Source organism: Streptomyces sp. NPDC055815 (genome assembly GCF_053616475.1).
Genome location: NZ_JBSHDU010000029.1, coordinates 57149 through 98432 on the forward strand (window position 1 = coordinate 57149; position 41284 = coordinate 98432).

A 41284-nucleotide genomic window follows, 5' to 3' on the forward strand; every position below is an offset into this window, starting at 1 on the left:
CGTCGGCGTCCGTGAGGAGCGTCACCTCGTCCCCGAGGCGCACGGCGGACCCGCCAGCGGTGAGGGACTGGGGGCGGGGCCAGACGGCGGGCACGCGCGCGGTGGCGGCGCTCACGGAGGGCGGCGCCGGAGCGAGCGGGGCATCGGGAGCCGCGGGATCCTGTGGCGCGGCCGGTGCCGCGGGAGCCTCGGGAGCCAGTGGCGCGGTCGGAGCCGCCTGCGCCGAGCCCGGCACCGCGCCGCCGAGGAGGCCGCCGATGACGGCGGCGGCGACGGCCGTCGCGGTGCGCTTCCTGCGCCCGAGGTGCACGCGGGTCTCCCTTCGGCGGGCCCCGGCGGCTCTGCCGGTTGGTCACGAGTGGGTCACGAGCCCACCACCCGTCGCACGGAGGTGTCAATGCGCGTGGCCGATGTGTCGGCTTTGCCCGGCGAGCCGTCGGCGAGGTGACGTCACTTCGCCACGATCCGCCGGTAAAACGAGGTGGGGTGGGTAGGGCTCTAGTCATTGCCCAGGTCCACCTGTCGAGACGAACCGGGAGACCCCCGTGACCACGACCGCCCACCACCTCGGACGGATACACATCCCAGAGCAGTCGGCGCCGGCCGGCGAACCGCTGACCAGCGAGCCGCCCCTGCCCGACGCGTCACCCCTCACCAGCGAGCCGCCGCTGGCCGTCGCGGCCCCCCTGACCAGCGAACCCACCGCCCCCGGCAGCGCGGGCGGCCCGGAGTCCCCCGGAGTGTGAAGTGACCCTGGCCCGTCTCGCCGCCCGTCACGGCGTCGCCACCGCCCACAGCCCCTCGGAGGGCGTCACCGTGCCGGTGCCGGACGCCACCGTGGTGGCCGTCCTCGCCGCCCTCGGCGTCGACGCGGGCACCCCGGAGGCGGTCGACGCCGCCCTCGACGCGGCCGAACGGGCCGACCGGGAGCGCCTGCTGCCCCCGACCCTGGTCCACCACCACGGCGACGGACCGGCCCGCCCTCCCGAGGGCCTCCCGCCCGGCACCCGGCTGCGGGTCACCACCGAGGACGGCACCGTCGTCACCGGCCGGGACTGGTCGGGGCTTCCGCTCGGCGTCCACACGGTCGACGCGCAGGCCCCGGACGGGCGCGCGGCCACCGGCACCCTGATCGTGAGCCCCGCGCGCGTGCCCGGCCCGGGGCGGCGCGCGTACGGACTGCTCGTCCAGCTGTACTCGCTGCTCTCCACCCGCTCCTGGGGCATGGGCGACCTCGGCGACCTGCGGGAGCTCGCCGCCTGGGCCGGCCGCACCCACGGCGCCGGGTTCGTCCAGGTCAACCCGCTCCACGCGGGCGTGCCCGGGGCGCCCAGCGACCCCTCCCCGTACCGCCCGTCCTCACGCCGCTTCCCGGACCCGGTCCATCTGCGGATCGAGGAGATCCCCGAGTACGCCCTGGTGGGCCCCGAGCGCCGCGAGGAGCTCGACCGGATCCTCGCCGAGGCCGCCGAACTGCGCGAACGGGTCCTCGGCAAGGGCGCCCTGATCGACCGGGACGCCGTCTGGGAGCTCAAGCGGCGGGCCCTGGAGCTGGTGCTCGGCTCCGTGGAGCCCGGTCCCGGCCGCCGCGCCGACTTCCACGACTTCCTCGCCGAGCGGGGCCGCGCCCTGGAGGACCACGCCACCTACCAGGCCCTCGCCGAGCGCCACGGCCACCACTGGCGGAGCTGGCCCGCGGAACTGCGCACCCCGCGCGCGGCCGAGGCCGTCGTGCGCGCCGACCCCGCCCTGGCCGCCCGGGTCGACTTCCACTGCCGGCTCGCCTGGCTGACGGACCGGCAGCTCGCCGGCGCCGCCGCGGCCGCCCGCGAGGCCGGCATGGAGATCGGGATCGTCCACGACCTGGCGGTCGGCGTCCACCCCGAGGGCTCGGACGCCTGGGCCCAGCAGGAGGCCTTCGCGGCCGGCATGTCGGTCGGCGCCCCGCCCGACGCCTTCAACTCCCGCGGCCAGGACTGGGGCCTGCCGCCCTGGCGGCCCGACGCCCTCGCCGCCGCCGGCTACGCCCCGTACCGCGGACTCCTGCGCGAACTCCTGCGCCACGCGGGCGCGCTGCGCATCGACCACGTGATGGGCCTGTTCCGGCTGTGGTGGGTGCCGGAGGGCCACGAGCCCACCGGGGGCACGTACGTCCGGTACGACGCCGAGGCGATGCTCGCGGTCCTCGTCCTCGAGGCCCACCGCGCGGGCGCCCTCGTCATCGGCGAGGACCTCGGCACGGTCGAGCCGGGCGTACGCGAGGAGCTGGCCCGGCGCGGGGTGTTCGGCACCTCCGTGCTCTGGTTCGAGCGGGACTGGGCGGGCACCGGCCGCCCGCTGCCGGCGGGGGAGTGGCGTGCGGAGTGCGTCGCCACCGCCACCACCCACGACCTGCCCTCCACCGCCGCCCGGCTCTCCGGCGAGCACGTCGGCCTGCGGCACCGGCTCGGGCTGCTCGCCGGCGACCTGGAGCGCGAGCGGGCGGCGGACGCGGCGGAGACCGCCGAGTGGCTGGACGTGTTCGAGCGGAAGGGGCTGCTCCCGGAGGGTCCCGGCGACGAGGAGGCCGAGATCAGGGCCGTCCACCGGTTCCTGCTCGCCACCCCGGCCCGGATGGTGGGGGTGTGGCTGCCGGACGCGGTGGGCGACCGCAGACCGCAGAACCTGCCGGGCACCTGGGACGAGTACCCCAATTGGCGGCTGCCGCTCGCGGGCCCGGACGGTCAGCCGCTCACCCTGGAGGAGCTCGCCGCCTCGCCCCGGGCGCACGCCCTGCTGCGCGAGCTGCACGCCCGTGCGGCCACGGAGAACGCCCGGACGGCACCCCCGGGCGCGCGGCCCGTTTAGGTGTTCGCTACTTTTGGGCTGTGGACAAGAAGAACGCTCTGCGCGCCGGCTCGCTCGCGGCCGGTACGACGCTGATGATGCTGCTCATGTCGTCCCCCGCGCTCGCGAACACCCGCGACGACGGTGACGACCCGGCCCCCAAGCTGAGTGTCGTCGAGACCCTCGGCCTGTACGTGGCGGCGCCGCTGGTGCTGTTCCTGGTGATCGCCGGCCTGGTGATGGTGCTCGACAAGTCCAAGAAGGCCTGACCGCCTCAGAGGTCTCCGCCGAGGGCGCCGCACGGTACGAGGTACCGTGCGGCGCCCTCGCGTGCGTCGAGGCCCCCGCACAGCGGCCTCGCGCGGCGCCCTCGCGTGCGTCGAGGCCCTCGCACAGCGGCCTCGCGCGGCGCTCCTGCCCGCCGGTCCTAGACCGTCGTGGCCAGCAGCTTCCTGAGCAGCCCGGACAGCTGCTCCGCCTCCTCCGCGGTGAGCGCGGACTCCAGGGCGGCCCGCTGCTCCCCGAGACCGGCCCCGACGGCCTGGTCCACCAGTTCCCTGCCGCGCTCGGTGAGCGTGACCCGCAGCCCGCGCCGGTCGTTCGGGTCGGGGCTGCGCGTGAGCAGCCCGGCCTTCTCCAGCTTGTCGAGCCGGCCGGTCATGCCGCCGGTGGTGATCATCAGCGTGGCGGTCAGCTCGCGCGGCGAGAGCGTGTACGGCGCTCCTGACCTGCGCAGCGTCGCGAGCACGTCGAACTCCCCGAGCGCCATGCCGTAGGGCGCGTACGCCTTGTCCACCTTGCCGCGCATGGCGTTGGACAGGCGGTAGATCCGCCCGAAGACCGCCATGGGGACGGTGTCCAGGTCGGGGCGGACGGCCGCCCACTGGTCGGTGATGGCGTCGACGGCGTCGTGGCCGGGGGGCTGCGTGTTCATGTCCTCAGTGTTCCCTTCTCCGCTCCTCGATCGCAAGCAAGTCACTTACGAGAAAGTCTCTTATGGGAAAGCCTCTTGCGAGCAAGTAGCTTAGTGGTAAGTTAATCACCACGAAGCCAGTCCGGCGCCCGCCGGTCCGGCGCTCCGCAGCAGGGGGGAACCGTCATGTCCCGCAAGGCAGCAGTCACCGCGCTCACCGCCCTCGCCCCGATCTCCTGGGGCTCCACCTACTTCGTCACCACCGAGTTCCTGCCGCCCGACCGCCCGCTCCTCACCGGCCTCCTGCGGGCCCTCCCCGCCGGCCTCCTGCTCCTCGCGATCACCCGCAAGCTCCCGCAGGGCGCCTGGTGGTGGAAGTCCGCGGTGCTCGGAGCCCTCAACATCGGCGCGTTCTTCCCGCTGCTCTTCCTCGCCGCCTACCGGCTGCCCGGTGGAGTCGCCGCGGTCGTCGGCTCCGTCGGCCCGCTCTTCGTCGTCGGCCTCGCGGCCCTCTTCCTCGGCGAGAAGCCCACCGTGAGGACCCTGCTCACCGCCGTCACCGCCGCCTTCGGCGTCAGCCTGGTGGTCCTCAAGGCCGGAGCCGCCTTCGATCTGATCGGCGTGGGTGCCGGACTGCTCTCCTCGCTCTCGATGTCCGCCGGCATCGTCTTCACCAAGCGCTGGGGCCGCCCCGAGGGCGTCGGCGCCCTCGCCCTCACCGGCTGGCAGCTCACCGCGGGCGGCCTGGTCATCGCCCCCCTCGCCTTCCTGATCGAGGGCGCCCCGCCGGCCATGACCGGCACCAACCTGGCCGGCTACGCCTACCTCGCCTTCGGCAACACCGCGATCTCGTACTTCCTCTGGTTCCGCGGCATCGAGCGGCTGAGCGCCTCCTCGGCCACCCTCCTCGGCCCGCTCTCGCCGATCACCGCCGCCGTCATCGGCTGGGTGGCGCTCGGCCAGGCCCTCGGCCCGGTGCAGGTGCTCGGCATGGTGATCGCCTTCGGCGCCACCCTGGCCGGCCAGCTGAGCCCCCGTACGGCCAAGAAGACCGCCGAGGCCCCCGAGACCGCCGAGGCCCCCAAGGTCGAATCGTTCAGCACAGCTGAAAAGAACGGTCAGGAAGTTTCGATGGACCTGGAGGTTTCCGGGGTGCGACGGTAAGGCCCATGAGCCTGAGCACCGCACGCAACCCGACCACCGCCACCGACCGCACCACCGACCGCACCACCGACCGCACCACCGCAGCCACCGAGAGGCCGGCACCCACCAAGGGCGCCGGCCTCGGCGTGCTCCTCGCCCTCCTCGCCACCGTCGTCTGGTCCGGCAGCTTCGTCGTCGCCCGCGCCCTCCACGACACCGTCCCCCCGGTGCAGGCCGCCTTCTGGCGCTGGATCGTCGCCCTCGTCGCCGTCGCCCCGCTCGCCGCCCGCGAGACCTGGCGGCAGCGGCACCTGATCCGCCGCCACCTCCGCTTCCTCGCGCTCGCCTCGCTGCTCGGCATCACCGTCTACAACACCCTGGTCAACCAGGCCGGGACCGCCACCTCCGCCGGCAACATGGGCATGATCATGGCCGCCTCCCCGGTCCTCATGGCCGTCTTCGCCCGGCTCGGCGGCAACCGCCTCGGCCCGCGCCGCACCACCGGCATGCTCATCGCCTGCGCCGGCGTCCTGCTCCTCGTCAGCAAGGGCTCGCTCACCCCGGACTTCTCCACCGGCGACCTCTGGGTCATGGCCGCCGCCGTCTGCTTCGCCTCCTACAGCGCCCTGCTCAAGCGCCGCCCCGCCGAACTCGGCGGCCTCGCCTTCCTCTTCACCACCTTCGCCCTCGGCGCCCTGATGCTCCTCCCGGCGTACGGGATCAGCCTCGCCGTCCAGGGCGGCTTCGAGCCCACCACCGGCACCGTCGGCCCCCTCGTCTACGTCGGCGTGCTCTCCTCCGCCGTCGCCTTCTTCGCCTGGAACAAGGCCGTCACCCTGATCGGCGCCGCCCGCTCCGGGATCGTCTACTACCTCCAGCCCGTCTGCGTCGCCCTCCTCTCGTACGCCCTCCTCGGCGAGCAACTGGGCCTCGTCGGCGGCGCGAGCATGGTCCTCATCCTCGGCGGAGTGGCCATGAGCGCCACGCGGTAGACGGGCCGGATATGTTGCGCCCCATGACCGAGTGGGACATCAAGAAGCTCCAGATCCTCCGCACCCTCCGCGACCGCGGCACCGTCACCGCGACCGCGGAGGTGCTGCTCATGACCCCCTCGGCCGTCTCGCAGCAGCTCACCAACCTCGCCAAACAGCTCGGGGTGCGGCTCCTGGAGGCCCAGGGCCGCCGGGTCCGCCTCACCGACGCCGCCCATCTGGTGCTGCGCCACGCCGAGGTGGTCTTCGCCCAGCTGGAGCGCGCCGACGCCGAACTCGACGGCTATCTGCGGGGCGAGGCGGGCCAGGTGCGGGTGGCGGCCTTCTCGACCTCCGTGCCCGCGCTCGTCGTGCCCGCCGTGCGGCAGCTGCGGACCGCCCACCCCGGGCTCGACGTCCGGATCCGGGAGGCCGAGGCGGCGGAGGCGTACGAGCTGCTCACCGCCGGCGAGGTCGACCTCGCGCTCTCGCTCGCCGCGCACGCGCCCTCCGCGCGCGACCCCAAGTACAGCAGGCTGCCCCTGCTCGCCGACCCCCTCGACGTCGCCCTGCCCGCCGGGCATCCGCTCGCGGACGCGCCCGGTCTGCGGCTCGCCGACCTCGCCGCCGAGCCCTGGATCTTCGGCGGCTCCGGGCCCTGGTCCGAGATCACCACCGCCGCCTGCGAGGCCGCCGGCTTCGTGCCCGAGCAGGCCCACAGCGCCTCCGGCTGGACCGCGATCCTCGCCATGGTCGAGGCCGGGATGGGAATCGCGCTGGTGCCCCGGATGGCCTCCGCGGACCGCTGGGGCGGCGGGACCGGGGTCGTCATGCGGGTCCTCTCCGCCGACCAGCCGCGCCGCCATGTCGTCGCGGCGGTACGGAGCGGGGCGGAGGAGGGCCCGGCGGTGGCCCGGGTGCTGGCCGCGCTCCGGCAGGCGGCCGCGGCCCGCGAAACCGTTCAGTAGAACTGAACAGCATCGTCGAAAACATTCGATGGACCGAGGTGCGGCCGGCGCGGCAGAGTCGAGGCCATGAGCAGCCTCGACGCGCACCAGGACCCGCACGCCAACGACGCCGCCCCCTACTCCGGAGGCGACCCGTACGCCGACTACCGCACCGGTGACTTCCCCTTCACCGAGCTGGTCGACCTCGCCGACCGTCGCCTCGGCGCCGGGGTCGTCGCCGCCAACGACGAGTTCTTCGCCGAGCGGGAGAACCTCCTCGTTCGCGAGCGCGCCGTCTTCGACCCTGAGCACTTCGGGCACAAGGGCAAGATCATGGACGGCTGGGAGACCCGCCGCCGCCGCGGCGCCGACGCCGAGAACGTCTTCCCGGCCCCCGAGGACCACGACTGGGCGATCGTCCGTCTCGGCGCCCCCGGTGTGATCCGCGGGATCATCGTCGACACCGCCCACTTCCGCGGCAACTACCCGCAGAAGGTCAGCATCCAGGCCACCGCCGTCGAGGGGTCGCCCAGCCCCGCCGAGCTGCTCGAAGCGAAGTGGGAGGAGCTCGTCCCGCCGACCCCCGTCCGCGGCCACGCCGCCAACGGCTTCGAGATCACCGCCGAGCGCCGCTTCACCCACGTACGGCTCTGCCAGCACCCCGACGGCGGCGTCGCCCGGCTCCGCGTCCACGGCGAGGTCGTCCCGGACCCGGAGTGGCTGGAGCTCCTCGGCACCCTCGACCTGATCGCCGTGCTCAACGGCGGCTCGTACGAGGACGCCTCGGACAAGTTCTACTCCTCGCCGACCCAGATCATCCTGCCGGGCACCTCCCGCAAGATGGACGACGGCTGGGAGAACCGCCGCCGCCGGGTCCGCGGCACCAACGACTGGGTCCGCTTCAAGCTCGTCGCCCAGGGCGTCGTCCGCGCCGTCGAGATCGACACCGCCTACCTCAAGGGCAACTCGGCCGGCTGGATCGCCCTCCAGGGCCGCAACGGTGAGAGCGGCGAGTGGTTCGAGATCATCCCGCGCACCCGCCTCCAGCCCGACACCCTGCACCGCTTCAAGCTCCCCGCGCAGGCCGTCGTCACCCACGTCCGGCTCGACGCCTTCCCCGACGGCGGCGTCGCCCGGATGCGGCTCCACGGGGCGCTGACGGACCAGGGCGCGGCCGACCTGCGCGCCCGGTACGCCCGCCTCGGCGGCTGACACGCTTCCGCCCGGCGGCGCGGCCGCGCGCCGACGCCCGCCCGCCGGGCGGACTCCAAGCAGACGAAGGGGCGCCCTCGTGGGGGAGGGCGCCCCTTCGTCGTCGACCGGTACGGGCTACTTCGCGGCAGCCGCGTCCGCCGCACGTGCCTTCAGGGCGCGCTCCACGCCCGCGCGGCACTCCGTCACCATGCGCCGCAGTGCCGGGACCGGCTTGTGCTCGGCGATCCACGCGTCCGTCGCGTCCAGGGTCTCCTGCGAGACCTGGAGCGTCGGGTAGAGACCGACCACGATCTGCTGGACGATCTCGTGGCTGCGGGTCTCCGAGACGCCCTTGATCGACGCGAAGTACTTCGCGCTGAACGGGGCGAGCAGCTCGCGCTGGTCGGCCTGCACGAAGCCGCCGATGACGGCCGCCTGTACGGCGTTCGCCAGCTTGTCGTCCTCGACGACCGAGGCCCAGGCCTCCGCCTTCGCCGCCTCCGTCGGACGGGCCGCGCGCGCGGTGGCCGCGTGACGCTCGCCCGCCGCCGTACGGTCGCGCTCCAGCTCGGCGGCGATCTCCGCCTCGTCGAAGCGGCCGGTGGCCGCGAGGCGCTGCACGAACGCCCAGCGCAGCTCGGTGTCGACGGCCAGGCCCTCGATGACCTCGGAGCCGTCGAGCAGCGCGGCGAGCACGTCGAGCTCCGCGTCCTCGCGGGCCGTCGCCGCGAAGGCACGCGCCCACGCCAGCTGGTGGTCGCTGCCGCCCTCGGCCGCGCGCAGCTGCTCCTGGGCGAAGGCGCCCCAGCGGGCCAGGCCCGTCGCGCGCCACTCCGGCGCCGCGTACAGGTCGATGGCCGCCTTCACCTGGCCCTGGAGCGACTGCACCACACCGATGTCGGACTCCTTGGCGATGCCGGAGAGCACCAGGTCCAGGTAGTCGCGGGTGGCCAGCTCGCCGTCGCGGGTCATGTCCCAGGCCGAGGCCCAGCACAGGGCGCGCGGCAGGGACTCGGCGAAGTCGCCGAGGTGCGCGGTGACGTTCTTCAGGGACACCTCGTCGAGGCGGACCTTCGCGTACGACAGGTCGTCGTCGTTGAGGAGGACGACCGCCGGGCGGGCCCGGCCGGCCAGCTCGGCGACCGGGGTCAGCTCGGCCGCCGCGATGTCCAGCTCCAGGCGGTGGGTGCGGACCAGCTTGCCGCTCTCGTCCAGGTCGTAGAAGCCGATCGCGATGCGGTGCGGGCGCAGCACGGCCTCGCCCTTGGCGCCGGCGGGCAGCGCCGGGGCCTCCTGGCGGACGGCGAAGGCGGTGATGACGCCGTTCTCGTCGGTCTCGATCTCCGGGCGGAGGATGTTGATGCCGGCGGTCTCCAGCCAGGCCTTCGACCAGGTCTTCAGGTCACGCCCGGAGGTCTCCTCCAGGGCGCCGAGGAGGTCGGACAGGCGGGTGTTCCCGAAGGCGTGCGCCTGGAAGTACGCCTGCACGCCCTTGAAGAACTCGTCCTGGCCGACGTACGCCACGAGCTGCTTCAGGACCGAGGCGCCCTTGGCGTACGTGATGCCGTCGAAGTTGACGAGCACGTCCTCCAGGTCGTTGATCTCGGCCATGATCGGGTGCGTCGACGGCAGCTGGTCCTGGCGGTAGGCCCAGGTCTTCTCCGCGTTGGCGAAGGTGGTCCAGGCGTTGGGCCAGCGGGTGCCCTTGACCGAGGCCTGGCAGGCGACCGAGGTGTAGGTGGCGAACGACTCGTTCAGCCACAGGTCGTTCCACCACTCCATGGTGACGAGGTCGCCGAACCACATGTGGGCGAGCTCGTGGAGGATGGTCTCGGCGCGCCGCTCGTACGCCGCGTCCGTCACCTTCGAGCGGAAGACGTACTGGTCGCGGATGGTGACCGCGCCCGCGTTCTCCATCGCGCCCGCGTTGAACTCCGGCACGAACAGCTGGTCGTACTTGGCGAACGGGTAGTCGTACGCGAACTTCTCCTGGAACCAGTCGAAGCCCTGGCGGGTCACGTCGAAGATGTGGTCCGCGTCCAGGAACTCGGCCAGCGAGGGACGGCAGTAGATGCCGAGCGGGACGACCTGCCCGTCCTTCTCGTACGTCGAGTGCACCGAGTGGTACGGGCCGACGATGAGGGCCGTGATGTACGTGGAGATCCGCGGGGTCGGCTCGAAGACCCAGAGGTCGTTCTCCGGCTTCGGGGTCGGCGAGTTCGAGATGACCGACCAGCCGCTCGGGGCCTTCACGGTGAACTGGAAGGTCGCCTTCAGGTCGGGCTGCTCGAACGAGGCGAAGACCCGCCGCGCGTCCGGCACCTCGAACTGGGTGTACAGATAGGCCTGCTCGTCGACCGGGTCGACGAAGCGGTGCAGGCCCTCACCGGTGTTGGTGTACGCGCAGTCGGCGACGACCTTCAGCTCGTTGCGGCCCGCGGCCAGGCCGGCCAGCGCGATCCGCGAGTCGCGGAAGACGGCGGCGACGTCGAGCGAGCGGCCGTTGAGCACGACCTCGTGGACGGCGGGGGCGACGAGGTCGATGAAGGTCTCGGCGTCCGCCTCGGCGGAATCGAAGCGGACGGTGGTGACGGACCGGTAGGTGCCGCCCTCCTGCGCACCGGTGAGGTCGAGTTCGACCTCGTACGCGTCCACGGTCAGCAGCGCTGCCCGCTGCTGGGCCTCTTCACGGGTCAGGTTTGTCCCAGGCACCCGGTCAACTCCTCGGTTTCGTGACGTTTGGGCCATCCTTCCACGGGCCGGCTCAGCGGCGCACGGAACATTTCCACGGTCCGTCACCGCTGATCCGCAGCAGCCCCGGGCCCGGTACCGGGGCGCTCACCCGGACCTCCCCGATCTCGTTGACCAGCAGGTCCTGCTCCTCGTCGTCGTAGAGCGGGTCGAGCGGCGGGGTGTGCTGGTGGACCGTGAAGGTGGACTCCCCGAGGTGCGCGAAGTCGAGTACCCCGGCCGGCCCCTCGTAGATCACCAGATCGTGGGCGATCCCCTCGACGTGACTGTCGAAACGGCGTGCGTGCGAGAGCGGAAGCACCCGCAGCGTCCACGGGGTGTCGGCCTCCACCCGCAGGGTCAGCGGCCGGGCGCGCGGGACGAGGGCGACGGTACGCGCGCGTACGTCGTCCTCGTACGCCGTGAGGAGGAAGTCCTCGGCCCGCCCGTACGCGTCGCAGGCCTCGATCGTCGTGGACAGCGAGTGGTACGACTCGATCTCCAGGAGCACCCAGTGCCCCGCCGGCAGCGCCGGGTCGCAGTGCACGGTCTCCTTGCCGCGCCCCTGGTACACGCGGGGCCGGAACTCCCCGCCGTACGGATCGGCCACCGGCACGGGCGGGGCGGCGGGCGCCGGGGGCGGCGGCGGGGGTACGTAGCCGGGGCCCGGGATCGGCGGCGGCGGGGACTCCACCACGATGCCGAAGTCCGTCGCGAGTCCGGCGAGCCCCGAGGCGTACCCCTGGCCGACCGCCCGGAACCGCCAGCCGCCGCCGTGCCGGTGGAACTCCCCGAGGACGAAGGCCGTCTCCGTCGTCGCGTCCCCGATCGTCCGGTACGCCACCGGGTTCCCGGCCCCGTCCGTGACCCGCACGTCGAGCTCCGGCACCTGCCCGAAGGCGCCCCCGTCGGCGGAGGCGGCGATCACCAGACGCCCGACGTCGGGCTCCACGCGCGCGAGGTCCAGCCACAGCCAGTCCGCGGCCGGGCTCCCGGGCGCGCCCGGCGCCGACCTCCCCAGGTGCCGGACGGCCCCCGAAGGGTGCTCGGCGTGGTTGTAGAAGACCAGATCGGCGTCGCCCCGCACCCGCCCCCCGGCCCCGAGGAGCAGCGCGGAGACGTCCACGTCGGGCACCCCGTGCCCGGTGCGCCAGCTGACCGCGACGTGAAGGGCCTGCGGGGGCAGCGCGACGTCGGCCCCCTCGGGTATCTGGGTCATGGGGGAACTCTGGCACGGGCGGGCACGCCGGAGGGGCGGCTCCCCGCAACGGGAAGCCGCCCCTCCGGAGGGTCCTGGGATCAGCCCTTGAGCTCGGCCGCGACGAGCTCCGCGATCTGCACGGCGTTCAGCGCCGCGCCCTTGCGCAGGTTGTCGTTGGAGAGGAAGAGCGCGAGGCCGTTCTCGACGGTCTCGTCCACGCGGATGCGGCCCACGTACGAGGCGTCCTTGCCGGCCGCCTGGAGCGGGGTCGGGATCTCGGAGAGCTCGACGCCCTCGGCGTCCTTGAGGAGCTCGTAGGCGCGCTCGACGCTGATCGGACGCTCGAAGCGGGCGTTGACCTGGAGGGAGTGGCCGGAGAAGACCGGGACGCGCACGCAGGTGCCGGAGACCTTGAGCTCGGGGATCTCCAGGATCTTCCGGGACTCGTTGCGGAGCTTCTGCTCCTCGTCGGTCTCGAAGGTGCCGTCGTCGACGATCGAGCCGGCCAGCGGGACCACGTTGAAGGCGATCGGGCGCTTGTAGACGGCGGGCTCGGGGAACTCGACGGCCTCGCCGTCGAAGGCCAGCTGGTCGGCGGTCTCGGCGACGGCACACGCCTGGGTGCGCAGCTCGGCGACGCCGGCGACGCCCGAGCCGGAGACGGCCTGGTAGGTGGTGGCGATCAGCGCGGTGAGGCCGGCCTCCTGGTGGAGCGGCTTGAGGACCGGCATGGCGGCCATCGTGGTGCAGTTCGGGTTGGCGATGATGCCCTTGGGGCGGTCCTTGATCGCGTGCGGGTTGACCTCGGACACGACGAGGGGGACCTCGGGGTCGCGGCGCCAGGCGGAGGAGTTGTCGATCACGACGGCGCCCTGGGAGGCGACCTTCTCGGCGAGGGCCTTGGAGGTGGCGCCGCCGGCGGAGAAGAGCACGATGTCGAGGCCGGTGTAGTCGGCGGTGGAGGCGTCCTCGACCGTGACGCCGTCGACGACGGTGCCGGCGGAGCGGGCGGAGGCGAAGAGCCGCAGCTCGTCCACCGGGAAGTTGCGCTCCGTGAGGATCTTGCGCATGACCGTGCCGACCTGACCGGTGGCTCCGACGATTCCGACCTTCACGGGGACTCCTCCGTACGTATGTGCAGGGTGCTGCTGGTCCATGATGCGTATGTCCCGGGGCGCCTTGTCCAATCCATTGTCCAAGGAGCGGACGCGTCGCGGACGACGATCTTCCGGACGCGGAAGGGGCGGACACCGGTTCCGGTGCCCGCCCCCTCACTCGCGTGGTGTTACGGGGTGACCGCGCCGATCAGGACGCTGCCGGTGCCCGCGACGGTGCCGCGCGCGTTGAGCAGCTGGACCTCGCCGAAGAACTGGCGACCCTCGGGGGCCGCACCGGCGACGACGACCTCGGCGGCCACCGGGGCGGTGGCGCCGTTGGCCAGGGTGACCGTCTTCGACTCGTCGACCTTCACGGTGCCGAGCGCGGACGAGTAGTACACGTCCTTGTAGTCGTACGTGGTGCCACCGGCGGCCTGGACCGCGTAGCCGTCGATGACGACGGTGTACGTGCCCGCGGCCGGCTTGACCAGGGAGACGGACTCCTCCGAGTCGCCGTCCGCCGACTGGCCCACCGTCGCGCCGTTCAGCGTGACGGTGAGGTCGAGGTCGGCGGCCTTGTCGGAGGTGTTGCCGATCGCGATGTCGAGCCGCTCGACGCCCTCACCGATGGTGATGGTCTTCGTCTGCTGCTCGTGGTGCTGGATGGTCGGCGTCTCGCTCTTCTGCGAGCCGAGCGAGCCGCCCTTGAGGGTGCCCACGATGCCCGCGAAGCGGTTGGTGACCTGCCACTGGACGGCGGCCGGGGTGCCGATCTTCGCCTCGGCGACCGTCTGGACGGCCGGGTCGAAGTCGGCGCCGAGGGCGGTGACGTTCAGCGTGTACGGGTTGTCCAGGTCCGGCGACGTGCGGCGGGACTCGACCTCGATCTCCCAGACGCCGGGCGTCGGGTTCGCGTAGGACCGCAGGTCCGGGCGGCACTGGTTGGCCGGGTTGTAGTGCGGGTAGCACTGCGTGGTGGCGCTGTCCTCGACGCCGACGCCGTACGGGTGGATGGAGATGAACCGGGTCTGGCTCTTCTCCTTCAGACCGCCGAGCGCGACCTCCAGCGTCTTGGCGCCCTGGGGCACGGTGACGAAGTAGGACTTGCTGCTGTTGCGCTGCACCGAGCCCGTGGCGGAGAAGCTGTAGCCCGGGGCGGCCAGCTCGTTCGAGACGATCGAGGTGGCGAGGATCTGCTTGTCGACGCCCTCGGTGAACAGGTCGTCGGCCTCCAGGATGGCGCTGTGCGCACCGGCGGTGGCGGCGCGGGCCTGGAGCTTGACGGTGACCGGCTTGTTCAGCGGCAGGGCGACGAAGTCCTCGCCGAGGATGCGGAAGGTGCCGTCGTTGTACTTCAGGCTCAGCTCGTGCCAGACCGGCCGGTTCGGGCCGTTCGTGCGCGTGATGGTGACGTCGTAGACCTTCTTCTGGCCGACCTTGAGGCCGCCCTCGCGGTCGTACACACCGGTGCCGGTGTGCGGGGCCGGGAAGATCACGGTGTCGACCGGGGCCTGGACCGTGTAGTCGTGGGCGGTGGCACCGTCCTTGATCGACTCCCAGGCGTCCTCGATGTCGATGAGGCCGGAGCCCTGCTCGTGCGCGGCGACACCGGGGATGCGCTTGGCGGTGGAGGTGAGCGCGGTCCGCAGGGTGAGCGGGGAGAGCGCGATGCCCTTCTGCTTCGCGGCCGAGATCAGCAGCGCGCTCGCGCCCGCCGCCTGCGGCGAGGACATCGAGGTGCCGTTGAGCATGCCGTAGCCGGCGGGCAGGGTGTAGCCCGCCTCGGCGACGCCGGCGCCCGGCTGCCAGGTCGGGATGGTGTTCACGGCCGAGCCGGGGGCGGTGATGGTCGGGGTGAAGCCGCCGTCCTCACGCGGGCCGCGCGAGGAGAAGGGGAACATGGCGTACTTCTTCTCGACCGCGGAGCCGTAGTTGGCGGCCCAGGTCGACTGGGAGACCGCCGCGCCGACCGAGAGGACCTTGTCGGCCAGGCCGGGGTCGCCGATCGTGTTGATGCCGGGGCCCTCGTTGCCGGCCGAGATGACCAGCTGGACGCCGTACTGGTCGATCAGGCGGGTGTAGAGGCGCGAGCGGACGTTGTCGCCGTCGTTCTGCTGCGGCAGGCCGCCGATCGACATGTTGACGATGTCGACGCCGCGGTTGACGACGAGGTCCGTCATGCCCTCGGTGAGGGCGGTGTTGGTGCAGCCGCCGGACCAGGTGCACGCGCGCGAGGAGACGATCTTCGCGCCGGGGGCGGCGCCGTTCATCTTCCCGCCGAAGAGGCTGTGGGCGGCGGTGATGCCGGCGACGTGGGTGCCGTGCGAGGACTCGACGAGACCGATGTTGACGAAGTCGCGCTTCTGGCCGACCCAGGTCCCGCCCAGCGGGTCCATCGGGACGTCCTTGCGGATCTCGACGACGAACGGGGTGCGCTCGGTGACCTCGGTGGCCGGGTTGTCGGTACCGAAGTAGCCGATCTGGTACCCGTCCTTGTACGGCTTCATCGGCGCGTTGTCCGTGAAGTCGTTGTTCTGGTCGGTGTCCACGCGGACGGTCCCGGCGGCCGGGTCGTACAGCATGCCGAAGACGTCGGTGGTGTCGCCGTCCCGGTTGATGTCGCCCTTGGGGTCGCCGCCCTTGGTGGCCGCCTCGGTGAAGCGGCTGAACTGGTAGGAGCCCGCGGGGGCCGTCCAGCTCTGGCCGGCGCCGGTGAAGACGGGGCCGGCGACCGGGGTGACCTGGGCGCGCCAGGTGGCGTCGCCCTCGGTCAGCGGGTCGGTGGCGGTGACCCAGTCGACGATCTTGCGCTCGCCGGTGGTGGTCTTCTGCAGGGCCGGGTGGCCGAGGTCGACACCCGAGTCCAGGATGCCGATGGTCACGCCGCGGCCGTCGGCGTTCGGGTGCTCCTTGACGAAGTCGACCGCGCCCGTCTCGTACGAGGGGTTGTACGGGTTCTTCGCCGGGGTGTCCTTGCCCGGGGCCGGGTAGGTCGTGGCGACGGTGGTGCCGGAGACGGCACCCGTCGCGGCGCCCGCGTCCGGGGTCGGGTCGTCCAGCGGGATCTCCGCCTGGAGGTCCACGGACTGGACGGAGGAGAGGCTGGTGGCGGCCTTGATGGCGGCGGCGGCCTTGGCGGTCGGCAGGGTCGCGCGGACGTAGCCGAGGGCGTCCTGCTGCTTGCCGACGGAGGCGCCCGCGACGGCGTCGAGCTGCGCGGCGACCTGCTCGGTGGCGCCGGGGACGGTGGCGACGAGGACGGTGACGTTCTTCTCGCCGCTCGCCTGGGCCTCGGTGAGCCGCTGGGCGTCGATGGCGCCGAGCTTGTCGGCCGGGTCGGAGGACTTGACCGGGGGCGTGGTCGCCGGAGCTTCGGCGGCGAGCACGGGGGCGGCACCGGTCGCGACGAGGGCCGCGACGAGTCCGGCGGCGGCCGCGATGCGGGCCGCGCGTCTGGGCCCGTGCGTCGAGCTTCCGGGTATGGAGCTCCGAGTTTCGGGGGTGGTCATTTACATCCCTGTTTGTGAAAGGAGGGTGTCCGGAATCTGATGCCGGATGACCGCTCAGCCTTTCGCAAGGGACAGGGGTTTGTGGAGAGTTGCCCGGGGCCGGATTGCCGCCGCGGCACAAACCCGCCAGCGCGCCGGACGCGCCACGCGGGACGAACTCACCTGAAAGGGGGCGAGTCGCAGCCTCGTGCGACTCAACTCTCCTTCGTACGGGCGTAGTGGCGGGAGGCCTTGGCGCGGTTGCCGCAGACCGCCATCGAGCACCAGCGGCGGGTGCCGTTCCGCGAGGTGTCGAAGAAGTGCAGGATGCAGGCCTCGTGGGCGCAGGCCCGGATCCGGTCGGGCGCGGTGCGCAGCAGGTCTAGGTAGTCGCGGGCGGCGGTCCAGCCGGGCCCCCAGGCGGGATCCGCGAACTCGGCCTCCTCGCCGGGGCCCTCGGCGGTGAGGGTGGCCCGGATGCGGCCGTGCCCGAGGACGGAGTCCACGCGCGCGGTGGCGGCGGGGTCGCCGGGCCGGTCGACGAGCGCGGCGAGCGCGTCCCGGGCGGCGAGGGTGTGCCGCAGGGTGACCGCGTCGGCGGCGAAGCGCCGCTCCAGGCCGTTGGCGGAGAGCCAGACGGAGAGCCCCTCGACATCCGTGAGCAGGTCCTGGCGGACACCTTCGTCGTTCCAGCGGGTGTTCAGCAGGTCCAGAGAGACGGGCTCGCCGGTGAGCGGCCGGGGGTCGATGGCGGTCATGGGCGGGCACCCTCCTCGGTGGACTAACCCCTCAAGAGTACGTGACCGGTTGACTCTGGCTCCGACTAACCTCTAAAGTCGTTGTAGAGGGTTAGCCCGAGGTGCTGCCCCGCCCCCGAAGGGAACGGTCATGTCCGCGATCGGCACGCTCGCCACCCACCACGTCGGCCTCAACGTCACCGACCTGACGCGCTCGCTCGCCTTCTACGGCGACGTCCTCGGCTTCGAGGTCCTCGGCGAGGGCGCGGAGAAGGACAGCCGGTACGCCTTCCTCGGCCAGGACGGCCGCCTGGTCCTCACCCTCTGGCAGCAGGCCGAGGGCACCTACGACGCCGGCCGGCCGGGCCTGCACCACCTCGCGTTCGAGGCGGAGTCCATCGAGCACGTCCGCGCCGCCGAGGCCGCGCTCACGGCACGCGGAGCCACGTTCGCGTACGAGGGCGTCGTCGCCCACCGCGAGGGCGCGGCCTCGGGCGGCATCTTCTTCCACGACCCGGACGGCACCCGCCTGGAAATCTCGGTCCCGAAGGGCGCGGAGGGCACGGAGGCCCCGAACGAAACGGCCCCGACCTGCGGCTTCTTCTAGTCGCGCCTGGTTGTGGGCAATCGTTCCGCATGGGGGTCCCCCCAGGACGAAGTCCTAGGGGGAGGAACGGGTGGGCACAACCACGAACGCGCCAGCCGCGCCGAGGCCCCGCACCCGCACCCACCGACCCCGCACTCCCGGAGGCCCCCGTGAACACCGCCTACAACCCCGGCTCCCTGGCCATCCAGGCGCGCGAGGGCGTCCAGGACCTCGCCGCCCACGTAGGCCGCTCCATCACCCCCGGCATCCGCCCCGTCGCCGCCGCCTTCCTGGAAGCCCAGCCCATGCTGATGCTCGGCACGGCGGACGAAGACGCCCGCGTCTGGTCGACCCTCCTGACCGGCGCACCCGGCTTCGTCCGGGCCACCGGCCCCCACACGGTCTCGGTCGCCGCGCCCCTCCCCGAGGGCACGCCCGACGGCGCCAAGGTCGGCACCCTGGCCCTGGACCCCCGCACCCGCCGCCGCATGCGCCTCAACGGCACGGCCACGACCAGCCGCCGGGGCTTCACGATCGAGGCCGAGCAGGTCTTCTCGAACTGCCCGAAGTACCTCCAGAAGCGCGAGTGGTACGGCTCCGAGCCCACCGGTCCCGAGGCCGCCGCCGCACGGCACGGCGAGGCGCTCACCCCCGACCAGATGCGCCTGGTCCGCGCGGCCGACACCTTCTTCATCGCCACGGCCGCCCCCGACGGCCTCGACACCAGCCACCGGGGCGGCAACCCCGGCTTCGTCCGGGTCGACACGCCCAACGAGCTGAGCTGGCGCGACTATCCGGGCAACTCCATGTTCCTGACCCTGGGGAACCTGGAGGAGGACGGCCGCGCGGGACTGCTGTTCCTCGACTGGGAGACGGGCCTGACCCTCCAGCTCAGCGGCCTCGCGCACACCGAGTACGGCCCCGAGGGCCGCGTCACCCGCTTCCGCGTGGACCGCGCGATCGAAACGCCGTCGGGCAGCCCCCTGCGCTGGTCGCCCCCGGAGTACTCCCCGGCCAACCCTCCCCTCTGGAGCCCTCGTTGACGACCGCCACCACGCCCACCGCCACCACCACCGCGCCCACCGCCCGGCCCCGCCCCACGGCGCCTCCTCGCCCGCGCCCCCGGATCGTGCTGGCCTCCACCGCGACGAGCGTGACCGCCCTCCTCCTCCTGGTCGCGGTCGGCACCGTCCTCCGTCAGCCCCTGCTCATCCCGCCCCTCGCCGCCAGCATGGCGCTCGTGGCCGGCGCCCCCGACCTGCCGCTCTCCCAGCCGCGCTCGGTCCTCGGCGGCCAGCTGCTCTCCGCCCTCACCGGCTTCGCGGTCCTGGCCCTGGCCGGTCCGGGCCTCTGGGGCGCCGCGGTGGCGGGCGGACTCGCCCTGGGCGTGATGATGCTCGCCCGTACCCCGCACTCGCCCGCCGCGGCCACGGCCGTGATCGTCGCCCTCCAGGCCCCGCCCTTCTGGTCGTTTCTCGGCCTTCTCGCGCTCGCCTCCCTCCTCCTGGTGGCCGTCGGTCTCGCCGGCGCCCGCGCGACGGGCCGCGCCTACCCGGCGTACTGGCTCTAACCTCGCTCCATGACAACCGAGTTGAGGGTGGCGGCCTACGCCGTGTGTGTCCGGGGCGACGAGATACTCCTCGCCCGCTGGGTCGCCAAGGACGGCGTCAAGCGGTGGACCCTGCCGGGCGGCGGCATGGACCACGGCGAGGAGCCCGTCCGTACCGTCGTCCGCGAGGTCGAGGAGGAGACCGGCTATCTGACCGAGCCCACCGCCCTCCTCGGCATCGACTCCATCCGGCGCTCCTGGCTCCGCCGGCTCGGCGGGCCCGGCGACTGGCAGGGGCTGCGGATCATCTACGAGGCCCAGGTCACCGGGGGCGCCCTGCGCAACGAGACGGGAGGCTCCACCGACCTCGCCGCCTGGCACCCGCTCGACTCCGTGACCTCCCTCGTCCGCGTCGAGCTCGTCGACATCGGCCTCCAGCTCTGGCGCGACCGGCCGCCGCTGGGCCGCTCGCACCTCACCGACCCCGCGAACGGCTGAAAAGCACTCAACCACCAAGATCGCTCTCAACCCGCTCGCCGGGCCCCGCGGTCCCCTCCCGTGACCGATCACGTCTCACGTCCGTACGTCAGGGGAGCCCCGCATGTCAGCCGCCCGCACCGCCCGTACCGTCCTCGCCGCCACCCTCGTCGCGGGCCTCACGGCCACCGTCCTCGCCACCCCCGCCCTCGCGGCCGCGGAGCCGGCACCGGCGCACCACAAGGGCCACGCGGCCACCCAGCAGGCCCTCGACGCGGCCGTCGCCGCCGGGGTCCCCGGTGCCGTGGCCCAGGCCCGCGACGGGCGCGAGCGCTGGACCGGCACCGCGGGCGAGCGCAAGGGCGACGACCGCTACCCCGTCGGCTCCATCACCAAGTCCTTCACCGCCACCGTCCTCCTCCAGCTCCAGGCCGAGGGCCGTATCGACCTCGACGACCCGGTCGAGAAGTGGCTCCCCGGCGTCGTCCGCGGCAACGGTCACGACGGCGCCAGGATCACCGTCCGCCAGCTGCTCAACCACACCAGCGGCATCTACAGCTACACCGAGGACCCCGCCTTCCAGGAGCGGGTCTTCGGCCCCGGCTTCCTGGAGCACCGCTACGACACCTGGACCCCGCGGCAGCTCGTGGCCGTCGCGATGGCCCACAAGCCGGACTTCGAGCCGGGCGCCTCCTGGAACTACTCCAACACCAACTTCGTGCTCGCCGGCATGGTCATCGAGAAGGTCACGGGGCGCCCGTACGGCAAGGCCGTCGAGAACCGGATCATCAAGCCGCTCAAGCTCCGCGCCACCACCGTCCCCGGCACCCGCTCGGCCATGCCGGAGCCCAGCAGCCCGGCGTACTCCAAGCTCTCCCGGGACGTGAACGCCCCCGTGCACGAGGTCTCCGACCTCAACCCGAGCATCGCGGGCGCGGCGGGCGAGATCATCTCCGACTCCCGCGACCTGCAGACCTTCTACTCGGCCCTGCTCAAGGGCCGGCTCCTCAGCAAGGAGGGCCTGAAGGAGATGACGACCACCGTCCAGATCTCCCCCGACTACCCGAACGTGGGCTACGGCCTCGGGCTGATGAAGCAGAAGCTCAGCTGTGGGGAGGAGGTCTGGGGCCACGGCGGCGGCATCCACGGCTCCACCTCGCTGGCCCATGTGACCCGCGACGGCGAGCACTCCCTCGCCGGGAACTTCAACGCCGACTGGACGGGGGGCACCGACAAGGTCATCGAGGCCGAGTTCTGCGGCACCGACCCGAAGAAGTAGCCCTCACCGCGGCAGGACGACGACGTACGCGGCGGGCTGCCGGTCCGGTGCGGCCATCAGGGCCGTACGGACCACGGTGGCCTGCTGGTCCATCGCCTCGCGCAGCTTGCGCGGGGTGAGGTGGACGACCGTGATGCCGAGCCGCTCCAGGTGCTCCCGCTTGCGGGTGTACTCGGTCCACAGCTCGTCGTCGTCCTGCCGGGGCGCCCGGGTGTCCAGCTCCACGGCGACCGCCTGGTCCGGCCAGTAGGCGTCCACCCCGCCCAGGTGCGGGCCGCCCGGCAGCCGCAGGTCCACGTTCCACAGCGGGTCCGGCAGCGCGAACTCCCGCACCATCTCGTAGAGCCGCTGCTCGGAGAGCGAGCGCCCCTCGGCGAGCAGCGTGTCCACCGCGTCCACCACGTGCGGCCGTGACAGCAGCCGGGCCCGGCTCAACTCCCGTACCACCGCGCCCGGTTCGCAGTGCCCGCCGCGCACGGCCTCGGTGAGCAGCCGGCGTACCGTCTCCGCGTCCGTGAGGCCCGCCACCGCGTCGGCGACGGCGCGGGCCACCGGGGCGGCGGGGAGGCCCGTGAGCTCCACCGGCTCCGGCGACTCGGGGGCGCGCACGATCCGCACCCAGCCGGTCGAGCGCAGCCGCCGGGTGCGCGGCACGAGCACGTCGATCCGGTCCAGCGCGGTGAGCGGGGGAGCGGCGGAGAAGCGGTGCAGGGCCAATGCGGCGAGGCCGGTGATCATCGGGTCCGGCCCCTGCTGGGGGACGGCCCCGGTCCTGCGGGCGTAGAGCAGCGCGGCCCGCAGCCGGTCCTCGCTGGTGGGCGGCCCGGGGTGGAGCAGGAAGACGCCGGGGAGGAGCTGCTGCCAGCCGCCGGGCCGGCAGTGCGCGGCGACCTCGGCGGCGGGGACGCCCTGTGCCCTCAACTGGTCGGCGGACGCGAGCCGTTGCGGACGGCCGGTGTGGGAGGAGAGGGGGAGGGGGCGGGGGGTGATGGGGGTGTTGTGGTTCATGCCGGGGGTCTTCCGCTCCCGAAGGCTCCCCTAACCCCTGTTACACGCCCGTCGACATTTAGGGACAACCTCGCCCTAAAGTACGCACGTTCGAGTGCCGATGGGGGCGGCGCCCCGAAGAGTGCCGCCCCCGTCGACGTACCGACTACTCCGCGGCGCGCCCGTCGCAGTCCTGCGCGCGCAGCGCCCGCGCCAGGTCGTCCCGGGCCTCCAGGACGAGGCGGCGCAGCGCCGGCGCGGCCGCCGCGTGCTCCGACAGCCAGGCGTCCGTCGCGGCCAGCGTCTCCGGACGGTCCTGGAGCCCCGGGAACAGGCCCCGGACCACGTCGATGCCGATCTGGATCGACCGCTCGCCCCACAGCCGCTCGATCGCCGCGAAGTACTTCTCCGCGTACGGCGCGATCAGCTCGCGCTGCGAGGGCTGGACGAAGCCCGCGATGGTCGCCTCGACCAGCGCGTTCGACAGGGTGTCCGACTCGACGACCTGCGCCCAGGCCTGCGCCTTGACCGCCGCCGAGGGCCGCGAGGCGAGCAGCCGGGTCTGGTGCCGCTTGCCCGTCGCCGTGTCGTCGAGGGCCAGCTCCTCGCCGATCCGGGCCTCGTCGGCGCGGCCGTGCACGGCCAGCGGGGAGAGCAGCGCCCAGCGCAGCTCCTGGTCGACGTCGAGGCCGTCGATCTTCGCCGTGCCGTCGAGCAGCCCCTCCAGGAGCTGGAAGTCGGCCTCGGCGGAGGCGGTCGCCGCGAAGAACCGCGCCCAGGTCAGCTGGTGCTCGCTGCCCGGCTCGGCCACCCGCAGCTCGCGCAGCCCGCCCTCGGCGAGCAGCCGCCCGCCCTCCTCGCGCCACGCGGGCGCCGCGTACAGGGTGACGGCCGACTTCGCCCAGCCGTGCACCATCTGGAGGACGCCGATGTCGGTCTCGCGGCCCGCGAAGGCGAGCGCGACGGAGACGAAGTCCCGGGCGGGCATGAGCCCGTCGCGGGTCAGGTTCCACAGCGCCGACCAGCACAGGGCACGGGCCAGCGGGTCGGTGATGTCGCCGAGGTGCGCCCGCAGGGTCGCGAGCGAGCCCTCGTCGAAGCGGATCTTGCAGTAGGTGAGGTCGTCGTCGTTGACGAGCAGCAGGTCGGGCTTCTCCTCGCCCGCGAGCTCGGTGACGACGGTCCGGGCGCCGGTGATGTCGGCCTCGGCCCGCGCGTACCGCACGAGCTCCCCGCCGGAGAGCCGGTAGAGGCCCACGGCGGCGCGGTGCGGGCGGAGCTCGTTGCCCTCCTGGAGGACGGCGAGCTCGGTGATCCGGCCCTCCGCGTCGTAGGTGACGGCCGGGGTCAGGCTGTTGACGCCGGAGGTCTGCAGCCAGGACTTCGCCCAGGCCTTCATGTCACGCCCGGAGGTCTCCTCCAGGATCGCGAGGAGATCCGCGAGACGCGTGTTCCCGTAGGCGTGGCGCTTGAAGTAGCGGCGCGCGCCCTCCAGGAACGCGTCCCGCCCGGCGTACGCGACGAGCTGCTTCAGGACCGAGGCGCCCTTGGCGTACGTGATGCCGTCGAAGTTGAGCTTGGCGTCCTCCAGGTCACGGATGTCGGCCGTGATCGGGTGCGTGGACGGCAGCTGGTCGGCGCGGTACGCCCAGGCCTTGCGGTTGTTGGCGAAGGTCACCCAGCTGTTGGTGAAGCGGGTGGCCTCGGCGTTCGCGAAGGAGCCCATGAAGTCCGCGAAGGACTCCTTCAGCCACAGGTCGTCCCACCACACCATGGTCACCAGGTCGCCGAACCACATGTGCGCCATCTCGTGCAGGATGACGTTGGCCCGGCTCTCGTACGCGGCCTGGGTGACCTTGCCCCGGTAGATGTACTCCTCGCGGAAGGTCACCATGCCCGGGTTCTCCATCGCGCCGAGGTTGTACTCGGGGACGAAGGCCTGGTCGTACTTCCCGAAGGGGTACGGGTAGTCGAAGTTGTCGTGGAAGAAGTCGAAGCCCTGCTTGGTGATCAGGAAGACGTCGTCGGCGTCGAAGTGCTTCGCGAGCGACTTCCGGCACATCGCGCCGAGCGGGATCTCCAGGTCGCCACGGGTGTAGCTGTCGGTGACGTAGTGGTACGGGCCGGCCACGACGCACGTGATGTACGTGGAGATCGGCGCCGTCTCCGTGAACCGCCACACGCCCTCGGCGTCCTGCTCGCCCGCGCCGTTCGACCAGACCGTCCAGCCCTCCGGCGCCGTCACCGCGAAGCGGTAGGGGGCCTTGAGGTCGGGCTGCTCGAAGTTGGCGTACACCCGGCGGGCGTCGGCCGGCTCGTACTGCGTGTAGAGGTAGACCTCGCCGTCCTCCGGGTCGACGAAGCGGTGCATGCCCTCGCCGGTCCGGCTGTAGGCGCACTGGGCGTCCACCACGAGCTCGTTCTCGTCGGCGAGGTCGTCGAGCGCGATCCGCGCGCCGTCGAAGACCACCGCCGGGTCGAGGGAGCGGCCGTTGAGCGTGACCGCGTTCACCGAGGGGGCGATGAGGTCGGCGAAAGTGCTCGTACCCTCGCCGGTGCGGCGGAACCGGATCGTCGTCACCGAGCGGAAGGTGCGCACCGGCTCGTCGGAGTCGCCGACCGCCGACCGCAGGTCGAGGACGACCTCGTACCCGTCGACGGACAACAGCGCGGCCCGCTCGTGGGCCTCGTCGCGGGACAGATTCTCACCGGGCACGGTCACTCCTTCGTGGCGCGTTCGAAACAGCACCGATCCTCCCATGTGCGGCTGTCACCCGGGACCCGGGAATGCGTCAGCGCGTCCGGGGGTTCCCTTCTTTCGGCGCACGACCTACTTCCTTCCGAGGCACCACCGAGGAGTGACATGTCCGAGACCAGGACCACCGCCGAGTTCTACTTCGACCCGCTGTGCCCCTGGGCATGGATGACCTCCCGCTGGATGCTGGAGGTCGAGCAGGTCCGCCCGGTCGACGTGCGGTGGAAGGTCATGAGCCTGGCCGTGCTCAACGAGCACAAGCTGGACGAGGTGCCGGAGGAGTACCGCGAGCTGCTCGCCACCACGGCCTGGGGCCCGGTCCGCGTGGTGACCGCCGCCAAGGAGCTGCACGGCGAGGAGTACGTCGGCAAGCTCTACACGGCGCTCGGCACCCGCTTCCACAACAACGGCGAGACCCCGACCCGCGAGGCGATAGTCGCCGCCCTGGAGGAGGTCGGCCTGCCGGCCGAGCTCGCCGACTTCGCCGACAAGGACACGTACGACACCGAGCTGCGCGCCTCCCACAAGGAGGGCATCGAGAAGGTCGGCCAGGACGTCGGCACCCCGGTCATCGCGGTGCCGGGCCCGACGGGTGACGAGGTCGCCTTCTTCGGCCCGGTCGTCACCCCGACCCCGCGTGGCGACGCGGCGGCCCGGCTGTGGGACGGCACGCTGCTCGTGGCGTCGACGCCGGGCTTCTACGAGATCAAGCGCACGCGCACGGCGGCGCCCAGCTTCGAGTAGTCCCCGCATGGCAGACGGCCCCCGCGATTGGGGGCACCCCCAAAGGCAGCTTTGGGGGAGTCATCGCGGGGGCCGTCCTCTTTCCGCCTGCCCGGTGAAGGTTGAGAAGACGATCACGAGCAGGACGTTCTCAGATGCCGATGAGCGGGGTGCGCCCCTTGGCGTCGGCGTAGCGCCTGTTCACGTCCTGCCAGTTGACGACCTGCCACATGGCCTCGATGAAGTCGACCTTCTGGTTCTTGTACTGCAGGTAGAAGGCGTGCTCCCAGGCGTCGAAGACCAGGATCGGGACCGAGCCCTGCCCGACGTTGCCCTGGTGGTCGTAGACCTGCTCGACGATGAGGCGGCCGCTGATCGGCTCGTACGCGAGGACGCCCCAGCCGGAGCCCTGGGTGGTCGCGGAGGCCTTGGTCAGCTGGGCCTTGAACTTCGCGAAGGAGCCGAAGGACTCGGTGATCGCGTCCGCGAGCTCACCGACGCCGTCGGCGGCGAGCGGCTCGCCGCCGCCGCCGTCCTTCGGGCTGTTCATGTTGTTCCAGTAGATCGAGTGGAGGATGTGGCCGGAGAGGTGGAACGCGAGGTTCTTCTCCAGGCCGTTGATCGCGCCCCACTGGTCCTTCTCGCGCGCCTCTTCCAGCTGCTCCAGGGTGTCGTTCGCCCCCTTGACGTAGGCGGCGTGGTGCTTGTCGTGGTGCAGCTCGATGATCTGCGGATTGATCACCGGCTCCAGCGCCGCGTAGTCGTACGGCAGCTCCGGAAGTGTGTAGATCGCCATGTGCCCGAGCCCTTCGATGGCTTATTGCAACCTCTATGCAAGTGCAGGCTAGCAGTAGGTGCGGGAGAAGTTGATCAGCCCTTCGTCCTAGGTCCAGGTGGGTCCCGTGCCCGGACATGACGAAACCCCCGGACCGAGAGGTGGTCCGGGGGTTTCGCGCGAGGGTCGGTCAGGAGGCCCGTCCGGCCGCCGTCTTCTGGCGTACGAATCCGACGACGGCGAGCAGCAGGGTCAGGCCGCCCGTCGAGTACAGCTGGACGCGGGTGCCCTCCTCACGGGCCATCAGGACGAAGACCGCCGCCATGCCGGCCAGCGCCACCCAGGTCAGCACCGGGAAGGCCCACATCTTCACGACCAGCTTCTCGGGCGCCTCGCGCTCGGTGCGGCGGCGCAGCTTCAGCTGGGCGGCGGCGATGAAGAACCAGACGACCAGGATGATCGCGCCGATGGTGTTGAGCAGCCAGATGAAGGCCTTGTCCGGCGACCAGTAGCTCAGCAGCACACAGCCGAAGCCGACGACGCAGGAGACGAGCACGGCCGGGCGGGGCACCCCGCCGTACAGCTTGCCCAGCGCCTTCGGGCCCTGGCCGCGCGCGACCAGCGAGCCGGCCATCCGGGAGGCGCCGTAGATGTTGGCGTTCATCGCGGAGAGCAGGGCGACGAGGACGACCACGTTCATGATCTGGCCGGCCGCCGGGATGCCCAGGTGGTCTAGGGCGGCGACGTACGGGCCCTTCTCGACGACCGCCTTGTCGTCCCAGGGGACGAGGGTGACGATGACCGCCATCGAGCCGATGTAGAAGAGCGCGATCCGCCACATCGCCGTACGGACGGCCTTGGCGACGCCCTGCACCGGGTGCTCCGACTCGGCCGCCGCGATGGTGACCGTCTCCAGGCCGCCGTACGCGAAGACGGAGGCCAGCAGGCCCACGATGAGGCCCTCGGAGCCGTGCGGGAAGAAGCCGCCCGTGCCGCTGAGGTTCGCGGTGCCGGGGGAGTCCGTGCCGGGCAGGACGCCGGCGATCGCGAGGACGCCGATGCCGAGGAAGAGGACGATCGCGCCGACCTTGAGCGCGGCGAACCAGAACTCGAACTCGCCGAAGTTCTTCACGGCCGCCAGGTTGCTGACGCAGAAGACCAGCATGAACAGCGCGACCCAGGCCCACTCGGGGCTGCCGGGGAACCAGCCGGTCATGATCTTCGCGGCGCCGATGCCCTCCAGGCCGACGGCGACGCAGAGCAGGAACCAGAAGGCCCAGCCCGAGGTGAAGCCGGCCCAGGAGCCGAAGGCGCGCTCGGCGTGGACGGAGAAGGAGCCGGAGGCGGGGTTCGCGGCCGACATCTCGCCCAGCATCCGCATCACGAGCATCACGAGGACGCCGGATATCGCGTAGGCGATCACGATGGAGGGTCCGGCGGCGGCGATGCCGGCGCCGGAGCCGACGAAGAGCCCGGCGCCGATGACTCCGCCGAGGGCGATCATCGAGAGATGGCGCTGCTTGAGGCCGTGCGACAGGCCCTCGGCAGGTGCGGTCGCGCCGTCCTTGCGGTCGGCCGGCGCGGGCGCGGTGGTCCGAGACATGGGCGAACCCTGTTCACTAGCTGAGACGGGGAGGGAAGCCCACAGTCTGGGTGGGCACACCGCTCAGAGGGAACCGGAGTCCGCTATACGGTCACGACCTTCACACAAGGTGAAGAATCAGTTCCGCTTTGTTGAGGACATGCGCAGCTCCCGGACCCACGCCACGAGCAGCACGGCCCCCGTCGCCCCGGCCGACCACAGCACCTGCGGCCGCGCCCCGTCGTCGACGAGCATCAGGACGAGCACCGCGCCCATCGCGGCCAGCGCCACCCAGGTCAGCCACGGGAAGCCCCACATCCGCAGCGTCAGGGTCTCGGGCGCCTCCCGCTCGATCCGGCGCCGCAGCCGCAGCTGGGAGACCGCGATCAGCGCCCACACGAAGAGGAGCACTGCCCCGACCGCGTTCAGCATGTAGAGGAAGACGGAATCCGGCCACTTCAGATTGAGCAGGACGGAGACGAAGCCGAAGGCCACCGAGGCGAGCACCGCCCGGCGCGGCACCCCACCGCCGGTGATCCTCAGCAGCCCCTTCGGCGCCTCCCCGCGCTCCGCGAGCGAGAACACCATCCGGGACGAGCCGTACAGGTTGGCGTTGAGCGCCGAGAGCAGCGCCACGAACACCACCACGTTCATGATCTGGCCCGCCGCCGGCACCCCGATCGCGTCCAGGACCGCCACGTACGGCGACTCGCCCGGCCGCATCGAGGTCCACGGCAGGAGGGTCACGATGACCAGCATCGAACCCACGTAGAAGAGGAGGATCCGCCAGACCGCGCTGCGCACCGCCCGCGCCACGTTCCGCGCCGGGTCGTCGGACTCGGCCGCCGCGATCGTGACGACCTCCAGACCGCCGAAGGCGAAGACGACGGCGAGCACGCCCGAGACCACCCCGGACCAGCCGTTGGGCAGGAAACCGCCCTGCCCGGTCAGGTTCGCGAGCCCCACGGGGTCCGTGTCGGGCAGCCACCCGACGATCGCGAGCACGCCGAGCACCAGGAAGAGCACGATCGCGCCGACCTTGAGCGCCGCGAACCAGAACTCGAACTCACCGAAGTTCTTCACCGCCGCCAGGTTGGCGAGGGTGAACACGATCATGAAGATCAGCACCCAGCCCCACTGCGGCACCCCCGGCACCCAGCCGTGCGCGATCCGCGCCGCGCCCGTCGCCTCCACGGCGAGGACCACGACGAGCAGGAACCAGTACAGCCAGCCCACCGAGAACCCCGCCCAGCGGCCCAGCGCCCGCTCCGCGTGCACCGAGAACGCGCCCGAGGCGGGCATCGCCGCCGACATCTCGCCGAGCATCCGCATCACCAGCATCGCCAGCGCGCCGGCGAGCAGATACGAGACCACGATGCCCGGCCCCGCGACGGCGATGCCGGCGCCCGAGCCGACGAAGAGACCGGCGCCGATGACCCCGCCGAGCCCCAGCATCGTCAGATGACGCTGCTTCAGGCCGTGGGAGAGAGGCTCCGGTTCGGGGGCGAGGGAGTCGTGCATAGGGGGGCTCGCGCTCTCTGACAGTTTATGGAGACTCCACAGTCTCTCCGTTGACCTTCCTCTGACGCAAAAGGGACGTCTGTCAGGGAGTTCCCCGTGACAAGGGTCACGTGGCGCGAGGCATGAAATCGGTCCTTTGTCGAAACCCCATGAAGTGCTCGGCTCGCGCTTTGTCGGCGGCTGACGGTGATCGGTCGTTCACTCCTGGCATACCGTCAACCTGTCCCTCTCACCCTCACCCCCGCGGAGTACCGATGAGCACCGCCGCCGCCCCCGTCCGCTCCCTCCGGGCGGGCACCGTCCTCGCCGACCTCATCCCCGCGAGCCGCGCCCGCGACATCGCCCTGGTCGTCGGCGGCGCCGCCCTCACCGGCCTCGCCGCGCAGATCTCGGTCCCGGTCCCCGGCTCCCCGGTCCCGGTCTCCGGCCAGACCTTCGCCGCCCTGCTCGTCGGCACCGCGCTCGGCGCCCGCCGCGGCTTCCTCGCCCTCGCCCTGTACGCGGTCGCGGGCATGGCGGGCGTCCCGTGGTTCGCGCAGGCCACCTCGGGCTACGGCATGCCGTCCTTCGGCTACATCCTCGGCATGCTCCTCGCCTCGACCGTCGTCGGCGCCCTCGCCCGCCGCGGCGCCGACCGCTCGGTGCTCCGCACCGCCGGCGCGATGGTGCTGGGCTCGGCCCTCATCTACGCGGTCGGCGTGCCGTACCTGGCCCTCGCCACCGGCATGACCCTCGGCCAGGCCGTCGCCGCCGGCCTCACCCCGTTCCTCATCGGCGACGCCCTCAAGGCCGCGCTCGCCATGGGCGCCCTGCCGGCCGCCTGGAAGCTCGTCGGCCGCAAGGGCTGAGCCCGGAGCCGTACGCGAAGGGCCCCGCCGCTCCCGGGGGAGCGGCGGGGCCCTTTCGTACCCCTGAGGAGGGCGAGCGGACTACACGCGCTCGAGCTCCTCGGCGGGGGCGGTGTTCTTGCCGAGCCGCTGGCGGACCAGCGCGATCGCGATCACGAGCGCGGCCACGAGCAGGGACAGCACGACCTGCTCACGGTTGCTTCCGCCGTCGACGACCATGTAGCCGAGGACGCCGACGATCATGGCGATGGTCGCCCACGTCAGGTACGGGAAGAGCCACATCCTCACGACCAGCTTCTCCGGCGACTCGCGCAGGATGATGCCGCGCATCCGCAGCTGGGTCACGCAGATGACCAGCCAGACGAAGAGCGCGACCGCGCCCGAGGAGTTCAGCAGGAAGGCGAAGACGGTGTCGGGCCACTTGTAGTTGAAGAAGACCGCGACGAAGCCGAAGACGACCGAGCCGAGGATCGCGGCGGTCGGCACGCCCCGCTTGTTGGTCCGCGCGAAGGCCTTCGGCGCGTCGCCGCGCTGACCGAGCGAGAACGCCATGCGGGAGGCCGTGTAGAGGCCCGAGTTCAGGCAGGACAGGACGGCCGTCAGGACGATCACGTTCATGATCTGGCCGGCGTGCGGGATGCCGATGGAGTCGAGGGCGGCGACGTACGAGCCCTTGTCGACGATCGACTTGTCGTTCCACGGCAGCAGCGTCAGGACGACGAAGATCGAGCCCAGGTAGAAGACGCCGATCCGCCAGATCACGCTGTTGGTGGCCTTGGTGACGGCCTTCTGCGGGTCCTCCGACTCGCCGGCGGCGAGCGTGACGATCTCACTGCCCATGAACGAGAAGACGACCATCAGCACACCGGTGAGGACCGCGCCCGCGCCCATCGGGAAGAAGCCCCCGCTGTCGGTGAGGTGCGCGAATCCGGCGCCCGGGTTGTCCGAGCCGGGCAGCACGCCGAAGACGGCGAGCAGACCGATGACGACGAAGGCGGCGATGGCGACGACCTTGATGCCGGCGAACCAGAACTCGAACTCGCCGTACGAGGCGACGGAGCCGAGGTTGGTCGCGGTGAGCACCACCATCACGATGAGCGCCCAGCCCCACTGCGGCACGGCGGGGATCCAGCTCTCCAGGATCTTGGCGCCCGCGGTCGCCTCGACGGCGAGGACGACGACCCAGAAGAACCAGTACAGCCAGCCGATGCTGAAACCGGCCCAGCGGCCCAGGGCCCGGTCCGCGTAGGCGGAGAAGGAGCCGGAGGACGGCCGGGCGGCGGCCATCTCGCCGAGCATCCGCATCACGAAGACGACCATGGCGCCGACGAGCGCGTACGAGAGGAGGATCGCGGGGCCGGCTGCGGCGATGCCGGAACCGGAGCCGACGAAGAGACCGGCGCCGATGACGCCGCCGATCGCGATCATCGACAGGTGGCGGTTCTTGAGACCGGCCTTGAGGCCGTCGGAGGACTGCGCGGGGCCGGTGGTACCGGTCTCCTGGCCGTCCTTCGTCAGGGTCGGTTGCGTGTTCATCGACGCTTCCTTGTGTGTGGGGGCTGCTCGGGTCGCGAGCCCGAGCATTGAACACTGTGGACAGGGGTGATCGGAAGACCTCATTCCGGATCGTTGTACGGACGACCTCGCGAGGGTCGAAGGTCCGTACCAGCCGGGTGAAGCTCCCGACCCCGCTGCCTGCTACCCGGGCCCTGACGTGCCACACTCGGCATCATGCGCGTCTATATCGGTTCCGACCACGCCGGCTTTGAACTAAAGAACCACCTCGTCGAGTGGCTCAAGGCCCACGGCCACGAGCCCGTCGACTGCGGTCCCCACATCTACGACGCCCAGGACGACTACCCGCCGTTCTGCCTGCGTGCCGCCGAGAAGACGGCCGCGGACCCGGACAGCCTGGGCATCGTCATCGGCGGCTCCGGCAACGGCGAGCAGATCGCCGCGAACAAGGTCAAGGGGGTGCGCGCCGCCCTCGCCTGGAGCGAGCAGACCGCCGCCCTCGGCCGCGAGCACAACAACGCCAACGTGATCTCCGTCGGTGGCCGGATGCACACCCAGGAAGAGGCGACCAAGTTCGTCGAGATCTTCCTGAACACCCCGTACTCGGGTGACGAGCGTCACACCCGCCGCATCGACATGCTGTCGGCGTACGAGACCACCGGCGAGCTCCCCCCGATCCCCGCGCACCACCCGCAGGAGCCGACCGCCTGATGCCCGAGGGGCACACCATCCACCGGCTGGCCGCCGACCACCGCGAGCGGTTCGGCGGCCGGCCCGTGCGCGTCTCCAGCCCCCAGGGCAAGTTCTCCGACTCGGCGGCCCTGCTCGACGGGACGACCCTGGAGACGACGGAGGCCCACGGGAAGCACCTCTTCCTGGGCTTCCCCGGCGAGGAATGGATCCACATCCACCTGGGCCTCTTCGGCAAGGTGAACTTCGGCGACGCCCCGGCCCCGCCGCCCACGGACACGGTCCGGCTGCGCCTCGCGAACCCCGACGCGTACGTCGACCTGCGCGGCCCCACCACCTGCGCCCTGATCACGGACGCGGAGAAGCAGGCGATACACGCCCGCCTGGGCCCCGACCCGCTCCGCGAGGACGACGACCCGACGAAGGCCTGGCGCCGGATCTCGAAGTCCCGGACGACGATCGCCGCCCTCCTCATGGACCAGAAGGTCATCGCGGGCGTCGGCAACGTCTACCGCGCCGAGGTCCTCTTCCGGCACGGCATCGACCCGTACCGCGCGGGCAGGGACCTCACGGCGGGGGAGTGGACCGCGATCTGGGAGGACCTGGCGGCCCTCATGCGCGAGGGCGTCCGCCTGAACCGCATCGACACGGTCCGCCCCGAGCACACCCCCGAGGCCATGGGCCGCCCGCCCCGCGTGGACGACCACGGCGGCGAGGTCTACGTCTACCGCCGCGCGAACATGCCGTGCCACATCTGCGGAACCGACATCCGCACGGCGGACCTGGCAGCCCGCAACCTCTTCTGGTGCCCGACCTGCCAGGCCTAGGTGTGGGCTCCGCCCGCCGCCCCCGTTGTGGGCAATCGTTCCGCAGGGCGGAACGGGTGGGCACACCCCCCCCAGGGCGCTGCCCGTCCCCGTCCCGCCCACCCCTAGGGCCTCGTCCTAGAACCCGTGCGGCAGCCAGGGCGCAACAGGCGAGCCGAAGGCTACGGACGCCTCGACCAGCGCCCCTTCACGCAGCTCCCGCACCCGCCCGGCCGAGGCGAGCGACACCAACGAGGTCCCGCCCAGGTACGCGGCCCCCAACTCCCGCACGGTCAGTGCGAGATCCGGCGCGTCCCCCGTACGCACACAGGTCGCCCCCTTGGCGTCCCCCGTCAACCGCCACCGCCCCGCGTTCCACGGACAGAACGCGTCCTCGACCTCGAACACCACGTCCACCGGCGCCTGATACGTCCGCGCCTCAAGCGCCGCACCCACCTCCACGAGCCGCAGGTGCAAGGCGTCCCGCACCGTCGGCTCGCAGCGCCGTACGTCGCTCACCAGGTGCTGCCAGCCGTCGTCCACGGGCCGGCTGCGGAACCGTACCGACGAGGTCAGGTCCACCGAGCAGAGGAACCGCCACAGCGTCGCCTCGGTCAACGGGTCGAGACCCATCAACTGGCGCATGACCACCGATCCGTTGGCCCCCGCGAACGACCAGTCCGGCTTGATCGCGTAGTGCGCGAACCCCACGACCTCCCCGTCCCGCTCCGCGAGCACGCACTGCAGCGGCGACGCGCCCTCCCGATCGCCCTCCGGGTCGAGCAGCGGCAGCCGCTCCCACCCGGGCCGCCGCGCGAGCATCCCGGGCCGCGCCGGCACCAGCTTCGCGTACACCGCCTCACAGGTCGCGGCGGACTCCGTCGGGTCGGCCCGGCGGAGGGTGACCCGGTCCACGCCCTCCGGCACCGTGAGCCGCACGCGGTTCGTGTCGATGTCGGCGTGCACCGAGTACGCGGCGATGCCGTAACCGAACCGTCCGTAGATCCCCGGCTCCGAGGCCGTGAGCACGGCCAGGCACTCGCCGGCGGCCCGCAGGTCGTCCAGCTGCCGCCGCATCATCGAGGTCAGGATCCCGCGCCGCCGATGAGTTCCGGCCACGCTGACCATCGTGACCCCGCCCGCCGGGACCGACGCCCCGCCCGGCACCGTCAGCCGGAACGTGAACGCCCCCGCCGTCCCCACGCACAGATCGCCGTCCCAGGCGCCCAGGAAACGGTCGTACTCGGTCAGGTCCTGCCAGAGCCGCCGTTCCTCCGGAGACTCGGGCACACCGCCGAACGCGAGCTCGAGGACTCCGTACCAGCGGTCCCACTCCGACGGGTCGAGAACCCGCAGTTCAGTCGTCATATGCCATCGATATCAGCGGGCACGCGCCCGGGGCGACCCGATTTCACGCGCATTGTCACCGGGGTACCCCTGCACGATGTCCGACGGGATGGATAGGGTCCAGGCCAATGGGACAGCGCGCCGGAGTGAACACGTACGCGGCCCGGACACGCAGGCGCGTGCGCCGGGCCCGCGTCGCGGTGCGCAGATCCGCCGTCGACTACTTCCGCGGCGACGGCGCCGACTGGCTCGCCTTCGCCGGACTCCTCCTGATGATCCCCGCCATCGCGTGCGGGACCCTCCTCGACCCCGTCTGGTGCGCCCCCGCCGCGCTCGTCCTGCCCATCGTGGCCGGCGGCCTGCTGCTGCGCCCCGCCAGCCTGCTCGGTCTGTACGCGGCGGCCGCCGGCGCCCTCATCGTCGAGTCCGTCGTCCTCGGCCCGTACACCCAGGGCCCCGCCAGGGTCACCCCCGGCACCGTCCTGGTCGTCGCCGCCTGCGGACTCTTCGGACTGCTCATCGCCCAGTTCCGGGCCCGCGTCGGCGTGCCCTGGCGGCGCGGCGGCACCATGCTCTTCGACCTGCGCGAGCGCATCCGCGTCCAGAGCGCCCTGCCCCGGCTCCCCCAGGGCTGGCACCGCGAGATGGCGCTGCGGCCGGCCGGCGGCCAGTCCTTCTCGGGCGACTTCGTCGTCGCCGCCCGCACCCACGGCGGACGCACCCTGGAGGTCGTCCTCACCGACGTGTCCGGCAAGGGCATGGACGCGGCCTCCCGCTCCCTCCTGCTCTCCGGCGCCTTCGGCGGCCTCCTCGGCTCCCTCCCGCCGCACGGCTTCCTCCCGGCGGCCAACGGCTACCTCCTCCGCCAGAACTGGGACGAGGGCTTCGCCACCTCGATCCATCTCGTCCTCGACCTGGAGTCCGGCGACTACGAGCTCTTCTCCGCCGGCCACCTGCCCGCCCTCCAGCTCCACGCGGGCAGCGGCCGCTGGGAGGAGAAGGCCGCCGACGGGCCACTCCTCGGCGTCTACGACGGGGCCGAGTTCCACCCGGTCAAGGGCTCGCTGCGGCCCGGTGACGTCCTGATGCTCTTCACAGACGGCCTGGTGGAGGCCGCCGACCGGGACATCGCCGAGGGCATCGACCGCCTCACCGGCGAGGCCGACCGCTGCGTCGCCGAGGGCTTCGAGGGCGTCGCCTGGCACCTGATCGAAGCCGTCGCCAAGGACGTCAACGACGACCGGGCGCTGCTGCTCCTCTCCCGCCCCGCCTGACGTGATCTTCTGCACGACGATTCGTCACCCGGCAGCCAGGGCAGGGGGGTTGGTGGCACGATGGAGACAGCGGGGGGTGTTCCGAGACAGGGGCTCCCTGGTGGGCAAGGTGGGACCGACCAAGGGTGTGATCAGTTGTGGCCATTTCACTGTCTGTGGTGTTGCTGTTGGCAATCATCCTGGTGGTGCTGATCCGCGGGGGGAACCTCAAGGGCGGCCCGGCCGTGGTCGCGGTCCTCTTCGGCTTCTTCCTCGCCTCCACCGGCATGGCGGACGACATCCAGCGCTTCCTGGACTCGATAACGCAGACGATCGCCGCCATAAAGTTCTGAGCGGGCGCCGGGCCCCGGTGGCCCGAAAGCGCAGAAAACCCCAGGGTGACCTGGGGTTTTCTGTGTCAGAGCGGGTGACGGGAATCGAACCCGCGTAGCTAGTTTGGAAGACTAGTGCTCTACCATTGAGCTACACCCGCACAGCATCGCGCCGCAGGTCACGAGGACCGCGGCACGAGGAGCATGGTAGCCGGTCAGGGGCGTTCCGTGCACACCCGGAAAACGGGGGGCGCCGCACAGTCCCCGTCCATGTACCCTACGTGTCGCACCGACGGGGTGTGGCGCAGCTTGGTAGCGCGTCCGCTTTGGGAGCGGAAGGCCGTGGGTTCAAATCCCGCCACCCCGACCATGACGATCACGCGCCCACCTCGCGCGTTCTTGATCACGTTGTGGGCGTCATCCCGCTTGCGGTTACTATGCAAGCTGCGTGCCCGTGTGTCTTTCTGACCGGGCCGACCCGCCGGAACCGCCACACGCGGCCCCGGCGGATTCCAGGAATCAGCCACAAGGAGACCGAACCGTGAAGAGCGCCGTGGAGACCCTGAACCCGACCCGGGTTCGGCTCACTGTCGAGGTGCCCTTCGAGGAGCTCAAGGACAGCCTCGACGCGGCGTACAAGAAGATCAACCAGCAGGTCACGGTCAAGGGCTTCCGTAAGGGCAAGATCCCGGCTCGCGTGATCGACCAGCGGTTCGGCCGCGGCGCCGTGCTGGAGGAGGCCGTCAACGACGCGCTCCCGAAGTTCTACACCGAGGCCGTCAACGAGGCCGAGGTCAACCCGCTCGGCCAGCCCGAGGTCGACATCACCGAGCTGAAGGACGGCGAGCTGCTGGCCTTCACCGCCGAGGTCGACATCCGCCCGGCGATCGAGATCCCGGACTACTCCGGCATCGAGGTCACCGTCGACGCGGTCGAGGTCACCGACGAGGACGTCGAGAAGTCCGTGGAGCAGCTCCGCGAGCGCTTCGCCTCGACGAAGACCGTCGAGCGCGCCGCCCAGGACGGCGACGTCGTCACGATCGACCTCGAGGCCAAGGTCGACGGCGAGGTCCTGCCCGACGGTGTCGCCTCGGACGTCTCGTACACCATCGGCTCCGGCGAGCTCCTCGACGGCATCGACGAGGCCGTCAAGGGCCTGGAGGCCGGCGGCGAGGCCACCTTCACCTCGCAGCTGAAGGGCGGCTCCGCCGAGGGCAAGGACGCGGAGGTCACCGTCAAGGTCACCGCCGTCGCCGCCCGTGAGCTCCCCGAGCTCGACGACGAGTTCGCGCAGATGGCGTCGGAGTTCGACACCCTCGACGAGCTCAAGGCCGACAGCCGCAAGCGCCTCGAGAACATGAAGCAGTTCGACCAGGCCACCCAGGCCCAGGAGCGCGTCCTCGACGAGCTCCTCAAGCTGGTCGAGGTCCCGATGCCCGAGAAGCTTCTCGAGGACGAGATCAACACCCGCAAGCACAACCTGGAGCACCACCAGCTCGGCCAGATGGGCCTCGACCTCGCGAAGTACCTGGAGATCCAGGGCAAGACCGAGGAAGAGTTCCTGGCCGAGACCAAGGAGCAGGCCGAGAAGGGCATCAAGACGCAGTTCATCCTCGATGAGCTCGTCAACAAGGAGAAGCTCGACGTCTCCCGCGAGGAGCTCACCGAGCACCTGTTCCGCCGTGCCGCCTCCTCCGGCATGAGCCCCGACCAGTTCGCCCAGGCCGTGGCCCAGCAGGGCCAGGTGCCGATGCTCGTCGGCGAGGTCGCCCGCGGCAAGGCCCTCGCGGTCGTCGTCGAGGCCGCCACGGTCAAGGACACCAACGGTGAGGTCGTCGACCTCTCGGACGACGAGGACGAGGTCGTCGAGGCCGCCGCCGAGGCCGTCGAGGCCGTCACCGGCGAGGCCGAGGTCTCCGAGGACAAGTAAGGGCCCCCGCCCCCGGCGGACCCTGCTCCACGGGCCCGTGCGCACTCCTGTGCGTACGGGCCCGTGGACGTACCGGGACCCCCTTACACACCCCCAACTACCTTGCGCTCCCAGCGAACAGTTCGGGAACCGGGATGGCGTTGTCCGACCTGCGCGTTAGGGTCCATGAATACGAGGGCACTGCCCTCAGAACAAGACGCTGAGACGGCTTGGGGCCGTCGGAGACGAGCAGGTGGATACGTGACGAATCTGAAGCCTTACGCCGCGGGTGAGCCGTCCATCGGTGGCGGCCTCGGCGACCATGTCTACAACCGGCTGCTCGGCGAGCGGATCATCTTCCTCGGCCAGCAGGTCGACGACGAGATCGCCAACAAGATCACCGCGCAGATGCTCCTCCTGGCCGCCGAGCCGGAGAAGGACATCTTCCTGTACATCAACAGCCCCGGCGGCTCGGTGACGGCCGGCATGGCGGTCTACGACACCATGCAGTTCATCCCGAACGACGTCGTCACCATCGGTATGGGCATGGCGGCCTCCATGGGCCAGTTCCTGCTCACCGCCGGCACCCCCGGCAAGCGCTTCGCGCTGCCGAACACCGACATCCTGATGCACCAGGGCTCCGCCGGCATCGGCGGCACGGCCTCCGACATCAAGATCCAGGCCGAGTACCTCCTGCGCACGAAGAAGCGCATGGCCGAGATCACCGCGCACCACTCCGGGCAGACCGTCGAGGCGATCATCCGCGACGGCGACCGCGACCGCTGGTTCACCGCGGAGGAGGCCAAGGAGTACGGCCTCATCGACGACATCATCACGCACGCCGCGGGTGTTCCGGGCGGCGGCGGCACGGGCGCCTGAGCGCCGGCAGCCCGCCCAAGAGCCCCAGACCTCCGCCGAACGCCACCAGGACGGTGAACACCCAGATGCAGAACAACCTCTCCCCGAGCGGCCTCTACACCGGCGCGCCGATGGACAACCGCTACGTCGTGCCGCGCTTCGTCGAGCGCACCTCGCAGGGCGTCCGCGAGTACGACCCGTACGCGAAGCTGTTCGAGGAGCGCGTGATCTTCCTCGGCGTGCAGATCGACGACGCCTCCGCCAACGACGTCATGGCGCAGCTCCTGTGCCTGGAGTCGATGGACCCGGACCGCGACATCTCGATCTACATCAACAGCCCGGGCGGCTCCTTCACCGCGCTCACGGCCATCTACGACACGATGCAGTTCGTGAAGCCCGACATCCAGACGGTCTGCATGGGCCAGGCGGCCTCCGCCGCGGCCGTGCTGCTCGCCGCCGGCACCCCCGGCAAGCGGATGGCCCTGCCGAACGCCCGTGTGCTGATCCACCAGCCCTCCGGTGGCACCGGCCGTGAGCAGCTCTCCGACCTGGAGATCGCGGCCAACGAGATCCTGCGCATGCGCAGCCAGCTCGAAGAGATGCTGGCCAAGCACTCCTCGACGCCGATCGAGAAGATCCGCGACGACATCGAGCGCGACAAGATCCTGACGGCCGAGGACGCCCTGGCGTACGGCCTGATCGACCAGATCGTCTCCACCCGCAAGAGCACGGCCGCCGCCGAGCGCTGACGCCCGACCTTCCCTCGGCACGGTCCGCACGGGCCCGCGAGGCCCGTGTGGCCGAATCGCGACCATGTGAACCGTGCCAAGGGGGGCCCGAACGGGGGGCCCGGCAAGGTACCGTCGAATATGAGGCACCAGGAGTCGCTGAACCAAGCGCTCCCAGGCGAAGGGGAAGCACCTCGTGGCACGCATCGGTGATGGCGGCGATCTGCTCAAGTGCTCGTTCTGCGGAAAGAGCCAGAAGCAGGTGAAGAAGCTCATCGCGGGACCCGGTGTGTACATCTGCGACGAGTGCATCGACCTCTGCAACGAGATCATCGAGGAAGAACTCGCGGAGACGAGCGAGGTGCGGTGGGAGGAACTCCCCAAGCCCCGCGAGATCTACGAGTTCCTCGAGGGGTACGTCGTCGGGCAGGAGCCCGCGAAGAAGGCCCTCTCGGTCGCGGTGTACAACCACTACAAGCGCGTCCAGGCCGGCGAGAACGGCGGCGCGCAGGGCCGTGACGACGCCATCGAGCTGGCGAAGTCCAACATTCTGCTGCTGGGCCCCACGGGCTCGGGCAAGACGCTCCTGGCCCAGACGCTGGCCCGGATGCTGAACGTCCCGTTCGCCATCGCCGACGCGACGGCGCTGACGGAGGCCGGCTATGTCGGCGAGGACGTCGAGAACATCCTGCTCAAGCTGATCCAGGCGGCCGACTACGACGTCAAGAAGGCCGAGACCGGGATCATCTACATCGACGAGATCGACAAGGTCGCCCGTAAGAGCGAAAACCCGTCGATCACGCGTGACGTGAGCGGTGAGGGCGTGCAGCAGGCCCTCCTGAAGATCCTGGAGGGCACGACGGCCTCCGTCCCGCCGCAGGGCGGCCGGAAGCACCCGCACCAGGAGTTCATCCAGATCGACACGACGAACGTGCTCTTCATCGTGGGCGGCGCCTTCGCCGGCCTGGAGAAGATCATCGAGTCGCGGGCGGGCGCCAAGGGCATCGGCTTCGGGGCGACCATCCGCTCGAAGCGCGAGATCGAGGCGAGCGACCAGTTCCAGGAGGTCATGCCGGAGGACCTGGTGAAGTTCGGGATGATCCCCGAGTTCATCGGCCGTCTCCCCGTGCTCACCTCCGTCCACAACCTGGACCGCGAGGCGCTCCTCCAGATCCTGGTCGAGCCGCGCAACGCGCTGGTGAAGCAGTACCAGCGCCTCTTCGAACTCGACGGCGTGGAACTGGACTTCGACCGCCCGGCCCTGGAGGCCATCGCCGACCAGGCGATCCTCCGCGGCACCGGCGCGCGCGGCCTGCGCGCCATCATGGAGGAGGTCCTCCAGTCGGTCATGTACGAGGTCCCGTCCCGCAAGGACGTGGCCCGCGTGGTCATCACGGCCGACGTCGTCCGCAACAACGTCAACCCGACGCTGGTCCCGCGGATCGTGAAGAACGACGGCAGGCACGAGAAGTCGGCCTGAGCCGCCCGGACATGGAAGGGGCGCCCCGCCGACCGGC

The 41284-nt window shown here is 71.5% G+C and carries 36 protein-coding genes and 2 tRNA genes (1 of these 38 only partly in view); 23 read left to right on the top strand and 15 right to left on the bottom strand.

Annotation, left to right across the window (positions count from 1 at the left end; all coding sequences use genetic code 11):
* A protein-coding gene (locus ACWGN5_RS19860; RefSeq protein ID WP_453516777.1) for a beta-N-acetylglucosaminidase domain-containing protein crosses the window boundary here: on the bottom strand, positions 1-310 show its 5' portion. The gene continues 2786 nt to the left of window position 1, outside the view; the window shows 310 of its 3096 coding nt (coding positions 1-310); its start codon is at positions 308-310; its stop codon lies beyond the left edge, outside the window.
* 235 nt (positions 311-545) lie between these two features.
* Between ACWGN5_RS19860 and ACWGN5_RS19865 the strand changes: the two genes are divergently transcribed.
* Genes ACWGN5_RS19865 through ACWGN5_RS19875 form a run of 3 tightly spaced genes read left to right on the top strand, consistent with a single transcriptional unit; the run spans position 546 to position 3095 of the window.
* Positions 546-746, top strand: coding sequence for a hypothetical protein (locus ACWGN5_RS19865; RefSeq protein WP_453516780.1), 201 nt, complete (start codon positions 546-548; stop codon positions 744-746).
* A gap of 1 nt (position 747) precedes the next feature.
* Entirely contained in the window at positions 748-2847 is a 2100-nt protein-coding gene (malQ, locus tag ACWGN5_RS19870) for a 4-alpha-glucanotransferase (RefSeq protein ID WP_453516783.1), read from the top strand.
* A 20-nt stretch (positions 2848-2867) separates the two neighbouring features.
* The gene (locus ACWGN5_RS19875; protein ID WP_225799889.1) at positions 2868-3095 is read left to right on the top strand and encodes a hypothetical protein; all 228 of its coding nucleotides are present in this window, start codon (positions 2868-2870) and stop codon (positions 3093-3095) included.
* Between the two features lie 158 nt (positions 3096-3253).
* Here the strand turns inward: ACWGN5_RS19875 and ACWGN5_RS19880 are convergent, their stop codons facing one another.
* Positions 3254-3760 carry a MarR family winged helix-turn-helix transcriptional regulator gene (locus ACWGN5_RS19880; protein ID WP_453516787.1) on the bottom strand — a complete coding sequence of 169 codons (507 nt, stop codon included), beginning with the start codon at positions 3758-3760 and terminating at the stop codon, positions 3254-3256.
* 165 nt (positions 3761-3925) lie between these two features.
* Here ACWGN5_RS19880 and ACWGN5_RS19885 point away from each other — a divergent pair, with 165 nt between their 5' ends.
* The 4 genes from ACWGN5_RS19885 (at position 3926) to alc (ending at position 8012) form a co-directional block, all read left to right on the top strand.
* Entirely contained in the window at positions 3926-4903 is a 978-nt protein-coding gene (locus ACWGN5_RS19885) for an EamA family transporter (protein WP_453516789.1), read from the top strand.
* Between the two features lie 5 nt (positions 4904-4908).
* On the top strand, positions 4909-5874 hold the full coding sequence (locus ACWGN5_RS19890) for a DMT family transporter (RefSeq protein ID WP_453516792.1): 966 nt from the start codon (positions 4909-4911) through the stop codon (positions 5872-5874).
* A gap of 23 nt (positions 5875-5897) precedes the next feature.
* Entirely contained in the window at positions 5898-6821 is a 924-nt protein-coding gene (locus tag ACWGN5_RS19895) for a LysR family transcriptional regulator (RefSeq protein WP_453516794.1), read from the top strand.
* Between the two features lie 66 nt (positions 6822-6887).
* Positions 6888-8012, top strand: coding sequence for an allantoicase (gene alc, locus ACWGN5_RS19900; protein ID WP_453516796.1), 1125 nt, complete (start codon positions 6888-6890; stop codon positions 8010-8012).
* 117 nt (positions 8013-8129) lie between these two features.
* On the opposite strand, the gene pepN (ACWGN5_RS19905) is transcribed toward alc, so the two are convergent.
* The 5 genes from pepN (ACWGN5_RS19905) to ACWGN5_RS19925 all read right to left on the bottom strand — a co-directional run bounded on the left by pepN (ACWGN5_RS19905) (position 8130) and on the right by ACWGN5_RS19925 (position 17268).
* Entirely contained in the window at positions 8130-10706 is a 2577-nt protein-coding gene (gene pepN / locus ACWGN5_RS19905; protein ID WP_453516799.1) for an aminopeptidase N, read from the bottom strand.
* 52 nt (positions 10707-10758) lie between these two features.
* Positions 10759-11943 (bottom strand): TerD family protein, encoded by a 1185-nt coding sequence (locus tag ACWGN5_RS19910; RefSeq protein WP_453516801.1) that lies wholly within the window; start codon positions 11941-11943, stop codon positions 10759-10761.
* Positions 11944-12023: 80 nt separating this feature from the next.
* On the bottom strand, positions 12024-13040 hold the full coding sequence (locus ACWGN5_RS19915; protein ID WP_453516804.1) for an aspartate-semialdehyde dehydrogenase: 1017 nt from the start codon (positions 13038-13040) through the stop codon (positions 12024-12026).
* 170 nt (positions 13041-13210) lie between these two features.
* A complete protein-coding gene (locus ACWGN5_RS19920) occupies positions 13211-16531 on the bottom strand; it encodes a S8 family serine peptidase (protein ID WP_453516806.1) in 3321 nt (1106 codons plus the stop codon).
* A 194-nt stretch (positions 16532-16725) separates the two neighbouring features.
* Entirely contained in the window at positions 16726-17268 is a 543-nt protein-coding gene (locus tag ACWGN5_RS19925) for a CGNR zinc finger domain-containing protein (protein WP_453516809.1), read from the bottom strand.
* A gap of 130 nt (positions 17269-17398) precedes the next feature.
* Here ACWGN5_RS19925 and ACWGN5_RS19930 point away from each other — a divergent pair, with 130 nt between their 5' ends.
* The 5 genes from ACWGN5_RS19930 to ACWGN5_RS19950 all read left to right on the top strand — a co-directional run bounded on the left by ACWGN5_RS19930 (position 17399) and on the right by ACWGN5_RS19950 (position 21138).
* Positions 17399-17854: a VOC family protein gene (locus ACWGN5_RS19930; RefSeq protein ID WP_453516811.1), complete on the top strand. Its 456-nt coding sequence runs from the start codon at positions 17399-17401 to the stop codon at positions 17852-17854.
* A 149-nt stretch (positions 17855-18003) separates the two neighbouring features.
* A complete protein-coding gene (locus ACWGN5_RS19935) occupies positions 18004-18876 on the top strand; it encodes a pyridoxamine 5'-phosphate oxidase family protein (RefSeq protein ID WP_453516814.1) in 873 nt (290 codons plus the stop codon).
* On the top strand, positions 18873-19403 hold the full coding sequence (locus tag ACWGN5_RS19940; RefSeq protein ID WP_453516816.1) for an HPP family protein: 531 nt from the start codon (positions 18873-18875) through the stop codon (positions 19401-19403). Before ACWGN5_RS19935 ends, ACWGN5_RS19940 begins: the two co-directional genes overlap by 4 nt.
* Before the next feature lie 9 nt (positions 19404-19412).
* Positions 19413-19880, top strand: a complete 468-nt coding sequence (locus tag ACWGN5_RS19945; RefSeq protein WP_453516819.1) for an NUDIX hydrolase — start codon at positions 19413-19415, stop codon at positions 19878-19880.
* A 103-nt stretch (positions 19881-19983) separates the two neighbouring features.
* Positions 19984-21138, top strand: a complete 1155-nt coding sequence (locus tag ACWGN5_RS19950; RefSeq protein ID WP_453516822.1) for a serine hydrolase domain-containing protein — start codon at positions 19984-19986, stop codon at positions 21136-21138.
* Positions 21139-21141: 3 nt separating this feature from the next.
* On the opposite strand, the gene ACWGN5_RS19955 is transcribed toward ACWGN5_RS19950, so the two are convergent.
* Together ACWGN5_RS19955 and pepN (ACWGN5_RS19960) are read right to left on the bottom strand one after the other, a co-directional pair.
* Positions 21142-22146, bottom strand: a complete 1005-nt coding sequence (locus tag ACWGN5_RS19955) for a hypothetical protein (protein WP_453516824.1) — start codon at positions 22144-22146, stop codon at positions 21142-21144.
* Between the two features lie 145 nt (positions 22147-22291).
* A complete protein-coding gene (gene pepN, locus ACWGN5_RS19960; protein WP_453516826.1) occupies positions 22292-24841 on the bottom strand; it encodes an aminopeptidase N in 2550 nt (849 codons plus the stop codon).
* A 147-nt stretch (positions 24842-24988) separates the two neighbouring features.
* On the opposite strand from pepN (ACWGN5_RS19960), the gene ACWGN5_RS19965 reads away from it, so the two are divergent.
* Positions 24989-25624: a mycothiol-dependent nitroreductase Rv2466c family protein gene (locus ACWGN5_RS19965; protein WP_453516828.1), complete on the top strand. Its 636-nt coding sequence runs from the start codon at positions 24989-24991 to the stop codon at positions 25622-25624.
* Positions 25625-25754: 130 nt separating this feature from the next.
* On the opposite strand, the gene ACWGN5_RS19970 is transcribed toward ACWGN5_RS19965, so the two are convergent.
* From ACWGN5_RS19970 to ACWGN5_RS19980, 3 genes are all read right to left on the bottom strand, one after another.
* Positions 25755-26399 carry a superoxide dismutase gene (locus ACWGN5_RS19970; RefSeq protein ID WP_369144249.1) on the bottom strand — a complete coding sequence of 215 codons (645 nt, stop codon included), beginning with the start codon at positions 26397-26399 and terminating at the stop codon, positions 25755-25757.
* Positions 26400-26568: 169 nt separating this feature from the next.
* On the bottom strand, positions 26569-27981 hold the full coding sequence (locus tag ACWGN5_RS19975; protein WP_453516831.1) for an amino acid permease: 1413 nt from the start codon (positions 27979-27981) through the stop codon (positions 26569-26571).
* A gap of 117 nt (positions 27982-28098) precedes the next feature.
* On the bottom strand, positions 28099-29481 hold the full coding sequence (locus tag ACWGN5_RS19980; RefSeq protein WP_453516834.1) for an amino acid permease: 1383 nt from the start codon (positions 29479-29481) through the stop codon (positions 28099-28101).
* A gap of 254 nt (positions 29482-29735) precedes the next feature.
* On the opposite strand from ACWGN5_RS19980, the gene ACWGN5_RS19985 reads away from it, so the two are divergent.
* Positions 29736-30329 (top strand): biotin transporter BioY, encoded by a 594-nt coding sequence (locus ACWGN5_RS19985; protein ID WP_453516836.1) that lies wholly within the window; start codon positions 29736-29738, stop codon positions 30327-30329.
* An 81-nt stretch (positions 30330-30410) separates the two neighbouring features.
* Here the strand turns inward: ACWGN5_RS19985 and ACWGN5_RS19990 are convergent, their stop codons facing one another.
* Complete coding sequence (locus ACWGN5_RS19990; RefSeq protein ID WP_453516839.1) at positions 30411-31865, bottom strand: amino acid permease; 1455 nt, start codon at positions 31863-31865, stop codon at positions 30411-30413.
* 195 nt (positions 31866-32060) lie between these two features.
* Here ACWGN5_RS19990 and ACWGN5_RS19995 point away from each other — a divergent pair, with 195 nt between their 5' ends.
* Positions 32061-32555 carry a ribose-5-phosphate isomerase gene (locus tag ACWGN5_RS19995; protein WP_453516842.1) on the top strand — a complete coding sequence of 165 codons (495 nt, stop codon included), beginning with the start codon at positions 32061-32063 and terminating at the stop codon, positions 32553-32555.
* Positions 32555-33361 (top strand): Fpg/Nei family DNA glycosylase, encoded by an 807-nt coding sequence (locus ACWGN5_RS20000; RefSeq protein WP_453516845.1) that lies wholly within the window; start codon positions 32555-32557, stop codon positions 33359-33361. The genes ACWGN5_RS19995 and ACWGN5_RS20000 overlap by 1 nt, the downstream gene beginning before the upstream one ends.
* Positions 33362-33478: 117 nt before the next feature.
* Here ACWGN5_RS20000 and ACWGN5_RS20005 read toward each other — a convergent pair whose 3' ends face one another.
* Entirely contained in the window at positions 33479-34708 is a 1230-nt protein-coding gene (locus tag ACWGN5_RS20005) for a GNAT family N-acetyltransferase (RefSeq protein WP_453516847.1), read from the bottom strand.
* Positions 34709-34815: 107 nt separating this feature from the next.
* Here ACWGN5_RS20005 and ACWGN5_RS20010 point away from each other — a divergent pair, with 107 nt between their 5' ends.
* Entirely contained in the window at positions 34816-35961 is a 1146-nt protein-coding gene (locus ACWGN5_RS20010) for a PP2C family protein-serine/threonine phosphatase (protein WP_453516849.1), read from the top strand.
* Between the two features lie 137 nt (positions 35962-36098).
* Positions 36099-36293, top strand: coding sequence for a hypothetical protein (locus ACWGN5_RS20015; protein ID WP_041129234.1), 195 nt, complete (start codon positions 36099-36101; stop codon positions 36291-36293).
* Between the two features lie 69 nt (positions 36294-36362).
* On the opposite strand, the gene ACWGN5_RS20020 is transcribed toward ACWGN5_RS20015, so the two are convergent.
* Positions 36363-36433, bottom strand: a tRNA-Gly gene (locus ACWGN5_RS20020).
* A 132-nt stretch (positions 36434-36565) separates the two neighbouring features.
* Between ACWGN5_RS20020 and ACWGN5_RS20025 the strand changes: the two genes are divergently transcribed.
* From ACWGN5_RS20025 to clpX, 5 genes are all read left to right on the top strand, one after another.
* Positions 36566-36642: transfer RNA gene (locus ACWGN5_RS20025), tRNA-Pro, on the top strand.
* A 171-nt stretch (positions 36643-36813) separates the two neighbouring features.
* The gene (gene tig / locus ACWGN5_RS20030) at positions 36814-38202 is read left to right on the top strand and encodes a trigger factor (RefSeq protein WP_453516852.1); all 1389 of its coding nucleotides are present in this window, start codon (positions 36814-36816) and stop codon (positions 38200-38202) included.
* A gap of 240 nt (positions 38203-38442) precedes the next feature.
* Positions 38443-39060, top strand: coding sequence for an ATP-dependent Clp protease proteolytic subunit (locus ACWGN5_RS20035; RefSeq protein WP_369144238.1), 618 nt, complete (start codon positions 38443-38445; stop codon positions 39058-39060).
* A gap of 65 nt (positions 39061-39125) precedes the next feature.
* A complete protein-coding gene (locus ACWGN5_RS20040; RefSeq protein WP_453516855.1) occupies positions 39126-39788 on the top strand; it encodes an ATP-dependent Clp protease proteolytic subunit in 663 nt (220 codons plus the stop codon).
* Positions 39789-39963: 175 nt separating this feature from the next.
* Positions 39964-41247 carry an ATP-dependent Clp protease ATP-binding subunit ClpX gene (clpX, locus tag ACWGN5_RS20045; protein ID WP_015033605.1) on the top strand — a complete coding sequence of 428 codons (1284 nt, stop codon included), beginning with the start codon at positions 39964-39966 and terminating at the stop codon, positions 41245-41247.
* Positions 41248-41284: the final 37 nt, after the last annotated feature.

Excerpts from the sequence above, each read along its gene's own strand:
- ACWGN5_RS19965 (WP_453516828.1), top strand. The coding sequence starts at position 24,989 with ATGTCCGAGACCAGGACCACCGCCGAGTTCTACTTCGACCCGCTGTGC.
- ACWGN5_RS19920 (WP_453516806.1), bottom strand. The coding sequence starts at position 16,531 with ATGACCACCCCCGAAACTCGGAGCTCCATACCCGGAAGCTCGACGCAC.
- alc (WP_453516796.1), top strand. The coding sequence starts at position 6,888 with ATGAGCAGCCTCGACGCGCACCAGGACCCGCACGCCAACGACGCCGCC.
- ACWGN5_RS19910 (WP_453516801.1), bottom strand. The coding sequence starts at position 11,943 with ATGACCCAGATACCCGAGGGGGCCGACGTCGCGCTGCCCCCGCAGGCC.
- ACWGN5_RS19930 (WP_453516811.1), top strand. The coding sequence starts at position 17,399 with ATGTCCGCGATCGGCACGCTCGCCACCCACCACGTCGGCCTCAACGTC.
- ACWGN5_RS19975 (WP_453516831.1), bottom strand. The coding sequence starts at position 27,981 with ATGTCTCGGACCACCGCGCCCGCGCCGGCCGACCGCAAGGACGGCGCG.
- ACWGN5_RS19950 (WP_453516822.1), top strand. The coding sequence starts at position 19,984 with ATGTCAGCCGCCCGCACCGCCCGTACCGTCCTCGCCGCCACCCTCGTC.
- ACWGN5_RS19955 (WP_453516824.1), bottom strand. The coding sequence starts at position 22,146 with ATGAACCACAACACCCCCATCACCCCCCGCCCCCTCCCCCTCTCCTCC.
- ACWGN5_RS19895 (WP_453516794.1), top strand. The coding sequence starts at position 5,898 with ATGACCGAGTGGGACATCAAGAAGCTCCAGATCCTCCGCACCCTCCGC.
- ACWGN5_RS19880 (WP_453516787.1), bottom strand. The coding sequence starts at position 3,760 with ATGAACACGCAGCCCCCCGGCCACGACGCCGTCGACGCCATCACCGAC.
- ACWGN5_RS20010 (WP_453516849.1), top strand. The coding sequence starts at position 34,816 with ATGGGACAGCGCGCCGGAGTGAACACGTACGCGGCCCGGACACGCAGG.
- ACWGN5_RS19980 (WP_453516834.1), bottom strand. The coding sequence starts at position 29,481 with ATGCACGACTCCCTCGCCCCCGAACCGGAGCCTCTCTCCCACGGCCTG.
- ACWGN5_RS19890 (WP_453516792.1), top strand. The coding sequence starts at position 4,909 with ATGAGCCTGAGCACCGCACGCAACCCGACCACCGCCACCGACCGCACC.
- ACWGN5_RS19985 (WP_453516836.1), top strand. The coding sequence starts at position 29,736 with ATGAGCACCGCCGCCGCCCCCGTCCGCTCCCTCCGGGCGGGCACCGTC.
- ACWGN5_RS19885 (WP_453516789.1), top strand. The coding sequence starts at position 3,926 with ATGTCCCGCAAGGCAGCAGTCACCGCGCTCACCGCCCTCGCCCCGATC.
- ACWGN5_RS19970 (WP_369144249.1), bottom strand. The coding sequence starts at position 26,399 with ATGGCGATCTACACACTTCCGGAGCTGCCGTACGACTACGCGGCGCTG.
- ACWGN5_RS20005 (WP_453516847.1), bottom strand. The coding sequence starts at position 34,708 with ATGACGACTGAACTGCGGGTTCTCGACCCGTCGGAGTGGGACCGCTGG.
- ACWGN5_RS19995 (WP_453516842.1), top strand. The coding sequence starts at position 32,061 with ATGCGCGTCTATATCGGTTCCGACCACGCCGGCTTTGAACTAAAGAAC.
- ACWGN5_RS20000 (WP_453516845.1), top strand. The coding sequence starts at position 32,555 with ATGCCCGAGGGGCACACCATCCACCGGCTGGCCGCCGACCACCGCGAG.
- ACWGN5_RS19925 (WP_453516809.1), bottom strand. The coding sequence starts at position 17,268 with ATGACCGCCATCGACCCCCGGCCGCTCACCGGCGAGCCCGTCTCTCTG.
- ACWGN5_RS19990 (WP_453516839.1), bottom strand. The coding sequence starts at position 31,865 with ATGAACACGCAACCGACCCTGACGAAGGACGGCCAGGAGACCGGTACC.
- ACWGN5_RS19945 (WP_453516819.1), top strand. The coding sequence starts at position 19,413 with ATGACAACCGAGTTGAGGGTGGCGGCCTACGCCGTGTGTGTCCGGGGC.
- ACWGN5_RS20040 (WP_453516855.1), top strand. The coding sequence starts at position 39,126 with ATGCAGAACAACCTCTCCCCGAGCGGCCTCTACACCGGCGCGCCGATG.